Origin of the sequence: Halomonas sp. NPDC076908 (genome assembly GCF_050269715.1) — a bacterium.
Taxonomy (GTDB): domain Bacteria; phylum Pseudomonadota; class Gammaproteobacteria; order Pseudomonadales; family Halomonadaceae; genus Vreelandella.
The window spans coordinates 173,015-230,685 of the sequence record NZ_JBNNIW010000001.1 but is presented as its reverse complement, the minus strand read 5'-3'; the positions used below and the strand labels follow the sequence as shown (position 1 = coordinate 230,685).

The following is a 57,671-nucleotide window of genomic DNA, read 5'->3' as shown; positions in this document are numbered from 1 at the left end:
CTTGACCTGGATTGAGAACATCACTGACTTCCAATAGAGATATCCAGTGCACCCTATTTGTGCACCCAAGCACACAACCCTGGTTAAGACCGGGTTGTGTGCGTTAGTTACCGATAGACTTAATGTTCAAGGTTTGGAGTTCTGAAGCGCTTGCGCTTGCGCTTCGATATCTCTATCAACTGACGACACATAGTACTCATCGTCGAAGGCACCCTCCGGCTCCTTGAGCCACACCAGACATATCAGCCAGCTAGTGAAAGCACCCGTCGCGATGATGTAGAAAAATTGCGACGGGGTTACAAACGTAAAGATGGTCAAGTAGACCACCGCGCCCACATTACCGTAAGCACCTGCCATGCCTGAGATCTGCCCAGTGATACGGCGCTTAATGGAGGGAATGATGCCAAAGGTCGCCCCTTCTGCCCCCTGGACGAAAATCGACGTGCCGATAGTTACGGCGATCGCCAGGATCAGCGGCCAGCTTGAATTGAGCATACCCATCAATAAAAACCCGATGCTAATGCCAAACATATAGCACAGCATGACGAAACGGCGATTGCCCATACGATCAGAGACCATGCCACCCATGGGGCGCGCTACCAGGTTGACGAACGCGAACGAGGCCGCAATCATGCCTGCCGTGGCGGCATTTAGCCCCCAAGTCTCCTCAAAGAACATGGGGAGCATTGACACCACGGCCAGTTCAGCGCCGAAGTTGGCAAAATAAGTGCTGTTAAGTGCGGCCACACTATTGAACGAGTACTTGTCGTCCTCAGGTACCCCTTTGCGTAGGATCGGCAGGTTGACCCGTAGGATTTGCACTATCTGATAGATGACAATCGCCACGATGACAAGATAAGCAATAACGGCGCTGGTGACAGATAGATAGCCCATGTACTGGATGCGCCAGACCAGAATGGCGAGTACGCCGACCAACGGGATGGTCCAGATGATCAGCTTGATCATATCGGCCCAGGAACTCACTTCCATGGCAGCGGATTTACGCGGTTTGCGATGGGAGTTAGCGTCAGGACCGTCGGTGATCGCGAACCAGTAGTAGACGCCATAAGCTGCCATCACGATGGCACTCTGGGCGATCGCCCAGCGCCAGCCATCGGGGCCGCCATACATGCTTAGCGCAATGGTCGGCAGTGACATGGCAGCCACAGCGGAACCGAAGTTACCCCAACCAGCATAAAAGCCTTCGGCGAAACCGATATCCTTAGGCTTGAACCACAGTGCGGTCATGTGGATACCGACCACAAAGCTGGCACCAATCGAACTCAGCACCAGGCGCGCCACTAGTAGCTGCATCATGCTGTTACCGAAGGCAAACGCCAGGGCCGGTAGCGACATCGTTACCATCAGTACCGAAAACACTCGGCGTGGCCCGAAGCGATCCAGCGCCATGCCAACGATTATGCGAGCGGGAATGGTCAAAGCGACGTTGCAGATGGCGAACAGCTTGAGATCATCCGGGGTCAGCCAGTCGACGCTTTTGAGCATGCTCGACGCGAGCGGCGCCATGTTGAACCACACGTAAAAGGTAATAAAGAAGGCAATCCAGGTCAGGTGCAAGGCCCGAATTTCAGGGCTGCGGAACTTGAATACAGCGGAAACTTTCATGGTCGTATGTCCTGTGTCCCAAAGGTGGTATGTCCCTAAGGTGGGTAGAGGCTGCTCAAGGGCTGGGTAGGATTAACAAGGGACACTCGGCACGCCGGGCCAGGAAAGAGCTGACGCTGCCGAAAGTCATGTAGTCCAGCTCATCGACGAAGTAAGTCAACGATTTGGCAATGATGCCGCCGTCCGGTTGGTGGCTATGGCGAGCAATCACCAATAGGTCTGGCGACAGTTTGCGAGTGGCCTGAAGCAGCATCTTGCGCGCATCCCCCTCGGCGAGAAGATGCTCTGCTTGGAAACCCTCGCCGATAGCGAACGCCACTCCCTCTTGAAGGTGTTGTTTAACTTCCTCGTGCTCCTGCTGAAAAAGCGTTTCGTTGTTATCGGTAGCGTCGAGTGGGTTCTCCACCACGCCGACCAGTACCAGCAGAGGTTGGTTACAGCGGAACATGTTGACGACCTGAGCGAGAGCCAGCTTGGCGTTTCGCGAACCGTCATAGGCGATCATGATTTTCATGGTGTCCTCCCGCAGTGGGGTAGGGGGTGAAGACCCGGCGCTTAGCGCCGGACTTAAAGAAGCAAGCCCTATTTAGGGGTTCTTAACGTAGCTCAGGGGTTCTTAACGTAGGCACCCTTGCGTAGGTAGAACCACCAGTTGATGACGAGGCAGATAGCGTAGAAGACCGCAAAGCCGTACATGGCCAGTTCCGGTGTCCCGGCCTGGATTTGCTCGCCCATTACCCGCGGGGCGATGAAGGCGCCATAGGCTGCGACGGCAGAGGTCCAGCCAAGTACCGGGCCTTTCTGCTGTTGATCGAAAATCACGCCGATGCTGCGGAAGGTAGAGCCGTTGCCGATACCACTGGCGGCGAATAACACGATGAATAACAGCAGGAATAGCCAAAAGAACTGATTAGGATCGGTGGCGTTGTAGGCCTGCATCATCACGTAGCCGGTGGCGATAGAGGCGACCACCATGATCGCTGAGATTATTTGGGTGACGATGGAGCCGCCCACTTTATCGGAGATCCAGCCGCCCAGCGGACGAATCAGGGCACCCACGAAGGGGCCTATCCAGGCCCAGGTCAACGCGCTGGGCGCCTCTGGGTTGGCCACGCGAATCAGCGTGCCGTCGACAGTGGCTTCCATCATGTTGCCGAAGATGACGTTGATGGAGAGCGGCAGCGCCGCAGAGAAGCCGATAAAAGAGCCGAAGGTTAAGATGTAGAGGATGGTCATTGACCAAGTGTGCTTATTGGAAAATATCGCGAACTGCTTCTGGATATTGGGCTTGATGTCGCCAGGAATCAGGCGTAACAACACTAGGGTCAGAACGATGGTTAGCGGCAGGGCAATCCACATATTAAGCCAGCTGAGTGCCAACATGCCGACGATGGCGGTCACCAAGCCGACGCCGTAAAGCCCTAATATTTTGCTGAAAGCCGCCAGCGGTGAACCAGGATTGGGTGTAATAGTGCGAAGATTGTTCATACCGAACCAACCGGCGAACGCTAGCGGGATCAGAAACACGAGCCAGATAAAGCCCGCATTCTGAATCCAGGTATCGGTACCTGCTTCAATACGACCAATCAACGTACCACTGGCGCTTTGTAATTCCAGCGGAGAACCGCCCATCGCGCCGAAAATACCAATAGTCATCACCAGCGGGATCAAAATCTGCATGGTGGTGACGCCGAAATTGCCGAGGCCCGCATTCATGCCCAGCGCGTAGCCTTGCTGCTTACTGGGGTAGAAGGTGGAAATGTTGCTCATTGAGCAAGCGAAGTTACCGCCGCCGATGCCGGAAAGTAGCGCCAACGCCTGGAATACCCAGAACGGTGTGCCTGGGTTCATCAAGGCGATACCAGTACCGGCGGCGGGGATCATCAGCAGCGCAGTGGTCAGGAAGATTGTATTGCGCCCGCCAGCGATGCGGATCATGAACGAAGCGGGGATGCGCAGCGTGGCACCCGCTAGGCCAGCAAGTGCTGTTAGGGAAAAAAGTTGGTTGATCGTGAATGCAAAACCCAGGTTTTGCATCTGAGTGGTGATCATTCCCCACATCATCCAGACAGCGAAGCCCATCAGCAGGCTGGGAATAGATATCCATAGGTTGCGGTTGGCGATCTGCTTACCTTCCTGTTCCCAGAATTGGGCGTCTTCGACCTCCCACTTCTCAATGTCGGCGTTTCTCTTGCTCATGGCGGTTCCCCTTGGCATCAAACCTTTCTGCAGTTAGCAGGCAAGATACGCTTGCAAAGGGGATTGGGAAACTAAGGGAAATGACATATAAATCAGCGACATACCTCTTGAGAGGTAGTCGCTGTAAAGCCAGGATTGATTGATTTTAAAGACAAAAAATCGAGAGGGGGGTAAAGGCGGGCCAGAGTAAAAGTACTCAGGAAGTCTTTGGAGGTAACCACACAGAATCGACTAGTGATCGATACCTTCTTGAACCGCCCAAACGGCGGCTTCGACACGTGAGCGTAAGTTGAGCTTTTTAAGTAGGTGCTTGACGTGAACCTTAACCGTGCCTTCAGTAATATCCAGTTTGCGCGCGATGAGCTTGTTCGAGAGCCCGCCAGCCAGTTGCTGCAGGATTTCACGTTCGCGTTGCGTCAGGCTGTGGATGTCGGGGGTCGAGGGCGCGTTGCGTTGATTACGCAGGGCTTCGGCCAGTAGGGCAGTCAGGCTCTCGCTGATGACCATGCGCCCCAGAGCGGCTTGGCGCAGCTGGCGAACCATATCTTCGGGTTCCATATCTTTTAGCAGATAACCGTCCGCACCGGTACGTAGAGCTGAGACAACATCATCTTCGTGGTCTGAAACAGTAAACATCACCACACGGCCGCTGTAATTGGCTTCCCGCAAACGCCGCAAAACTTCTATCCCATTCACCACCGGCATGTTTAAGTCGAGTAGAACGAGGTCTGGTTCAAACTTGAGGGCTAGCTTAATCCCTTCTTCCGGATTGCCCGTTTCGCCTACTAATTCAAGGTCATCTTCTAGCTCAAGAAGTTGTGCCACACCACGCCGGAGTAACGGGTGGTCATCGATAATCACCAGACTGGCAGGTGTATCAGGAGTGGTCAGCGTCATTAAGAAGCCCCTTTATCTAAATGAGAAACGTCGGCAGCCGACAAGGGCTGTTGCTGGATTAAGCGTGCAGTTAAAGGCGTAAAGACAAGTTCAATACCGGTACCGCCGGTAGGACGATTAACGATATTCAACTCCCCATTCAGGGTGTTAGCGCGGTCGCGGATAATCACCAAACCGTAGTGCATCGGCGGCGAGCTATCGTCCTCTAAGCCAATGCCATCATCTTCGATTTTTACCAGCAAACGCGCATTAGCAAAACGTACTGTCACGGCAGCCCAATGAGCCTTGGCATGTTTGTGCGTATTAGCAAGTGCCTCACGAATGATCTGTAACACGTGAATTTCTTCGTTCGGATTAAGCAAGTATGGTGGCACATCGTACTCCAGCTCTACTGTGGCTCCCATACGCTGAGTGAACTCATTGACCGTTTGGCGCAAGGCGAATTGTAAACCTGGGCCTTCAAGCTTAAGCCGAAACGTAGTCAGCAGCTCACGGAGTTGGCGATAGGCGCTATTCAACCCATTACGCAACTCATCAAATACCGCTGCCTGAGCCTCACGTGACGTATCTTTTTGCTGCATGCGTTCAAGCCGAGCAACCTGCATCTTGAGATAAGAGAGCGATTGAGCCAGGGAGTCGTGCAGCTCCCGCGCAATAATTGTGCGCTCGTTGATCAGGGTGACTTGCTGCTGCTCTTCAATACGTCGCTGTAGGTAGACCGCCGTGGCCAGCTGATCAGCAAGAATGCTGAGGAGCCTGCGGGTGTTATCGTTAAGCCGCTCGCGGGGGTACCACACTTCCAGGGTTCCCAGCAGGGTGTCACCGACACTAATAGGTAATAACAAACATTGCGATTGATCGCTAGCGACCAAGTCCAGAGGGAGAGGGTCGATCAAACAGGCATGGCACGCTTGGTCTCGACAATACTCAGGCCGAGTGCGCGAGTGGGTTTCCAGTACCGGCATTTCCTGTTGGTCAAAGGGGTCGTTAAGCGATAAGCGTATCGGCCCGATATTCAACAGTTTTTCCAGTTCGCGCAGCATAGGCGCTGCGCTGGAGCAGAGATCGTTTCCACCGCCATAGAGCGAACGGCTGGCATCGTGCATCACCCGCATGGCTTGGTTGCTGCGCTCAAGCTCCTGTTTCTTGCGTGATACTTTGTCTTCCAGCGCGGCGTAGCTGGATGCCAGTTCAGCGGACATATTGTTGAAGGTGTCGCCTAGCAAGGCCAGCTCGTCGCTGCCACGAATCTGCGAACGCGGCTTAAAGTTACGCTGAGATGCTTCCCGGGCAAGTACCATAAGTTGGCGTAATGGCAGCACAAGGTTGTGGCGAACATCGTAGAGCGCTATGAATACCACAATAGCGATCAGCACTAGGAAGAGTACTTGCATCATGCCTAGCAGTCTTACCTTCGCCTCGGTGCTCTGCTCTAGGTAGGTCACCAGGATTTCGATGTCATTGACCATCGCCACGATCATCGTTTCTAGCCTATCTAGGTCACGTGCGGCGGCGGTTGGGTTCTGCAGAGCTGGGCGTAGCGTGTGTTGCCAGTAGGATTGGATTTCTTCCAACTGGTGGCGGCTCTCGTGGTGTTGATCGGCAGGAATACTTTGCTGGAGAGTAGTACCCTGCAAGCGCTGGTCGAAGCGCACCAAAATTGCTTCTAGCTGAGTCTCATGTGTCTCTTCGGGTTCATAGTACGCGCGCTGCAACGCTCCCATGATCTGGTAGGCGTTCATGCGTAACGAGCCAGCGACATTAATGGCCGCAGAATCCCCATGGGTACTGTTAGACATGCCCATGGTTAGAGTGATGCTAATAAGTGCCATACCACTGATAGCTAGCAGTGATGCAATGATGCGAGCAACCAGGGAGCGTTGAAGTAATTTCATGACGGTTCCAGTAGCACATAAGAGGTAAGAAAGTGAGGCATTAACTGGATCTCGATACGGGGGCTATTACTTTGGGGTTAGCCCGTCTACCTCCGATGCTTTTTGACCTAAACCCGGCATTTACCGACAATTCTGGCATGTCTTCTGATGTCTTCATACCCTCGCCGGGAAACACCATGCCTCCACCTATACCGCCTCCGACGCTGGAGACATCAAAAGAGCCAGTCAATGGCTATCAGGTGCTGGTAGCCATGCTATTGATGCCGCTGGCCAGCGCCTTAGCGGTAGCCAGCTGGACACTCTACGCGCTGCTCTCGATTCACCCTATCTATGTATTGTTGCCGGTGGGGAGTGGTGCTCTGTTGGCATGGCCTGCATGGCGCCTAGCGCGGCGAAATAATACCTGCAGCTTGATGCAGTGGCTGCTGTTGGGGCTCGCGCTAGCACTTGGCTGGTTTGGGGTGGCTAATCAGCCAGGGGAGTTTCTGCTGGTGGGAGGAGGGCTAGGGTTGGGGGGGGCTGTCATTGCCACCGGTATCGCCCACGCCAAAGGCTGGATGCCTGGCTGCCTAAAGTGCCTACTGGTAGGGCTCTTCCTTGCTCTGATGGCAGGCGTGGGGTTTTCTTTGCATATGGAGCCTTTGGTCGTTCAAGCCTATGGTTGGCGGGCAGCGCCATTGAGCCTGCTTATTCCACTCACCATGGTAATGCTGCTGTTATGGCTTTTCGTGGAGGCGCCTGCGGCCTCGACAGCAATGCGTGGCGATACCCAAAAATTCTCTGGCCGCAAAACGGCTCGCTCGCCAGATTAAAGATACATAGCAACGACGCATATTTCATAACGTCTCTCACCTATTAACAACCGTAACCATAAGGCCCTTTCCCATGACGATAGCGACATTTACCGATCTACTGCAGGAAGCTCGTCAACAAGCTAAGCCCCAGCGGCTGCTGTTTGTGTTCGTCCGCGCTGAACTGCCCGATTTTCCTGATGATGAGCAACGTCGTCGTTTTGAAAAGGGAGAGGGCGGCGTGCTGATCCCCGTCGTCTGTGTGGACAAGTCGACCGATGACCTGAGCAGTATGGCAGCGTTGGTCGAGGAGTCTGATCGTACCGGCTTCGAATGGGATCTGGTGTTTGCTGCTGCCATGGACGACCCGGCGGATGGCGCTGAGATTGAACGTCAGCTTCAGCGTATGGCGGAGTCGCTGCAAATGGGCAATATCACCTCGTTCATCGCTTTCGATCGTCATGGCGATGCCGTGAACGTTGGCTGAGGGCGTTACCGTGGAACACTATTTTGTCATTAAGCATCTGCATATGATGGCCGCTGCGTTGAGCATCACGCTCTTCATGGTGCGCGCCTGGTGGTCGGTGCGGGAAAGCCCGCAACTCAAAGCCCGTTGGGTCAAGGTATTGCCTCACCTCATCGATACGGCTCTGTTGGGCCTAGGGGTGACGTTAATGATGCTGCTCTCCGTATGGCCCTGGCAGCTTCCCTGGCTGGGAGCCAAATTGCTGGCATTACTGGCGTATATCGGTATTGGCAATATTGCCATTAAACGCGGGAAGACGCCCCAGGCGCGTGGTATTGCCGCCGTGGTGGCTATCTGTTTATTCGCCTATATGGTGGGGGCCGCCATTCGCCACAGCCCTCTTTCCTGGCTAGCTTGAGTCGGGCTGGTACATCGCAATGGCCATGAGTGAGGTTATGTCGTCTCTACTGACACATATCAGCTCGCAGCGTCATGGCAGTGCTTAGTATAGACCCCATGGCGTTTGCCATTGTTGCTTTTACTTAGGAGTGCGTACTGTGTCATTGCTACCGTTTGTTGTTCCCCCGGCGTCTGCGTTGCTGCCTCTACCGGTAAACCTTGAGCATTTGATTCGTCTTCTTGATCCGAAGGTGCCTTTCATTATTAAGCAGCGTGTAATCGCGCCTTTACTCAACCGTACGTTTGCTGAGCCTCTGCAAGAGGGCGAGTTTGATGTTCTGGAAGGGCGGCGTATTACCCTCGCCATCGGGGATTTAGGGGTGACGCTAAGCCTGACGCTTAAAGCCCAGCGCTTGGTAGTATGCCGTGAGCAGGGCGAGGCAACCATTCGTGGAGGATGGCGCGAGTTTTTGTGCCTTGCTACTCGCCGCGAAGACCCCGATAGCCTGTTTTTCCAGCGTCGTTTAGTCATAGAAGGGGACACGGAGCTGGGGTTAACGCTTAAAAACCTGCTGGATGGCCGTGAGGAAAGTTTTGCGCAAGGTCGTTTAGGTGAAGTGCTGATGGGGCTAGAGCGGATGTCGCGCAGTGGGTGATTTCACCCTCCCCAGCTTCCAGGAATTTATTAGGCGGCGTCGGTATGCGTTACTGAGGCCGCCTATTTATCAAGCGGCGTCGAGCGGTCGCGAGGGGCCGAAGTGCTCAAAGTGTCGGCGGTCTGCGCCGATACCTAGCTCAGCCAAAGCATTGTTGATAGCCGTCATGAACCCCTGGGGACCGACAAAATAGCAGCGAGCCATAGGGCCAGGCAGGTAGTCAGCTAATAAGGAGCGGTCGATACGCCCAGTATGATCGGCGCAGTTTCCCCGTTCATGAATGCTGACAGCTTGAAAACGTTGGGGATAGGCAGCCTTCAAGGTTTTAAGCTCGTCATTAAAAGCGTGATGATCGGCATCTAAGGCAGCGTGTAAATAGACTACCTGTCGTCCAAGGGCCAAAGCATGCCGCGCTATGGGGAGAAGTGGCGTTTGACCGACTCCCCCGCTGGCAAACAGCAGCGGTTCGTCACCCTCTACCAGCGTCAAATCACCTGCGGGGGGAAGCAGCTCTATGCTATCGCCTGGTTGCAGGACGTCGTGAAAATGACGACTGACTAGCCCTTCTGCTTCGCGTTTGATTGAGATGCGATAGCTCCGACCATTGGGGGTATCCGATAGGCTGTAATGCCGATAGGCCGGTTCGCCATTAATGGTTAGGCGTACGCCGATATATTGGCCAGGCTCATGGTCAGCCACCGTGTCGCCATCCTCGGGTGCCAGAATAAAAGAGCGAATCAAGACACTCTCCTGCTGGGTGCTGGCAATCTTGAAGCGTCGGGTGCCCCGCCAACCGCCAGGACGCTGCTCAAACTCACGGTAGCGCTGGTCTTCAAGGTCGATGAGTAGTGCAGCAAGCTCGTTATAAAGCGCGCCCCACGCACCGGCGATTTCTGGTGTTATGGCATCGCCAAGAACATCGCCAATCGCCGCTAGCAAGCACTCCCCTACGATGGGGTACTGTTCAGGAAGTATTCCCAAAGAGACATGCTTGCTGACCACAACAGCCAGTGTGGCGCGTGCTTGGGCAGGGTTGCTGCGTAGTTTTATATAGGCCAACACGGCGCTGGCCAGAGCGCGAGGCTGTCCACCGCTTTGCTGATGCGCCTCATTGAAGAGTGGTTTTACGTCGGGATAGCGGTTAAACATCAACGGGTAAAAATGCTGCGTAATGGCGTCTAGATGTTCAGCAACGACGGGGGCCGTTGCGTCGATCAGTTTTTCTTGGTCATGTGTTAGCACGGATAATACCTCTGGGCTTTAAGATGCTTTATAAATGCATCTTAAAGCCCAGAGGGTATAAATACCAATCTTAAAGCGGGTTTTATTATTGGAAGGACCCTTGAGGTGACGACGGTTATTGATGGGCGGCTAGCTGCTTAAAACTATAAGATGCATTTTTGATACTTGTCATGGTTTTTGATGGTTGCGAGGCGCACAATCATATTTCCAAGCAAATTAGTCGGGATTATGCCATGCCAACGATCACCTCATCCCCACCTGCCTTCAAGCTTAAGCATCTGCCATTGATGCGTCTGGCTTTTCGGCCTTTCTTCCTACTGGCTGCGTTGTTTAGCGTGGTAGCCCTGTTGGTGTGGTTGGGTTTCTGGCACGGCAATATTCTGCTGCGCCCCTACGGCGGCCTGATTTTTTGGCATCAGCATGAAATGCTGTTCGGTTTTGCAGCGGCAGTGGTAGCGGGATTTTTACTAACGGCTGTGCGCAACTGGACCGGATTGCCGAGCTTAAGCGGCGGGCCACTGCTGGCGCTAGTCGTGTTATGGCTATTAGGTCGGCTACTAATGGCCTTTCCCATGGCGTTGCCGGGCTGGCTGCTACTGATGGTCGACCTAGCGTTTCTGCCGGTGGTTGCTATCGTCATGGCGAAATTGGTAATTACCGCGAAGCGGTGGCGCAATTTGATCTTCATCCCGGTGCTTGCACTGTTTGCGATGGCTAATCTGGCGATGCATCTGGGGTTGAAGAACGGCGATGCCGAGTTGATTCGCCAAGCGGCCTATTTAGCCGTGCTGTTGATCACACTGATGATGACAGTGGTTGGCGGGCGCGTGATTGCTATGTTTACTGCGAACCGTTTAGGGCGCACCAAGCCAGAGCCTATTCCCTTACTCGAAGGTGTTACGCTGGCGAGTACGGTGAGCGTCGTATTACTGCAGCTGGCTATCATGCTGGGTATTGCCGTACCTACGATGTTAATGGGTGGGGCGATGGTCTTAGCGGCATTGGCCAACACTCTTCGCATGGCACGCTGGGGTGGGCTGCACAGCTGGCGCGAACCATTGCTATGGGGATTGCACGGCAGCTATGCCTTCATCCCCTTAGGCTTCGTAATGTGGGTATTAGCACTGATGGGGCTAATGCGCACTGAGCTTGCGGTTCATGCGCTGAGTATCGGGGGGATGGGTGTCATGATGTTAGCCATGATGGCCAGGGTTTCTTTAGGCCATACCGGTCGGCCAATACGCACCTTACCGGGTATCGGTATGGCGCTGGGATTAATGTTAATAGCCGCCTTGCTGCGCGCACCCGTATTGGCGCTATTTCCCCAGATAACCCACTGGATCTACACGCTAAGTATCATCCTCTGGTGCTTGGCCTACGTCATATTTTTAGTGCACTACACGTTGCCGTTGATGCAGGCGCGAGTCGACGGGCAGGAGGGCTAATTTTTGAAGGTCTAAGCACTTAAGGACTAAGCACTTAAGGGCTAAACACTGAGGGTAGGAATACGCATGAGGCGCGCCAGCTGAGGTTGTTGATTGCCCAATAGGTCAGCCAATGTGTAGTGATCAAGTACGTCTAGAAATGCCGACAACGCATCCTTAAGAATCGATTGAAGTCGACATGCCGGGGTAATGATGCAGGCGTTATCGCTATGAAAACACTCAACTAACGCCATGTCATGCTCCATCTCCCGCACCAGCTCGCCTAGCGCGATTGTTGCGGGGTCACGTGTCAGCAGTAAGCCGCCGTTCTTGCCGCGAATAGCCGTTACGTACTGTTTTTGGCTTAGTTCCTGAACGATTTTCATCAAATGATTGCGTGAAATATCAAACGTTTCGGCAATCTCATGAATGGTAGAGCGCTCCTCTCCCTTGGCAGCAAGAAAGATCAATACGCGTATCGAATAATCAGTGAATCGGGTGAGATGCATGGAGTTTACGTTGCTCCGAGGGTAATCCAGCTATAAGTCATCCAGCTATAAAAAGTATATTGTATGAATGTTCAGTAGGTTGCAATGATAGCGGGATTAAACGGTGATGGCCCTGCCGCAAAGCAGGGCCATCAAAACTAATTTGTTGCGTTAGTGAGCCACGCTGCGGGTATTGTCCATGCCTGGACGCCCGTACCAATAGCCGTCGCAGACCTCGGCATCAACCAGGGATAATGGATCGGGTGTAGGCAGCTGGCCTTGGCGGGCTTGGTTAAAGGCGCTGACCACTTCAGCCATGCCTTCTGCTCGGGGGCTGAGACGCACCACCGATACCCCCATTTCGGCCATGACCGGAAGCTCATGACGAAGGTCCTGGCAGGCGCTTGAGAGAGTTTGAATGCCGTTCAGGTTGAAAACGTTGCGGGACTCTTGCGAACGCAGCACCAAGCCTTCGGGGTACTGCTGGCAAACAAACTGACAGCGGTCTTTGGGTTTCTGGTGGCGTCGCGCGGTAAAGCAGCGCGATGACCAGGCTAAAGGTAAGTGACCGTAGGCAAACACTTCGCAGGGTTGGCTTACTCCTGCCTGATGGCAGTCGGCGATCAGTTGAGTCAGGTCATCCCGGGACATTTCCACCGGTGCCTGCCAACGCTGCATCCCAGCCCGCTTCATAACGCCCAAGGTGGCCGGGTTGTAAAGATTGAGTGCGGCGCCGGCGATGAACGGTAGCCCGGCATTCGAAAGGCGTTGTAGGGCGCTTTGATCGTTAGCCTCAACAATGAAGTCGCCGTTTTCACAGAGCTTGCGCAAATCGCGCAGATCGGCCTCGGACTCAATCAAGGTTTGGCTGGCGAGCACCACCTGTTTGCCTGCCTGAGTGAGTTCGCGGCCAATGCCTAGCCAGTCGTCAAGTTTCATGTCGCGGCGTCGCGAGCAGACCGTTTCTCCCAGGGTGATAATCTCTACCGGCCAATCGGCCGCCTCACGGTAGAAGTCGGCGTAGCACTCCCGAGTCCAGTAGAAGAGTACCGGACCCAGCGACAGTTGCAGGGCAGTGGGGGGCGTCATGGCAAACTCCTATTTCCAGCGACGCTCGTAGGCGCCCAGCGTAGTAGTGGCGCCTTCGGAAAGCTCAGCAAGACCGGCCATCCAAGCATGCTCTGGATGAAAGCGCCCTGGCGCGTCTTCGAGGCGGTCCAGCGCCTGGCGCCAAATGCCTGCGACCTTCGACACATAAGCGGGGCTGCGCTGTCGTCCTTCAATTTTTACCGCACTAATACCCAGTTCACGCAATTCTGGTAGTAGTGCCAGGGTATTGAGGCTGGTGGGCTCCTCAATGGCGTGATAGGTCTCGCCGGTTACCTCAAATCGCCCCTTACACAGAGTTGGGTAGCCAGCGCGTTCACCTTCGGCGTAGCGATCAATCAGGACGTTGTTAAGACGCGACTCTAGACCTTGAGGCGTTTCTTCCCAGCGGACATGAGCCGCTGGCGAGCAGACGCCACGTGTATTGGGTGACTCGCTGGTGAGGTAAGAAGATAGATAGCAGCGCCCTTCGGCCATGATGCACAGGCTACCAAAGGCAAACACTTCGAGTTCCACCGGCGTCTGCTTGGCCAGGTCGCGTACTTGAGTAATCGATAACACCCGAGGCAGTACGGCGCGCTTGATGCCAAAGTGCTCATGATAGAAGCGCAGTGCTTCATGGCTGGTCGCCGACCCCTGAACAGATAGGTGTCGTGCCACGTCAGGATGGTGCTGAGTGGCGTAATCCAACAGCCCCATATCGGCGAGGATCAAAGCATCCACGCCCAGATCGACAGCCTGATCCACAGCGCGGGTCCACTGGTGCCAGCCATCGGGTTGGGGGTAGGTGTTAATCGCGCAAAATACTCGTTTGCCGTGCTTATGGGCGTAATCGACACCCTCACGGGCGCGTTTGTCGGTGAAGTTAAGCCCAGCAAACTGGCGAGCGTTCGTGGCATTTTGAAAACCGAAGTAGACAGCATCGGCCCCCTCATCTACCGCACGCTTCAGGGCGGGCAAGTTGCCAGCAGGGCACACAAGCTCCATTGCGAAGACTCCTTAAGTTGAAAACCCGAGCATTTTAGTCACCTATTTATTGCCGCCCTTTGACTCAGATCATTATGGGGAGGTTTTCAAGGCGTAGTGAACAAAGCAGAGGCGTCACGATGGATGCAGGGTGTTTTTTAAAACGTATACTTTATGAATATTAACCAGCGCTTGCTGCGCTCACTTTTAGAGATCTTTTTCAAAAACCTTGTTCAAAGCCCCTTTTCAGAGACCTTTCCCGATTATGCGAAATGAACCGTTGTTCAACCGCCCCCTGGTCGAAAAATATGACCGTCCGGGACCCCGCTACACCTCTTATCCTACCGCTCCGCAGTTTCAGGCGGCGTTTGCTGAGGATGACTATCGAAGTGCTGCCGAGCGCAGTAACCAGGCCAGTGAACCAAAGCCACTGTCGGTTTACGTGCATATCCCGTTCTGTAAAAGTCTTTGCTATTACTGTGCCTGCAACAAAATCATTACCCACAACACCGAGCGGGCGGCTGAGTATCTCCAGTGGCTGAAACAGGAGATTCGCGTTCAGGGGGCGCTGTTCGATAGCACCCGGCGGATGACTCAATTGCACCTTGGCGGTGGCACCCCGACCTACCTGAGCAACCCCCAGCTAGGCGAGTTAATGGCAGCGTTAGACGAGGCCTTTCATTTTGCGGCGCCTGCAGAGCGCGAATTCTCGTTAGAGGTCGACCCGCGCACCGTGACCCCTGAGCAGGTGTATGAACTGTACGCACTGGGATTTAATCGTTTGAGCTTCGGCGTACAGGATTTTGATCACGACGTGCAGCAAGCGGTCAATCGCGACCAGAGCGAAGAGCAGGTGGTATCTCTGGTGAAAGCAGCCCGTGACGCCGGGTTTGAATCGGTCAGTGTGGATTTAATCTATGGCCTGCCGCTGCAGACGGTAGCGAGTTTCGATACCACGCTGACCAAGATTATTGATCTGCAACCGGACCGCATTGCTGCTTACAGCTATGCCCATCTACCTGAGCTGTTCAAGGCTCAGCGATTGATTCGCCCCGAGGATATGCCGCCGCCAGAACGAAAGCTGGAACTGCTGGAGTTAACGATCAATCGCCTGACCGGCGCGGGTTACGTCTACATTGGCATGGATCACTTCGCCTTGCCGGATGACGAGCTGAGCCTAGCCCGTGAAAACGGCACGCTGCAGCGCAACTTCCAGGGCTACTCCACCCACGCCGACTGCGACATGATCGGATTGGGTATTACTTCCATCGGCAAGGTGGGCGACACCTACAGTCAGAACGTCAAGGAGACGGCCCAGTACCAGCACCGCCTGGACGAAGGGCGCCTGCCCGTCTTTCGTGGCTACCGGCTTAGCGACGATGATCGCCTGCGACGCGATGTCATCAATACACTGATGTGTCATGGGCGTCTTGAGTTCGCCGCTATCGAGGCTCGCCATGGCATCGAGTTTGGTAGCTACTTTGCCAAGGCATTGAAAGACCTGGAAGAGATGGCCGATGACGGCCTGATCGCTCTGCGTGAAGAAGAAATCGAAGTGTTGCCTTCGGGCCGGTTGATGATTCGCAACCTGGCCATGGCGTTTGATGCCTACCTAACGCCGAAGGAAAATCGCTACTCGCGAACCGTATGATTTCTAAGGCTGCCCCTCATCTATTCCTAAACATTTGCTGCTCTATCACCTTGGGGGTAGATGGGGTGTATATGGAGGTAATCACGCAGTAATTCTGATGTCGATCGCGCAGACTCCTCTTCATGGAACCCGCCTGACGGGTAATGCAAATTTCCGAGGAGCCTGGAGATCGACCATGAGTCACTTCATAGATCGGCTGAATTTCTTCCGCAAGGCCCGCGAGCCCTTCGCCAACGAACACGGCGAACTGCGCAGCGAATCCCGCCAATGGGAAGATAGTTATCGTGCCCGCTGGCAGCACGACAAAGTGGTCCGCAGCACCCACGGTGTGAACTGCACCGGTTCGTGTAGCTGGAAAATCTACGTCAAAAACGGTCTGGTGACCTGGGAGACCCAGCAGACTGACTACCCCCGTACCCGTCCCGACCTGCCTAACCATGAGCCGCGTGGCTGCCCCCGCGGTGCCAGCTACTCCTGGTATCTGTACAGCGCTAACCGCCTCAAGTATCCATTAGTGCGCAAGCCGCTGCTGGCGCTATGGCGCGAAGCGCTCAAGGCTAACCCAGACCCGGTAGATGCCTGGGCATCTATTGTCGAAGACCCCGCCAAGACCAAACAGTACAAGCGTGCTCGCGGCATGGGCGGCTTCGTTCGCGGTAACTGGGACGAGCTCAACGAGCTGGTCGCGGCTTCGAACGTTTACACCGCCAAACAGTACGGCCCCGATCGGATTATCGGCTTCTCGCCGATTCCTGCCATGTCGATGGTCAGCTACGCCGCGGGTAGCCGCTACCTCTCGCTGATTGGCGGTGTCTGCATGAGCTTCTACGACTGGTACTGCGATTTGCCGCCGGCGTCACCGATGACCTGGGGCGAGCAGACCGACGTACCTGAGTCCGCTGACTGGTACAACTCCGGCTACATTATTGCCTGGGGCTCCAACGTGCCCCAGACGCGTACCCCGGATGCCCACTTCTTTACCGAAGTACGTTACAAAGGCACCAAAACGGTCTCGATTACCCCGGACTACGCCGAGGTCTCCAAACTCACCGACGAGTGGCTCTCTGCTAAGCAGGGCACCGATGCCGCCCTGGCAATGGCCATGGGCCACGTGATCCTCAAAGAGTTCCACCTCGATAATCCCAGTGCCTACTTCACCGACTACGTGCGCCGCTATACCGATATGCCGTTCCTGGTGGAATTAGAAGCGCGTGAAGACGGCAGCTTCGCACCGGGTCGCCAATTGCGGGCCAGCGACTTTGATGCCGCCCTGGGTCAGGAAAACAATCCCGAGTGGAAAACTGTCGCCTGGGACGAAACCCGCGACCAGCTGGTGGTACCACGCGGTTCCATCGGTTTCCGCTGGGGCGAAACCGGCGACGAAGTGGGCAAATGGAACCTGGAATCGCTGGACGCCGCAGGCACTGAAATAAAGCCGTTGCTCAGTTTGGCCAACCACCACGATAGCGTCGCGCGCGTGGCGTTCCCTTACTTCGGTGGCATCGAGCACGAGCACTTTGAGCATGTCAAAGGGGCTGGTGTTGGCGCCGCCGATGACCTTCTGTTCCATAACTTGCCCGCCAAGCGCTTGAAGAGAGCCGATGGCAGCGACATGCTTGCGGTCACCGTTTTTGATCTGATGTGTGCCAACTACGGCATCGACCGTGGCTTTGTCGGCGACGGCGAAGATGATGGTGCGACCTCATTTGATCAGGTTCGCCCTTATACCCCTGCATGGCAGGAGAAAATCACCGGCGTTTCGGCTGAGCAGTGCACCCGTATTGCTCGTGAGTTCGCCGACAACGCCCATAAAACTAACGGGCGTAGCATGATCATCGTCGGTGCCGGTATGAACCACTGGTACCACATGGATATGAACTACCGCGGCCTGATTAACATGCTGGTCATGTGCGGCTGTATCGGCCAGAGCGGTGGTGGCTGGGCGCACTATGTGGGTCAGGAAAAGCTACGCCCGCAAACCGGCTGGACCCCGTTGGCCTTCGGCCTCGACTGGCAGCGTCCGCCGCGCCATATGAACTCTACCTCGTTCTTCTACAACCACTCCTCCCAGTGGCGCTACGAGAAGCTGGAGATCAAGGAGATCCTTTCGCCGCTGGCCAAGGCTGAGGATTATCCTGGTAGCCTGATCGACTTTAACGTGCGCGCTGAGCGCATGGGCTGGCTGCCGTCAGCACCTCAACTGGGCACTAACCCACTGCGCCTGGCCAAAAAAGCCGAAGCCGCGGGCATGTCCACCGCTGACTACGCGGTGCAGCAACTTAAAAGTGGTGAGCTGGCCTTTGCCGCGGAAGATCCGGACAACGCCCAGAACTTCCCGCGCAACATGTTCATCTGGCGCTCGAACTTACTGGGCAGTTCCGGTAAAGGTCACGAGTACATGCTCAAGTACCTGCTGGGGACCCGCCATGGCATCCAGGGCAAAGACCTGGGTGACTTCGGTGGCCAGAAACCCGAAGAAGTGAAATGGCACGAAGAGGCGCCGGAAGGCAAACTCGACCTGCTGGTGACCCTCGACTTCCGCATGTCCACCACCTGTCTCTACTCGGATATCGTGCTGCCTACGGCCACCTGGTACGAGAAGGACGACCTCAACACTTCCGACATGCATCCGTTCATTCACCCACTGACCGCGGCCACCGACCCAGCCTGGGAATCGCGCAGCGACTGGGATATTTACAAGGGGATTGCTAAGGCGTTCTCCAAGGTATGCGTAGGGCACCTGGGCGAAGAGACCGACTTGGTCACCCTGCCCATGCAGCACGACTCCCCGGGTGAACTGGCCCAACCGCAAGTACTGGATTGGAAAAAAGGCGAGTGCGCGCCGATTCCCGGTAAAACCATGCCTTCGCTGATCGAGGTCAAGCGTAACTACCCCGAGACCTACGAACGCTTCACCTCTGTTGGACCGTTGCTGGAAAGTATTGGCAACGGCGGCAAGGGTATTGCCTGGAACACCGATGCTGAAGTCGAGCTGCTGGGTAAGCTCAACCATCGCAAGCTGGACGGCCCGCATAAAGGGCGCCCACTGATCGACAGCGCTATTGATGCCGCCGAGATGATTCTGACCCTGGCTCCGGAAACCAACGGCGCCGTGGCAGTAAAAGCGTGGGAAGCGCTTTCCAAAATTACCGGGCGCGACCACACCCACTTGGCGACGCCTAAGCAGGAGGAGAAGATCCGCTTCCGCGATGTGGTCGCCCAGCCACGCAAGATCATCTCTAGCCCCACGTGGTCGGGTCTTGAGGATGAGCACGTCTCTTACAACGCTGGCTATACCAACGTTCATGAGCTAATTCCATGGCGCACGGTGAGCGGCCGCCAGCAGTTCTATCAGGATCACGCCTGGATGCGAGCTTTCGGTGAAAGTCTGCTGGTCTATCGCCCGCCCATCGATACCAAAGCGGCCAAAGGCTTCACGCTACCTGCCGACAACGGCTTCAAGAGCAAGGCGCTGAACTTCCTCACGCCACACCAGAAGTGGGGGATTCACTCCACTTACTCGGACAACCTGCTGATGCTGACGCTTAACCGCGGCGGCCCGGTGGTATGGCTGTCCGAGGCTGACGCTGCCTCGATTGATATCGAGGACAACGACTGGATCGAGGTTTACAACGCCAACGGCTCGATTGCTGCGCGGGCGGTGGTTAGCCAGCGCGTCAAAGATGGCATGGTGATGATGTACCACGCCCAAGAGCGCCAGGTGAACGTACCCGGCTCTGAGATTACCGGCACCCGGGGTGGCATCCACAACTCGGTTACCCGAGTTTGCCCCAAGCCTACCCATATGATCGGTGGCTACGCGCAGCTCTCTTACAGTTTTAATTACTACGGCACCGTCGGCTCAAATCGCGATGAGTTCGTGTTAGTGCGCAAGATGAAACACGTTGACTGGCTGGATGGTGAAGGCAATGACAGCGTTCAGGAGGCCGTGAAATGAAAATTCGTTCCCAGGTAGGCATGGTTCTCAATCTTGATAAGTGTATTGGTTGCCACACCTGTTCGGTGACCTGCAAAAATGTCTGGACCAGTCGCGAAGGTATGGAGTACGCCTGGTTCAACAATGTCGAGACCAAACCCGGTATCGGCTACCCCAAAGAGTGGGAGAATCAGGCTAAATGGAAAGGCGGCTGGATGCGCCGTACAGATGGTCGGATTGAACCGCGCATTGGGGGTAAGTGGCGGGTATTGGCGAACATCTTCGCCAACCCCGACCTGCCTGAAATGGACGACTACTACGAGCCGTTCACGTTCGACTACCAGCACCTGCACTCCGCCAAGATCGGCGAGCATCAGCCGGTGGCCCGCCCCCGTTCACTGATTTCCGGCGAACGCATGAAGAAGATCGAGTGGGGCCCCAACTGGGAGGAGATCCTAGGTACTGAGTTCGCCAAACGGCGTAAAGATGCCAACTTCGACAAGGTGCAGGCGGATATTTACGGCCAGTTCGAAAACACCTTCATGATGTATCTGCCGCGCCTGTGCGAGCACTGCTTGAACCCCACCTGCGTGGCCTCGTGCCCCAGCGGTGCGATCTACAAGCGGGAAGAGGACGGTATCGTTCTGATCGACCAGGACAAGTGTCGTGGCTGGCGGATGTGTATCTCTGGCTGCCCCTACAAGAAAATCTACTACAACTGGAAAACCGGTAAGTCTGAGAAGTGCATTTTCTGTTACCCGCGTATTGAGGCCGGCCAGCCGACCATCTGCTCAGAGACCTGTGTAGGTCGCATTCGTTACCTCGGTGTGTTGCTTTACGACGCCGACCGTATTGAGGAAGTAGCAAGCTCGCCGGACGAGCGCGACCTCTATCACCGCCAGTGCGACATCTTCCTCGATCCGCATGACCCGGAAGTGATTGCCCAGGCGAAAAAAGATGGCATTCAGGACAACGTTATCAAAGCGGCTCAGGCATCGCCCGTCTACAAAATGGCCATCGATTGGGGCTTGGCGCTGCCGCTGCACCCTGAATACCGCACGCTGCCGATGGTGTGGTACGTGCCGCCGCTGTCACCGATTCAGTCCGCCGCCGAGGCGGGGCATGTCGAGTTCGATGGCATCCTGCCCAAGATCGAATCGCTGCGTATCCCTGTGAAGTACCTAGCTAATTTATTGACTGCAGGCGAAGAGGCGCCCGTTGTGTTGGCACTAAAGCGCTTAATGGCGATGCGCGTTTACATGCGCGGCAAGCATGTGGATGGCGCGCCGAATGCCGAGGTGCTGGATGCGGTCGGTCTTAGTGTCGCTCAGGTGGAAGAGATGTATCGCTACTTGGCTATTGCCAACTACGAGGATCGGTTTGTGATCCCCACCAGCCATCGGGAAATGGCCACCGAAGCCTTCCCCGAGCGGGGAGGATGTGGCTTCACCTTTGGTGATGGTTGCCACGGTGAGAGCCAGCCCAACCTGTTTAACGGCCGTAAGCAGACCAGCGTTTTGGTAAAACCGGTAGAGGTCTTCGACCCGCAGCCACAACTTGAGGAGTCTCGTCATGACTGAAGCTGCTACCCAATCGCCGATCTCAGTAGAGCCGTCGTTCGAGCCGTTACAGGGCATGCGCAGCCTGCGTGTGCTGGCCCGTTTGCTCGATTACCCGACCCAGGAACTGCAGGATGCTTGCGGTGAACTCATCGAAATCCTCAATGCCGAGCGCCGCCTGGGGGCGGCTCTCAAGTCGTCGCTAATGGTGTGGTGTCAGCGTCTCCAAGATGGTGACTTGCTTGAGCTGCAGGCCGAATACGTCGCCATGTTCGATAAGGGTCGGGCTACGTCGCTGCTGCTATTTGAACACGTTCACGGCGAGTCCCGCGATCGTGGCCAGGCCATGGTGGATTTAATGGCCGAGTATAGCGCGGCCGGTTTCGAGCTGGACGCTCGGGAACTGCCCGACCACCTGCCGGTGTTTCTTGAGTATCTCTCACTGTGTGATGAAGCGGAGATCGGTCGCTGGCTGGGCGAAATACGCCACATCTTGGCGCTGCTCACCGCGCGGCTGGAAGAGCGGGGAGCTGATCACGCCCTGGTACCGCTTTCACTACTGGCGTTAGTGGGGGCTGAGGGCGATGTGGAAGAGCACCGTCTACAGGTTAAAAAAGAGGTGCCCGACAACACCCCCGAAGCGCTGGATGCAGTATGGGAAGAAGAGGCAGTGCGCTTTTCAGCCTCCTCAGACGAGGATTGTGCGCTGCAGTCCGCCGAAGGCCGCCGTCTGGCCGAGCGCAAACACACCGTACAGAGCCAGCCGGTACGCATCATGCCTGCCACTAATTCTCACCCTGCCAATCGTTAAAGGAGAAAGATCATGTTTGACGCGATTGCGCTTTATTTAAATCACCTTATCTACGGCTACTACCCCTATCTGGTTGGCACGGTCTTCCTGATCGGCAGCCTAATGCGCTACGACCATGGCCAGTTCACTTGGAAGACCGGTTCCAGCCAGATGCTGTCATCGAAGAATATGCGTCTGGCCAGCAATTTGTTTCATATCGGCATCATCGTGATTTTCTTTGGCCACTTGTTCGGCATGCTGACGCCGCACTGGGTTTACGACCGTTTCCTGCTCGCTAGCACCAAGCAACTGCTGGCCATCGTGATCGGTGGTATTGCTGGTGCCATGTGCCTGGTGGGGGGCGCTATGTTGCTGTATCGCCGTATCGCCAACGCTCGGGTGCGGGCTTCTTCCAGTGTTATGGATACTGCCATCCTGGGGTTGATCGTGTTCCAGGCGGCGCTGGGCATGGTCACCATTCTCTTCTCGCTGGGCCACATGGACGGCGCAATGATGGTCACCCTGGCGAGTTGGGCCCAGGCAATCGTCTTCTTCGGCGGCGGCGCTGCCAACTACATGGAAGAGGTCTCGTGGATCTACAAGCTGCACATCTTCGTGGGCCTGACCATCATCCTGCTATTCCCCTTTACCCGTCTGGTTCACGTTTGGAGCGTGCCGTTCGGATACATCACACGTAGGTACCAGCTGGTACGCCGTCGCGGCTAAAAACTGGCTTGTGCTCGGCCAGACGTAGAGGAGAAATACCATGCAGATGATTGATATTGAACAACTCCCTGGGGGCGTTTCCCCACCGCCGGTGCGTGTCGGTAACGCCGGTATCGATGAAGAAGCCATTGCGTTAGAGATGCAGTATCACCCCGCCGAAACGGCGGGGGAGGCCCAGCTTCAAGCGGCGCGCGCCTTAGTGGTTAAAGAGCTGCTGCGCCAGCGGGCCATTGAACTGGGTTTGTGGTCGGCCCAAGGGCAAGCGGAAGCTCAAGAGGACGCTGCGATTGCTGCCTTGCTCGAACAGGAGCTGGTAGTCCCCGAGCCTGAAGAGGCGGACTGCCGTCGCTTTTTTGACACGCATCGTGAGCGCTTTAGCGAACCTTCCCAATTGCGCGTTCGGCATATCCTGCTGGCAGCGGCGCCCGATGACTCACAGGGGCGCGACGAAGGATGCCAACTTGGAGAGAAGCTGATTAAACAACTCACGCTAATACCCGAACGTTTTGCTGAATTCGCCCAACACCACTCCGCGTGCCCTTCAAAAGAGCTGGATGGTGATTTGGGCTGGCTGGTGTCAGGGCAGACTGTTCCGGAGTTGGATCGCGCTTTGCAGCACTTACCCGAAGGTCTACACGAGCGCCCCTTGGCGTCTCGCTATGGTTGGCATGTGGTGAGTATTGACGAGCGGCGAGACGGTAGGGCGTTACCTTTCGATCAAGTGATTGACCGGGTGCGCCATAGCCTACGGGAACAGGCAACTCGACGTGCGCTGCGTCACTATTTGCTGGCGTTAGAGAGCGAAATAGGCGTCGAAGGGATTGTTCTGGATGACGATGCTGGCGGCAGCTTGATGCAATAGCTTGAAGCAATAGCAAAGCTAATAGGAGAGGCTTGATGTCCCATGTTCCTGTAGATGCTCTTTTCACTCCGCTCGGCATCGCGGTGCTAACGGTTTCCGATACCCGTGGTTTCGACGAGGATGGTAGCGGTGACCTGCTGGTTGAACATCTGAGCGAAAGCGGCCATATCCTGGTCGAGAGGCGCATCGTTTCTGATGATATCTACCAGGTTCGTGCCGTGGTCTCGGAGTGGATTGCTCGAACGGATGTCCACGCGATTCTGGTTAATGGCGGCACTGGCTTTACCGCCCGGGATACCACTCCCGAGGCGTTGATACCGCTGTTCGACAAAGCGATTGAGGGGTATGGCGAGCTGTTCCGCCACTACTCCCTGAAAACAATCGGCACAGCGACGATCCAGTCTCGCGCCGTAGCGGGGGTGGCCAACCGAACGATGATATTTGCGATGCCCGGTTCGCCCAAAGCGTGTGCCTTGGCGTGGGACAGGATTATTGCTTTGCAGCTGGACGCCCGCACTCGGCCCTGCAACTTCGCCGCCATGGTGCTGCCTTCAGCGACCCCGTGCAGTGGACGTCACACAGCGACTTCTTCCAATGAGGTGGAGCGCTTATGAACTGTCACTGCGCAGAAATAGTCACGCCCGGCTTGTTAGATCTGTTTGATGCGCGCCAACGGCTTATCGACGCAGCCACGCCCATTAATGCAGTAGAAACCATCACCCTAGAACAATCGACAGGGCGAGTGCTGGCAGAAACGCTGGTCGCTCCTCTCGATATGCCGGGGGTGGACAATAGCGCAATGGATGGTTACGCGCTGCGTCTAACCGACTACCAGTCTGCACCTGATGGACAAGGGCTGCCGGTGCTTCAGCGAGTACCCGCCGGGGCGGATGTGATGTTGCTGCCCCCAGGCGGCTGCGCACGTATTTTTACCGGCGCGCCAGTGCCCACGGGGGCCGATATGGTGGTGCCTCAAGAGCGGGTCACGCTGGATCAGCGCGGACATATTCATCTCGAAGGTAACCTGGCAGTAGGCGCTAATATTCGCCGTCAGGGAGAAGAGACTTGCGTAGGCGCCCCGCTATTGGCAGCGGGTGAGACGCTTACAGCGGCATCGATTGCGCTGCTGGCAAGTCACGGAATAAGTACTGTTACTGTTAAACGACGCCTGCGGGTGGCGCTACTCTCAACCGGTGATGAACTGATTGCCCCCGGAGCACAGCGATCGCCAGGGCAGGTTTATGACAGTAACCGAACCATGCTCAACGTACTGCTAGCCCAAGCGCAGTGCGATGTATTGGATCTTGGCGTCATTGCTGATTCGCCCCAGCCGCTGAATCAGGCGTTTGACCATGCCCAAACCGTTGCGGATGTGGTGGTATGCACCGGGGGCGTTTCGGTAGGCGAAGAGGACCACGTTCGTCCGGTGATCGAGCAGCGCGGTGGACTACATTTTCATGGTGTCGCGATGAAACCGGGAAAACCCTTTGCGTTCGGTTATCTTGGCTCGGCGCCATCTTCTGTCACGCCGCTTATTGCGCTGCCGGGTAACCCCGTGGCATCCCTGGTAGGCTGGCAACTGCTGGCGCTGCCTTTTATTCACGCCATGCAAGGTAGATTTGTTGCCGCACTTCAGTGTTTCCCCGTAAAAGCAGGCTTTTCTCAGCGCGGCCCCCAAGGGCGGAGCGAACTCTTACGGGTAGCACTGGACTGGACAAACGGGGCGCCGGCGGCGCAATTAGCAGGCGGGCAAGGGTCACATATGCTCAGCGCGGCTAGCCAAGCCGATGGTTATTTAATGATTACCCCCGCAACAGATGTGGTCGAAGGGAGCGCCTACCACTACTACCCCATTAATCAGTTCTCCGTATGAGCTTCTATACCCACAGCGGCGGCTGATATTGTTTGCCTATTCAAGGAGAGGGTATGTCTTCACACCACAAACCACGCACATTGGTATATGCCTGCTCCGGCTGCTCTGATGTTGCGCAACTTGCCAATAGTGTCGCTCTGCGTCTTGATCATGCAGGGGAGGCAGAAATGTCCTGCATTGCGGGCGTAGGTGGTGGTGTGCCTGGCCTGGTTCGTACAGCCCGTAGCGGGCGGCCGATCGTAGCCATCGACGGGTGTCAGATGCATTGCGCCAGCCACTGTCTCTCCAAAGCAGGTGTTACACCCACCGAGCATGTAAAACTCTACGAAAATGGCCTGCGCAAGCGGCGGGGCCAATTTTATGATGAGGAAACCGTTGAAGAGGTCACGGCCGAAGTGAAAGGGCTCATAGCTCGTCTACCCGTTAACACCAGTGCCCAAGCAGAGGAGCCCTCAGAATGAGTGCGCTAGTCGATGGGTTTGGCCGTACGGTGCGTTACCTGCGCATATCGGTGACTGATCGTTGTGATTTTCGCTGTGTTTATTGCATGGCTGAGGAGATGACCTTCCTGCCTCGGGCCCAACTACTTACCCTTGAAGAGATAGCCACGCTGTCGCAGGCCTTCGTCGAGCTGGGGGTGGAAAAAATCCGCCTAACTGGCGGGGAGCCGCTGGTACGCCAGGGCGTATTAACGCTAGTGCAAAAACTCGGTGAATTGGAAGGCCTGCGCGAGCTGGCCATGACCACCAACGGCTCAGGGCTTGTCAAACATGCCGATGCATTGCGGCAAGGCGGGTTAGATCGACTCAATATCAGCCTCGACTCGCTCAAGCCCGAGCGCTTTAAAGCATTAACCCGGACAGGTGACCTAAGCCAAGTGATCGCCGGTATCCGCGCAGCACGCCAGGCTGGCTTTACGTCAATCAAACTTAATGCCGTACTGCTGAAGGGGCGTAATGATGATGAGATTCTTGATTTAGTCAGCTTCGCACGCGACGAAGAAGTGGATATTAGCTTTATAGAAGAGATGTCACTGGGCACAATTAGTGAACATAACCGTGGCGAAACCTACCTTTCCAGCGATGCAGTGCGCGAGACGATTGAACAGCACCATCAGCTTCTGCAGACCACTGAGACTTCTTTGGGACCTTCCCGTTATTACCGAATGCCGGGCAGTGCTTCGCGCATTGGTTTTATCTCTCCCCATAGTCATAATTTTTGCGATGCCTGTAACCGGGTAAGGGTGACGGCTGAGGGGCGGCTACTTCTTTGCCTGGGCAATGAGGACTCGGTTGATCTACGCGCCATAATGCGGCGCTACCCGGGTGACACCCACCGCCTAAAAGCGACCATTGTGGCTGCGGTGACGAAAAAGCCCGAGCGTCACTACTTTACTACTGACGGTGAGGTTCAGATCTTAAGGTTTATGAATGCAACAGGTGGCTAGAAAGGGTGAGTCGCTATTTTTAATGCAGGCGATTCAATGATTATCCATAAATAATTTTTTATCGAATGTGAGTCGAGGGTTAGTGCCTTTTAGGCCCCATCTAGCCCGCCATCGTCAAATAATGAAAGCTGCTGACGATTGGCGGGTTTTGCTTTTTTAGAGCGCTGAGCAGGCGGCAGCCGCTGGCTGGCAAGTTTATCCGCAATGACTTTGCTAGCTTCTCTGGCATCCGGTGTACGGCGAAGCTCATACAGCAGCTTCTTCCAGTGGCGCGCTTCGGCTTCGAAATCGTTCGGAATGGGGTAGTCGACGCCCGGCTGAAAGCCAAACCGTTGGCGTAGGCTTTCCGGCAGTGCCCAGGGCTTGGCGCGCCACTCTAACGGCAGAACCGTTAATTCCGGCACCCAGCGGGCGACAAACTCGCCGGTGGGGTCGTTATCTTCCGCCTGTTTGATAGGGTTATACACCCGCAGTGCATTAGTGCCCGTGGCACCAGCCTGCATCTGCACCTGGGGGTAGTGAATGCCGGGCTCAAAATCGGTAAATAGCCGCGCCAAGTGCAGGGCGGGTTCGTACCAATGCAGCCCAAGGCCAAAGGTGGCGTGGGAGATCAACATGGCGCGCATGCGAAAGTTGATCCAGCCGGTGGCGATTAGGCTGCGCATGCAGGCATCCACCAGCGGCACGCCGGTTTGGCCGCGCTTCCAGGCGATCAGGTTGGGATGTTCCGGGTCGCGCTCCCGCAGGCTGCGCAGCGCAGGGTGCAGAGTTTGTGACTCAATACTGGGTTCGCTTTCGAGCTTTTGAATAAAGTGGCAGTGCCAGTGAAGCCGGGAGGCGAAGGCGCGCAGCGAACGTGACCACGGTGTGTCTTCAGCATGCTTTTTGCGCTGGCGGCGCAGCGACTGCACCACTTCACGCATTGAGAGGGTGTCCCAGGCCAAGTGGGGCGAAAGCCTTGAGCCAAACTCCCAGGCCAGCAGCGGTTTAGAAAGAGAGCCGCGATAGCGAAGCCCGCGCTGGTTTATGAAGCTGAGCCACACTGCTCGGCCTTCGCTGCGGCCACCGGGCTGGCGCTCGGGGCAGGGCGTGGTATCAAATCCCAGCGTCAGGCCATGAAGCTGATCAACGTTAATGTGGTGAAATGGTTGCCAATCTTGAGCTGCCTGGGCGTTTTGTGGAGCAGTGGCGGTGGGCGCCGTCATGAGCGTTTCCCACTGATTTTCCCAGGCGTTGCGGTCATCTACTCTGGATGTTAAACCACGCACGACGCCGTGCTGGCGCGCTTCATGCCATGGCGTGCCGTGTTGTTGGCACCATGCCTTGACGCTAAGGTCGCGGGCAAAGCTCCAGGCGTTACCGGTCTCTTCGTGGGAGTGCAGGGCAAACTCCCCATAGCGTGCTTTCAATGCGGTTAATAAATCGACAATATCGCCTTGCCAAATACATAGCGGCAGGCCCACTGTTTCCAGTGCGTTTGAAAGGTCGATAAGGGAGTCAGCGGAAAACTGCCAGTGGCGCAGCGCGCTGTCTGGGGCTTGCCACTGCTCTGGCTCAATGGCGAATATGGGCAACACGGGGCCAGCCGCGGCGGCATTAGAAAGCAGCGCATGATCATGAATGCGTAAATCGCGTTTGAACCAAACGACCTGGATAGGTGCCTTAGCCATTAGCCGTGAAGCCTATTCGTCACCAAGCTATTCGTCATGAACCGATGGCGTTACCATCAAGCCAGCATTTACGTAATCCATTCAGCAGAACTCTTCTAACAGGAGCGCCATAATGTATATCGCCATGAACCGTTTTCGGATTGCCCCAGGCCGCGAAGAGGACTTTTTAGAGGTGTGGCGCAACCGTGACTCTCACCTGGATGAGGTGCCGGGCTTCAAGCAATTTAAGATGCTGCAGGGTGAAAGCCAGGAAGATCACACCGTGTTTATCTCCCACAGCGTGTGGGAATCAGAAGAAGCTTTCCGCGCCTGGACCAAGTCAGACGCATTCCGCAAAGCTCACGCTAATGCCAAGGCGCCGGAGGGTATCTATCTCGGCCCGCCCAAATTTGAAGGCTATGAGGTGGTGCTTTAATCGCCCTTTAGCCCCTTAATTAGAAAAAGGCCAAGCCAATAGAAAGCAGCACACTGTAAAAAAGCGTCGAGATAGCTGTTTTCTTCAGCATGCCAGTCAGGATTTCGCCATCACGGGTATGGCGTAATGCTCTGGCGGCATCCGTCAGTGGCTTGGCCACCAGCAGGCAGCTCCACCCTACCAGTGGTACAGGCAGCACGACTAGGTAAACAAGGGTCAGCAGTAGCGCCAATCCCAGCAGCGCCCAGTGGTATTTAATGGCGTTTTCTCGACCCAGGCGCACCGCCAAGGTTATTTTGCCGTTGCGTGCATCGCTTTCAATATCGCGCACATTGTTCACATTGAGTACGGCGGTAGCCAGCAGCCCGCAAGCGGCGGCAGGTAGCAACGGCAGCCAGCTTAGCTGTTGTACGTGAAGGTAGTAGGTGCCTAAAACGCCTAATAAGCCGAAAAACATAAAGACGGCAATATCCCCCAGCCCACGATAGCCATAGGGTGTGCCCCCCAGGCCAACGGTATAGGTCACGGCGGCTAATAAAGAGGCGGCACCTAGCAGCAGGAAAGTGACAATCTGCCCCCACTGGTTGCCAAAGGCGGTCACCAATAATGAAAGCCCTAGCAGCGCCGCCAAAATTGTCGTAATGACCATCCCTGCGCGCATCGCCTGTGGTGTTAGCAAGCCAGAAGAAACCGCTCGAACCGGCCCAATACGTGACTGATCGTCGGCACCAGAAGCCGCGTCGCCATAGTCATTCGCTAGATTAGAGAGTATCTGTAGTGCAATGGCGGTCAGCAGGGCAAGCACAAGTACTGTCATGTTAAGAGCATCCACACTCGCCGCCAGCCCAGTGCCCAACAGGATAGAAGCGCACGCCAACGGTAGCGTGCGGGGGCGTGCGGCTAACAGCCATGCTTGGTAGTGGCGGGGCTTACTGTTTTGTTCCATTCCGTCGTTATTCCTGTTGACCGTTTTCATTTTAGAAGCGTTAGCGGGGTAATCGTCAAACATTCAGAAATGTATGATTAACTGCTAAAAAGTAGATCTACGTCAAAATATGCCGCGTCATCTTGCCTCACACTGCCAACACCCCTTGAGCAGGAGTTTACGCGATGATTGGCGACTTATTTAGACATAATAAATATATGGCGGTAGTTTGGTTACTGCTAAGACTCTATTTAGGCATCACTTGGCTGACGCTTGGTATCGGTAAGATGACCGGTGGTTTTAATGCCGAAGGCTTTCTGCGCAATGCTGTGGCCAATCCCGTGATGCGAGAAGGCAGCGCGATTTACCCTAATTATGTCGCTTTCCTTGAGAACTTTGCGCTGCCCAATGTGGATGTGATCAATATTATGATACCGCTAGGTGAGGTGTTGGTTGGCCTTGGCTTGATCGTAGGCGTATTGACCTCCTTCGCTGCGTTTTTCGCCATTGTGATGAACATGTCTTTCTTGATGGCAGGCACGGTGTCTACCAATCCGTGGATGATTGCGCTGACGTTCTTCTTGCTAGTGGCAGGTGCTAATGCCGGTCGGCTTGGCGGTGATCGCTGGGTGCTACCCTATATTAAGAACAAGCTAGGCTTAAGGTATCAAGCGGCCGCCAGCAGGTAATTGAAAGCGCTGGCCTAACAGGCGGACTATGCACTCGAACTATGCACTCGAACTATGCACTCTAACAATGCAATCTAACCCTATTGAAACCCTCAGGCATCAGTTGGACACACTTTGCCCTACTGCTCAAAAAGGGGTTGTCCGCCTAAGCGCCCCTTATCAGGTGAACGACCTGATGGGGTGGCTAAATATGCAAAGCGTGTATCCCCGACTCTATTGGCAATCACGCGATGCGGGTGCCGTCGAGTATGCGCTGCTGGGGGCTGTTAACACCTTTGACTCTCTAGCGGCGCTGGAGATTGACCTTGTCGCGCAGGCCGATATTGGCGGCCAGCAGCCGGACTATTTTGGCGGTATGGCCTTCGACCCACACACGCCAGGATGGGAGCACTTTCCCGCCTGCCACTTTGTGCTGCCGCGTATCGAGCTTAAACGTGATCAAGGGGTCTTGACGCTATCACTTAATCTGCGTTTCGATGACCGCTGCCCCACTGCCGAAATCGCCCAGGCCCGTGCCTGTTTAGACACCCTGGTAGCAGAGCAGCCGCTGCCTCGTTTGCAGCCTCTGGTTTACCAGCGTGAAGACTGCCCCAGCCAACAGGAGTGGGCGGCTTGGGTGGGGCAGGTGACGAACCCCGACCACCTAGTGCATACGCCCAAGGTGGTACTTTCCCGTGAAACGCGCCTGACAACACCTGAAACGCCTAACCCTTGGGCGCTATTGTCACGCTGGCAGGCGGGTGCCGCTGACTGTTTTCACTTTGGCATCCAATTGGCAGCCCATAAGACGTTTATCGGCTGCCCACCGGAGAGGCTCTATAAGCGTGAAGGCAGGCACTTAATGACCGAGGCGCTAGCAGGCACAACACGCCGTGGGCGTGATGCCTCGCAAGACCAAGCGCTTGCCGCTGAGTTGCTGGCAGATAAGAAAAATACGCTGGAAAACCAGTGCGTGTATCAGCAGCTGCTAACTCATCTTGAACTCCTTTCAGATCACGTAAATATGGGCGAAGCACATACTGTTAAGCTGCGCTCTATACAGCATATCCGCCGTTTGATTCACGCCGAACTTAATAGCAATATCACCGACCAGCAACTGCTTTCAGCACTGCCCCCAACGCCAGCGGTGGGCGGCGTCCCCCGTGAGTCGGCACTGGCGTTTATTCGCCAACATGAACGCCATCAACGGGGTTGGTACGCGGGCGTGTTCGGCAGAATCAGCCACATGAGTAGCGATTTGGCGGTAACCATTCGCTGCGCTCATATCGGCCCAACAGCGATTCGGCTCTATGCTGGTGCAGGTATCGTGGCAGGTTCCCAGCCAGACGAGGAGTGGCGGGAGCTGGATACTAAAATCGCCGATATTATGTCGCTGCTAGGGATGGGATAACACATATGACAGCATCTATATCGAGCGGCGTTGCCAAGCACGATTGTGCGAAAGAGAGCTTTGCGAAAGCGCATGCCACCTTTAATCACGTTTGGGCGGCGCTAATGTTGGAGGAACTCTACCGCTTAGGCGTGCGCGATGTAGTGGTGGCACCGGGTTCTCGCTCGTCGCCTCTAACCATGGTCGCCAGCGAACATATTGGACTGCGCTGCCACTGCCATTTTGACGAGCGTGGGCTGGGATTTATGGCGCTGGGTATTGCCCGGGGCAGTCATCGGCCGGTGGTGGTTATTACGACGTCAGGCACCGCCGTGGCCAACCTCTACCCGGCAGTGGTGGAAGCCAATTTGCTTGGCGTACCGCTGATAGTGCTCTCCGCTGACCGTCCCATTGAGCTGCTGAATAACGGCAGCAATCAGGCCATTGACCAACGGGATATCTTCTCCCCCCACACGACTGTTCACCACGACCTGCCACCGCCCGATACTGAGATAAAAGCAGCGTTTCTACTTAGCACGATTGATCAAGCGGTTGATCAGCAGCGCCGTACTTCTGGGCCCATTCATATCAACTGCCGTTACCGTGAACCGCTTTACCCCGGTAGTTGCTTGGTGGATGCCAGTGACTATCTTGCCCCGCTGAGACATTGGCTGACGGGCTCAACACCGTGGAGTGATTGGCCCTCCAGCACTGCAATTCCTGCTCTCAAGGACGATTGGAAAGTGTTTGCCCAGCATAAAGGAGTGATTGTTGTCGGCAGTGTGGATGATTTCCAACAAGCGCAGCAGGTGGTTGAGTTATCCAAGCAGCTGGGCTGGCCACTGCTGGCGGATTTGCAGAGTCAGCTTCGTTTTGATCCTTATAACCTGATCCATTTTGATCTGGCGCTACATGACGAACGCTTTAGCGCTGAGCTCGCTAAAGCCGAGGTGCTGCTGCAGTTTGGCGGGCGGTTAATTTCCAAGCGGCTGTCTCAATTTATTGCCCAGCAGCCCTGGCAGGATGTCTGGTTGGTTGAGCCGCTGCCCCAGCGGTTGGACCCTGATTACTGTGTTAAGCGCCGTTTGACATGCTCGCCTGCCGACTTTATCGCTGATTTACCGGCTCTTCCCGAGCAACCTCCTTGGCATCAATTGGCTAACCTCCAGCGCCGCACCAGTCAGCTTATTGAGAAGTTCTGTATAGCATTCTCAGAGTTGGGTGTCTGCCACCAGCTAGCGCAGCTAGCTAGAGGGCAACTGTTTATAGGCAACAGCCTGCCTGCACGGCTTATGAATATGCTGGGTACGCATCGCCAAACACCGCTGCGGGTATTTGCCAATCGCGGTGCGTCCGGTATCGATGGATTGATTGCCACTGGCTATGGCATTAGCTGCTCTCGCCAAGAGCCCATCACTATTTTGCTGGGAGATACCAGCGCGTTACATGACCTCAATAGCCTGGCGTTGCTGAAACAAGCCACCCAGCCACTGGTGGTGGTTATCCTCAATAACGATGGCGGCAGTATTTTCCATATGCTGCCCGTGCCTAAAGAGGGGGAGCTGCTGGAGCGCTATTATCGACAGCCTCACGGCTTAAGCTTCGAGCATGCGGCGCAGATGTTTGGGCTTGGCTACGTTGCGCCAGCGTCACTGGACGCCTTTGCGACAGCCTATAGCCAAGCTCTAACGGTGGGGGTTACGTTGATCGAGGTTAACGTACCCCATCAACAGGTCGCCGATGATCTGACAGCGCTAGGAGCCGCAATTCGGGAGGAACAGGATGAGCGACGAATTTAAGCAAAAGGCATCCAAGCCAACCCTGGTCATGCTGCACGGCCTGCTGGGCGACCGCCACGATTGGGCGGGGGTGAGTGATGGCTTGGAAGGCGTTGATTGCTTAGCGTTGGACTTGCCTGGCCATGGCGAAAATCACCGCGTCCAGACCGCCACTTTTGAGGCGTTTCACTATTGGCTTACTGACACACTGGTGACTCACGGTATTCGCCGCTATTGCCTGCTGGGCTACTCCCTGGGCGGGCGCTTGGCGCTTTACCACGCCAGCCGTCAGCCATTAGATCTTGCCGCCCTCTGGTTGGAAAGCGCCCATCCAGGGCTGGCTACCAGCGAGCGACCCGCCCGCATTGCCCATGATGAACGCTGGGCAACACGTTTCGAGCAGGAACCAATAGAGGGGGTACTGACTGACTGGTACCAACAACCGGTGTTTTCCGACCTAACCGAGGCCCAGCGTCGTCGGCAGATTCAACGCCGTCTTGCTAATCATGGGCCGGCTGTCGCGAATATGCTGCGTGCCACGTCACTCGGCAAGCAACCGTCGCAATGGGCGTGGCTGGCAAACACGTCGCTACCGGTCAGCTATTTTTCAGGTCTTCGGGATGCCAAGTTTCATAAATTGGCATCCCGTTTGGCTGCTAGGGCTCCCCACCTGCGTCATATCACGCTGGAGGGGGGACACAATCTCCATTTCGAGCTACCAGAAGCGCTCTCGCAGCAGCTTAACGCTTGGTATGGCCTCCTTGAATAAGCAAGGATTAGGTAAACAGCATTAACCAGGGCAGACCAATGACTAGCCAAGCGACTAGGAAGATGAGCCCGAAAATTGCCCCAAGGCGCCAGAAGAGAGCGCTAGGCAAGTAGCCGCTGCCATAGTAAACCGGGCTTGGTCCTGTGCCGTAGGGCGTGAGAATACCCATAAAGCCCAGCGTGGGAAGTAGCAGCAGAACAAATATCTGCATATCCAACCCGGCAATCCCCGACGCTGCTGCAAGAATCACCGGCAGCAGAGCGGTAACGTGCGCTGTCACGCTGGCGAAGAAATAGTGAAGTAGATAGAAGATGGCAACCAGTGCCACCATGGCCATCAGCGGATTAAAGTGACTGATCTGCCCACCGACCACATTACCAAACCAACTCACGAAACCCACCTGACTCAGCCCGCCTGCCAGTGCCACTAAGGTGGCGAACCATACAAAGGTATTCCAGGCAGCATTGTTATTGAGGATGTCATTCCAGGTGACGATGCCAGTTAACAGCATGCCACAGATCACCACCAGCCCTACTAGCGAAGCAGAGATAATGCCGCCGCCAAAAATCCATAGCAGCAGGGCAGTCACGACCATTACCACCAGAAAGACCTCTTTACGGGTGAGGGCGCCTAATTGTTTTAGTTCGTCTCTTGCCCAATCAGAGATTTCATGGCCCGCTTTCACCTCGGGGCCGCAAAGCCAGTAGCACAGCAGCGGCACCATTAGCAGCAGCAAAATACCGACTGGAGCAATGGCCATAAACCATTGCCCCCAGTTGATTTTGATGCCGGTTGTGCTTTCGGTCAGGGCGACGGCTAACAAGTTGGGGGCCATCGCCGTAAGAAATAACGAGCTGGTCACGCAGGTAGAGGCCAGCGCTGTCCACATTAAAAAGCTACCCATGCGCTTCATGCTTGGGTCGTTGGGGTGCGAATCGTAAAGGGGGGGAAGATTGCGAATTACCGGATAAATGGTGCCTGCACTACGCGCGGTATTGGAGGGTGTAAAAGGAGCAAGAATGGTATCCGAGATCATCACAGCGTAGCCAAGCGTAAGAGTACGCTTACCCATGGCATGCACCAGCCAGAGAGAAATACGCCTGCCAAGGCCAGTTTTCTCGTACCCCAAGGCAAACATAAAGGCCCCGAATATCAGCCATACGGTTGAGTTGGTGAACCCTGATACCGCCCATGAGAATGCTTGGTTGGCGGCATTAAACCCGTCTGCTGCCAGTTGATCCGGCGAGAAGAGCACCCAGGGCGAGAGTAGCGCAGCGAGGGTGACGCCGAGCAGCCCAATAACGGCGCCAGGAAGAGGTTCAAGAATCAAGCCAACCACGCAGCCAAGGAAGATGGCGAAAAAGTACCATGCGTGAGGCGCAAGCCCCGGTGGAGTGGGGATCAGCGCGACAATAATAGCGACTGCTAACGGCGCTAGTAGTTTCCACCGCGGTGAGGGTTGAGCATTGGTTGTCATGCGGCACCTCTACTTCTCTTAAGTATATTCAGAGCTACTCATTAATTTATTCTGAGCTACGAGGGCGCAAATCTCCCTATCGTCACCAATTAGCCTTTTAGGATTAAGTTACGTCAGCTAGGTGTGCGAGGCGAGAACGTTGAAGAGTACACCAAACGCCAGAATATACTCAGAAATCCTGATCCGCTTTGATGTACATCAAAATTTGTAGATAACTTTCAAGATACGGTTATGTAGAGGAAGATAACTAGATAATCATATTGGGGGTGAATAATCATGAGTGATCAGATCTCTCGTCGTACAGAAGAAGACCTGCTGGGCTGCAAAGAAGTAGATAGCCAGAATTATTATGGCATCCACACCTTACGGGCAAAGGAGAACTTCCAGCTTAGCTCCCAGACAATTTCCGACCTCCCTGATCTTGTGCGGGGTATGGTATTGACGAAGAAAGCGGCTGCTTTGGCCAACGGTGAGTTGGGTACGATAGAACCGTACATTGCCGATTATATTGTCGCAGCTTGCGACTTGATGTTGAACACAGGTAAAGGGTTCGATCAATTTCCCGTCGATGCTTTTCAAGGTGGTGCGGGTACTTCGGTCAACATGAATACCAACGAGGTGTTGGCCAATATTGCTCTGGAGTTGATGGGCCAGCCAAAGGGCAGCTACGACGTCATTGGCCCCAATGATCACGTCAATAAGTGTCAGTCAACCAATGATGCTTATCCCACCGGCTTTCGGGTAGCCCTGTTCAGCAGTTGCGATAGCCTGATAGCAGCGCTTGAGCGGCTAGCAGAGGTGTTTGAATCAAAAGCGGAAGCCTTTAAAGATATTCTAAAGATGGGGCGTACTCAGCTCCAAGACGCAGTACCCATGAGCCTGGGTCAGGAATTCCACGCCTACGCCGTGACGTTAAACGTGGAAGTGAGGAGTCTCCGTAGGTGCCGGGAATCACTGCTGGAGGTGAACTTAGGTGCCACCGCTATCGGCACTGGCATTAACTCACCGCCGGAGTATTCACTCTTGGCCATCACCAAGCTTGCTGAGATCACAGGCCAAGCTTATACGCCTGCAGAAGACTTGATTGAAGCCACCTCCGATTGTAATGCCTATGTGTTGCTGCACAATGCCTTCAAGCGGCTGGCAGTGAAATTATCAAAAATCTGCAACGACCTACGTTTACTGTCATCTGGTCCCCGTGCAGGGTTTAACGAGATCAATCTGCCCGAGCTGCAAGCGGGCTCCTCAATTATGCCAGCAAAAGTCAATCCCGTTATCCCTGAAGTCGTCAATCAAATCGCCTTCAAAGTGATTGGCAATGATGTGACGGTCACCCTGGCCGCCGAGGGAGGCCAGTTGCAGCTTAATGTCATGGAGCCGGTGATCGCCCAAACTATGTTCGAGTCGATCAATCTGTTGGAAAATGCCTGCATCACACTGGCCGACAAGTGTGTCGCTGGCATCACAGCCAACCCCGATGTATGCCGCGATTATGTGCTCAATTCAATTGGCATCGTTACCTACCTAAATCCTTACATTGGTCACCATGAAGGCGATATCGTAGGAAAAATCTGCGCTGAAACCGGCAAAAGTGTGCGCGAAGTGGTGCTGGAACGGCAGCTCCTCACTGCCGAGCAGCTCGATGAGATCCTCTCTATCGATAATTTGATGCGCCCGCAATATCGTGCCAAACGGTATACGCGTGCTTTGGGTGCCCAGTGAGCCGTCAAAATCAAAAGAATAGGCTAATTTTACCCACGCTTTTGCAGGGGAGGTCCTTATGATTTTTTTGGAATTATTGGTTGTGCTGGGCGCTATTTATTTGGGCGCCAGAATAGGCAGCATCGGTATCGGGCTTGCGGGTGGCATGGGGGTGTTGATACTCACCTTAGGGTTTGGGCTAACGCCTGGTTCCATTCCTATCGAAGTCATCTTAATTATTATGGCTGTCATTACTGCGATCGCAGCCATGCAGCTTGCTGGTGGCATGGACTACTTGGTTAAGCTGGCCGAGCGGCTGCTGCGCCGATACCCTAAGTATATTACTTTTCTAGCTCCCATGGTCACCTATGCCATGACCTTCTTCGCAGGCACAGGCCATACTGCATATTCCACTCTGCCTGTGATTACCGAAGTAGCCAAAGAATATGGAATTCGTCCCTCGCGGCCACTGAGCATTGCAGTGGTTGCCTCACAAGTTGCTATTACCGCCTCGCCTATTTCAGCAGCGGTGGTTTATTTCTCCGGTATCCTTGAGCCTCTTGGGGTAGGCTATTTAACCCTATTAGCGATATGTATCCCCGCTACTTTGCTGGCCTGTTTTGCTGGTGCCTTGGTGGCAAATATGATGGGAAAGCCGCTGGATGAGGATCCTGTATATCAAGAGCGATTGGAGAAGGGACTGGTTAAACTCCGGGGTAAACAAGCTTTTGAAATTCAACCGGGGGCCAGGCGCTCCGTTCTTTTGTTCTTGCTAGCCATTGTCGCCGTAGTGTTTTACGCAACAGCTATCTCCGATGCGGTGGGTTTGATCGCTAACCCGGTTCTACCACGAGATGCCGCTATCATGGTCTTCATGCTAACAACCGCCGGTGCCATTACTCTAAGCTGTAAGCTGGAGGCAAGTCGTATCCTCAATATGCCCACTTTCCAATCGGGTATGTCGGCCTGCGTGTGTGTACTAGGGGTGGCATGGCTGGGCAATACGTTTGTCTCTAATCATATCAACGAAATCGAGGGTATTGCTGGCGAGATGCTCGAAAGCTATACATGGCTGTTAGCAGTCACTTTGTTTTTTGCTTCCATGCTGCTCTACTCCCAGGCAGCCACTACTAAAGCCTTGATGCCTGCGGCACTAGCTATGGGTGTGGATCCCTTAACTGCGGTGGCTTCTTTCGCGGCGGTGAGCGCGCTATTCGTGTTACCTACTTATCCTACCCTGTTGGCGGCTGTGGAAATGGATGACACAGGTTCCACCCGAATCGGTAAAGCGGTATTCAACCATCCTTTCTTTATCCCCGGTGTTGTGACTATCACCGTGAGCGTAATACTAGGCTTTGTTTTTGGTGGGCTGCTGCTTTAACTACCTGCACCCATGCCCCGCATCTCGACTACGGATGCGGGTTCTCATATTGCTATTTACAGAAATAGCAATCTCACCAGTGCTTTTCTTGATGTACATCAATAGTCCTTTGGACTAATGAACAGGGCCTTCCTCTTGTATGGTAAGTTCGAATAGACAAGACGGCAGCGCAGATTGCCGCCAGTACCACCTTTGACTTGGCTAATGAAGGGGCTTTTCATGCAGCAGCGAGATTTCGATATCGTGATTGTGGGTGGGGGAGGCGCAGGATTACGCGCTGCCATTGGGGCCGCTGAGCAGGCCAAGGAGCAAAACACACCTCAACGTATTGCGCTGCTGTCCAAGGTTTACCCCATGCGCTCCCATACCGTGGCCGCGGAAGGCGGGGCAGCTGCGGTTACCAGCGCAGAAGACTCCCACCAGGCGCATTTTGATGACACGGTGTCAGGCGGTGACTGGCTGGTTGAGCAGGGGGTAGCTGATTACTTTGTCCACCACGCCTATCAAGAGCTGGTGCAGATGGAGCGCTGGGGTTGCCCCTGGAGCCGCAAGGAAGATGGCCAGGTACAGGTGCGCCGCTTTGGAGGCATGAAAACTGCCCGTACCTGGTTCGCTGCCGACAAAACCGGCTTTCATATGCTCCACACGCTGTTTCAGACCTCGCTCAAATACCCTGAGATCGAACGTTTTGATGAGTACTTCGTGCTCGACCTAGCGGTTCATGAAGGTTCCGTGATTGGGGTGATAGCTCTTCAGGTGGCCACTGGTGAACTGACCTTGTTGCGCGCTAAAGCGGTGATTCTCGCCACCGGCGGTGCGGGGCGCCTTTTTCGCTTTAATACCAATGCGGGCATTGTCACCGGTGACGGTATGGCGATGGCCTATCGCCACGGCGTGGCGTTGCGGGATATGGAGTTTGTGCAATACCACCCCACCGGACTGCCCGGCTCCGGTATTCTGATTACCGAAGCGTGCCGGGGCGAAGGGGGTATTTTGCTCAATAAAGATGGCTACCGCTATCTGCAGGATTACGGCCTAGGCCCGGAAACGCCGCTGGGCAAGCCGGAGAATAAATACATGGAACTGGGACCTCGGGACAAACTCTCCCAGGCCTTTTGGCAGGAACAGCAGGCGGGCCGCACCGGCAAATTTGGCGACAGCGACGTGGTCTATCTCGACTTGCGCCACCTGGGTGAAAAATACATTCTGGAGCGTCTGCCATTTATCTGCGAGCTGGCCAAAGCCTATATCAACGTTGATCCGGTGAAAGAGCCGATTCCCATTCGCCCAGCGGTTCACTACACCATGGGCGGGATCGAAACCGACCCTCAGTGCGAAACCTCGATTGCCGGACTATACGCCGCCGGGGAGTGTGCCTCCGTTGGTTTACATGGGGCCAACCGGCTGGGTTCCAACTCGCTTACCGAGCTACTGGTGTTTGGCCGCTTGGCCGGTGAGCAAGCAAGTCAACGTGCAGCGCAAACCGAGTGGGCCGATATGCACTTGCTGGAAGCCCAGGGTGATCGTCAGCTAGCCAAGCTTTCTAGGCTCTGTGACGGCGCCGGGAGCGATGAGAACTGGGTAGAACACAAGCACGCCATGGTGCAGGCTATGGAGAACGGCTGCGGTATTTATCGCACCGAAGCGAGCATGCGGCAATCGCTTGAAACCATACGCCAGCTACGAGCGCGCTACGAAAAGGTACGCGTTAACGATACCAGCAAAATATTCAATACCGAGCTGCTTGAGTTTATCGAGTTTGGGTATGGCCTAGATATCGCCGAAGCCTCTTGCCTGAGTGCACTGGAGCGCCGTGAATCACGCGGTGCTCACCAGCGCTTGGATGACGGCATGCAGAAACGCGACGACGTTAACTACCTCAAGCATAGCCAGGTGTTCTATCAAGGCGAAGCCAATGCCGAGTTGCACTGGCAGGATGTCGATGTGCGGTTTTCCGCGCCGGCTGAGCGGGCCTATGGCGATGCGGGCAAGGGGGGCAAGGTATGAACACCCAGCAGATCAGCACCAAACAAGTCAGCGTCAAACGCTATCTGCCAGACAGCTCGGCTGAACCCTTCTGGCAGCAGTACGAACTACCGGTGGACGACAGTACCTCGCTACTGGATGCCCTCAACCATATCAAAGAGCAGCTCGATAGCACGCTGAGTTACCGTTGGTCGTGCCGTATGGCGATTTGCGGCTCCTGCGGGGTCATGGTTAACGGCATTCCCAAGCTCGGCTGCAAAACTTTTTTGCGTGATTATGACGGTGATATCCGCATCGAGCCGCTATCCCACTTCCCTGTACAGCGGGATCTAGTGGTGGATATGGAAATATTCCTTGAGCACTTGGCCGCGGTTAAGCCCTACTTGATCGATGACAATCCGGTAAAGCCGTATGACCCGCAGGCGCCGGAAACCTATCAGCAGTCGCCCGAACAGCTCGCCCGCTACAAGCAGTTCGCTAACTGCATTAATTGTGGCCTCTGCTACTCGGCTTGCCCGCAGTTTGGACTTAATCCTGAGTTCCTTGGCCCGGCGGCACTAACGCTGGCCCACCGTTACAACCTGGATAGCCGCGATCACGGCAAGAAGCAGCGTATGGCCGAACTTAACCGCCATGAGGGGGTATGGAGCTGCACCTTTGTGGGCTTCTGCTCCAAGGTATGTCCCAAACACGTCGACCCGGCCGCTGCGGTGAATCAGGGTAAGGTCGAGGCTGCCAAACACACGCTTATTGCGCTGTTTAAAGGTTAGGGGGAGGAGAAATCGTGGATAAATTATCGTCGCAACGCCTGCCGCCACTGAAACGTAACTGGTGGCTCAAGCACCGCTTTTTTAAGCTCTATATGCTGCGCGAAGCCACGGTGCTACCGCTGGTTTTTTTCACGCTCTGTTTACTCGCCGGTATGGTTGCTCTGTTGCAGGGGGCGGAGAGCTGGCAGGGGTGGATCGCCTTTATGGGTTCCCCCATTGTACTGCTACTGAACCTTTTGGCATTGGCTGCCAGCCTGTTCCACGCCGCCACCTTCTTTGTACTGTTCCCGAGGGTGATGCCTATTCGCATCGCTGGGCATAGTCTGCCCGATCAGGCCATTGTTGCCGGGCAGTGGGCGGGAGTCGTAGCGGTCGCGCTGCTGTTTTTCTGGCTATTGGGAAGGGGGGCAGCATGAACATGAACAAACACGATGTTCAGCACAAACAAGCCTTTGATGAACCGCTTTGGTGGGGACTGTTTAGTGCAGGCGGCGTCTGTTTTGCCGTTTTGCTGCCCGCCGTTATCCTGTTTATCGCCGTTCTACTGCCCCTGGGCTTGCTACCCGCTGAGGCGCTGAGCTATGAGCGGGCATCTTCGCTGCTGTTTAGCGTACCAGGCTTTCTGTTTGTTGGTGCGGTGGTTTGCCTACCGCTATTTCATGCCGCCCACCGCTTGCGCCATGGGCTGTTTGATATCAGCGTGGGCAATGACGCACTTAACAAAAAACTGATGTACGGTGGGGCTGCGCTGCTAAGCATTGTAGCCTTGGGCATAGTCGTGGCGGGCTTTTTTAGCTAAACGACGTACTGTCCTCACCTTATCCCTGACAGATAAAAAAGAGACAGGCATGATCAACGGACTCACTGAAACGGAACTCTATGCCCCAATCGAGTGGCAGGATCGCTCCGATGGCTATCAGGATATTTTGTACCACACCAGTGCCGAGGGCATTGCACGCATCACCATCAATCGCCCCGAGGTACGCAACGCCTTTCGCCCGCTGACGGTCAGCGAGATGGCCCAAGCGCTGAATCGCGCCCGTCACGACAGCGCGATTGGCACCATACTGCTCACCGGCGCAGGTGACAAAGCGTTTTGTTCCGGCGGTGATCAGCGCATTCGCGGTGACTATGGCGGTTACCAGGATGAAGAGGGCACCCACCATCTCAACGTGCTGGATTTCCAGCGCGATATTCGCACCTGCCCCAAGCCGGTGGTTGCCATGGTGGCGGGCTACGCTATCGGCGGCGGCCACGTTTTGCATCTAATGTGTGACCTGACCATTGCGGCCGATAACGCGGTTTTCGGCCAAACAGGCCCCAAAGTTGGCTCTTTTGATGGTGGCTACGGTGCCTCCTATATGGCGCGCATTGTGGGCCAGAAAAAGGCACGGGAGATCTGGTTTCTGTGCCGTCAATATAGCGCCGCCCAAGCGCTGGAAATGGGGCTGGTCAACCATGTTGTGCCGCTGGAAGCGCTGGAGAAAGAGAGCGTGCGCTGGTGTCGCGAGATGCTACAGCACAGCCCCATGGCGTTGCGCTGCCTAAAAGCCGCCCTCAATGCCGACTGCGATGGCCAGGCCGGTCTACAGGAACTGGCGGGCAATGCCACCATGCTCTACTACATGACCGAAGAGGGGCAGGAGGGACGTAACGCCTTTAACGAAAAGCGTCGCCCGGATTTTTCCCGCTACCCGCGTAACCCTTAATGCAGCTGGCGCTTTACCGCTACTCCCTACCGTTTCGTCAGCCGTTGATGTTTAAAGGCCAGCGGCTGGCGCACAGAGAAGGGATGTTAGTTTCCATCAACGGGCAATGGGGCGAGATTGCTCCGCTGCCCGGCTTCTCGGCTGAAACGCTGGCGGAAGCAGAAGTGGAAAGTCTCGCCTGCCTGGCTGCGTTAAGGCGTGGTGAGATAGCCTCTCCAGCACTGCCTTCGGTGCAATTTGGGTTTGACTGCGCCCAGCGCTCTTGGCCAAACAATCTCCCTGCGCCTTTGCCGCCCTACCCGCTGCTCCAGGGAGCACCTGCAGTGCTGATCGAGTCTCTTTCAGCAGGCCGTTGGCAAACATTGCCGCCGACCCGGCTCAAGCTAAAGGTGGCACGCTACGCCATGGAAGAAGAGCTGGCACTGATCGAGCAGCTTGCCAAATGGCTCCCAGCTACCAAGCTGATTCTGGATGCCAACGGTGGCTGGACGCATAAAGAAGCCCTGCGCTTCTGCGGGCGCCTACCCCTTGAACATATCGACTACCTGGAAGAGCCCTGCGCTACCTTTGCCGATACCATCGCAGTAGCCGAGGCAACGGGAGTAACCATCGCGCTGGATGAAACGCTATCGCGTCGGGAAGAGTGGCATTGCCACCCTCAGCTTAAAACCCTGGTAATCAAACCCACACTGATCGGCTCGTTAAGCGACTGCGAGGCACTCGTCCAGCGAGCGCGGGCGGGTAACCTCCGCGTGGTGATCTCCTCCAGCTTTGAATCTGATTTAGGTCTTGGTCTGCTTGCTCGGTTGGCCAGTGAGTGGGCGCCCAATGAGCCGCCGGGGTTAGATACGGGACATTGGCTTACCGGGCGCATTATCACTGCCACGGGCGAAGTGATGACAGAAAGCTTGAACTGCCTCTCTAAAATGGAAAATTCAGCGTGAAAGATACTTGCCCTATTCACTACTGGGCCAAAGAGACCCCGGAACGTATTGCGATAGAGGCTGGCTCGGTAATGCTAAGTTATCGGACGCTCAATCGTCGCGTGGCGTCTTTAGCACAGCAACTGGCCCGGAAAGGTTTTGTACCGGGTGATCGGCTAGTGGTTCCCGCCAAAGGCTCGCTTGAATCCTTGCTGCTGGCGTGGTCCTGCCTGCGGGCCGGGGTTATTTTCTGCCCGCATAATCCAGCGTTCCCTGTAGCCCAGCAGCTCAATTTAGCCAAGCGTTTGCAGGCTGACTGGGTTTGCCAAACGGAAAGCGACAATGATTACTCTTCACAGCTAACGCCAATTACCCTGAGTTTCCTGGCGGAAGCTAACGCAGATGAGCCACCATCGATCGATGGTAGCCAGCTCTGCAACACCATTTTTACCTCCGGCTCTAGCGGTACGCCCAAGGCGGTGTTACATAGTGTGGCGAATCACTTGGCTTCCGCGCGTGGTTCAGCGTCGTTTATTCCCGTTGATCAAAACAGTGGCTGGCTGTTGTCGCTGCCGCTGTTTCATATCGGTGGCTACGCTATCCCGTTTCGTGTTTTTCTCGCCGGTGGGCGGGTGATTCTCGATGATGCTCCGCAAACGCTTCCCGCGCGCCTTGAGCAGCAGTCAATCACCCACCTTTCACTGGTGCCGACCCAGCTGTGGCGGCTGTTGCAGGCAGGTTTTACACCTCAGCGTACTCAATTGCGGGAACTGCTGCTGGGCGGCGCGGCGATACCCGCGCCGCTGGTGGCGAAGATGACATCACTGGGGCTAACACCGAAAGTTAGCTATGGGCTGTCCGAGATGGCCAGCCAAGTCTGCACTGGTATCCCCACCGCGCCGGGCGTCGTCGGCAGGCCTCTGCCGGGCCGTGAAGTGAGGATTGTCGAGGGTGAGATACAGGTGCGCGGTGAGACCCTATTCTGCGGCTATTTGAATAATGGCGAGGTTGATCCAGGCCTAAACGACGAGGGCTGGTTTGCTACCCGCGACAAGGGGCACTTCACTTCGGAAGGCGCGCTGGTAGTGGAAGGGCGGCTAGATAACGGCTTTATCTCCGGCGGCGAGAATATTCAGCCGGAAGCTATCGAACAGCGTTTGGTCGACAACCCCAGCGTCGCCCAGGCGCTGGTCGTACCGGTGCCCCACCCCGAATGGGGAGAGCGCCCGGTGGCGTTTATCGATTGGCACGGCGAGGCCGTATCGGAACAAGCACTAAGCACTTGGGTACGCGAGGCGCTGCCCGGCTTTATGGTGCCCGACGCTTGGTTAGCCTGGCCGCCAGGAGTGGGTTTTAAGCCTTCCCGAAAGCAGTTCTCTGAGCTGGCGCGGGCGCAAATAATAATTTATGAATCAAACATCTAGCATTGAGGGTGTACCGTTTGGGATATGGAATGTAACGTTAACGCCGTGAAATCCAGCTATTTCAATAAATATTTTAAACTCAGAATATTACGACGTATGTCGTGATGTGAACTGATCTATGGGCCAGTCGTGCGCATGATAGTAGGTACCAGTAGTGATCTAGTTGCCCCCACCCCACCCCTATCCAGAACGCCAGGTTAACGCCACTCATGATAAAACGCTTTCCACCATATCAGCCCAGGGGAGCAGGCAGCTCGAGCCGAAAATAACTGGCTAGGTGCCCATAACGTAGTGGGGGCAGCGTCATCATAATCAAGACCCCGAACCAGAACAGGGTATCCCAGGCGTTCTTGCCGGCAGCACATCATCCCAGGTTAATCCATCGTTGAGCAGGAGTATGGAGAGGCCAATAAACGCCTATGTTGTGGTATTGAGGGTGACCCAATCGCCTATAAATAGCGCCGGGATATCCGCCCAAAGCAGCAACAGAAAGACAAGCAACATGATGCCTTCGTTTCTATTGAGCTTACCTAGTGCAGCAAGTTTATGGAGTGCCATTTGCGAGTCATGAGGTGTCTGTTTGGCTTCAGGCGGATGCAGCCAGTAAAAAATCAGCGGCATGGCCAGCCCGGGTAACAGCATAGGACTGCCTAGGTCGTCCAACTCAACTGAATCTCTGGAGCGGTGGCAGTGACAGATGTTGCTGAGGTAATAGGGTTGGTATGATAATGCACCTGAGCTAGGTATGAGCCGATTTTGTCTGAAATGCCATCTTCCTGTCGTGCATCAAAGTCTTTAGCAATCAAGCGCATGATGTCGCTGTCACGGGCAGTATTGAGGGGAGTTATGGGAGTAACTATGAGTTTAGAAAAAATCAAACGATAGTCAATTTCCAGAGTTTTTCTTACCACAAATAGTGATGAAATAGTAGCTTATTAAGAAGAAAGTGCATTATGGCTTCACTACCGAATGGGATAGTTACATCGGCGTGTAGTGATTTTTAACCACTAGATATAATAAATGAATAAGTCGGCGATGTAGCCCATCGCCGACTTGTATTAAAGTTTATAAAAGGCTACGCCTTGTTGGGCTCATGCGCCAGCTTGTCCTTGTCGTAACGAATCTTAAAGAACAGTGAGTAGAGCACAGGCACCGCAATCAGCGTCAGGATCGATGCAAAGGCTAACCCACCCATGATAGTGACTGCCATGCTATTGAAGAAGGCATCCGTCAAAAGTGGGAGCATGCCGAGAATCGTGGTGCCAGCGGCCAACAGCACCGGGCGAAGACGGCTTACACTCGCATCAACAAGAGCTCTAATTGCTTCTTTATCGGTGTCGATCTGATCATCAATTTCATCGACCAGCACGATGGCATTTTTCATGAGCATCCCCGATAGACTCAGCATGCCTAGTAGCGCAGTAAATGAGAATGGCAACCCAGTGAGCAAAAGCCCAATCACCACACCGCATACCGACATAGGTACCACCAGCCAAATGATCAGCGGTTGCTTAAGCTTCCCGAACAGCAGGATCGAGATCAACAGCATGATTAGTACGCTGATGGGTATTTGTTTAAATAAAGCGGCCTGAGCATCACCTGAATTTTCATATTCCCCTCCCCATTGGAAGGAGTAACCAGGCGGCAACTCGATCGCTTCGAGATTGCTGCGTATCGACTGGAAGGCTTCATTGGCAGTATAACCATCGGCCGTGTCTGCTAGCACGGTAAGTGTGCGGACTCGGTTACGACGTGAAATCAAGCTCTCTTCGCTTCGCGTCTCGAAGGCGTCGACGATCTGGCTGATTGGAATGAACGTTTGCTCGGCATTGCTCCACACCAGACGATCCGACAGCAGGTCGACATTGTCGCGCTCGTTGGCGGGCGGGCGCGCGACCACCGGGATGAAGTTGTCACCTTCGCGGTAAGTGCCGGCTTGCGTGCCCGAGGAGGAGAACTGCAATGTCTGGGCGATCTCGTCACGATTGACGCCAGCGATCCTTGCTCGCTCCTCGTTGATAATCGGCACCACCATCAATTCCTGCTGTCGCCAGTCATGCCTCACATCGATGAGCATGGGATTTTCCAGCATCAGATGCTCCGCCTCTTCGGCAAGCCGACGCAGAACGGCAGGGTCGCTACCCTGGAACCTCGCTTCTACATCTGCCCCATCCCCGGGGCCGAATTGCAGTCGCTGGGTGCGCACCTCGGCTTGTGAATAGGCTTCGCTCAGTTCACGGTAGATTTCCGGATCCAGTGCATCGATGGTCTCCAAGTCCTGGGCTCGAATGATGAACTGCGCATAGGAGGGGTCGGGCTGCTCAGGGGCATAGGTCAGCATGAAGCGCGAGGCACCACGGCCAATAAAGGATGTGACCGACTCGACACCCTCTTTCTCCATCAGGTAGCGATCTATCTCCTTGGCGTCGCGTTCTGTGGCACGAATGTCTGTGCCGTGTTGAAGCGAGTAGTTGACATAGAAGATGGGGGTGTTGGAGTTGGGGAAGAAGGCCTGGGGAATCAGTCCGAACCCCCAGATACATAGTGCGGTGATGGCAACCAGCAAAGCAACGGTTATGAGCCTGACACGCAACGCAAGGGTCAGTAGTTTCTGATAAGCACGATAGAGAAAGCCAGCGTATGGATCCTTATCGTCACCCTTGATATTCTTCAGCAGATAATAACCCAACAGCGGCGTTACCGTGATGGCAAGCAACCAGCTCAGCAATAATGAGATCATGATGACCATGAACAGAGAGAACAAAAATTCACCTGTTACATCGTCGGAGAGGCCGATCCCGGCGAATGCCATGATCCCAATGACGGTGGCCCCGAGCAACGGAATCTGAGTGCGCTTGGCCGAGGCGCTGGCAGCATCCGTTGCGCTCTGGCCACGTTTGATATTGATTACCATCCCCTCGGCGACTACGATGGCGTTGTCGACTAGCATGCCCATGGCGATAATGAGCGCGCCAAGCGAGATGCGCTCCATCTCGATATTCAAGATGGCCATAAATAGTAGGGTGCCCAGTACGGTCAGCAGCAGTGTGGCGCCCACTACGACACCGATCCGCCAGCCCATGAAGAGGCACAGCACGATAATGACGATGGCCACCGACATTGCTAGGTTGATCAGGAAATCGTTGATGGCATCATCCACGACCCGGTGCTGCTCGTAGATGGGATGCAGCTCCACCCCCAGTGGGATGCGGCCCTCGAGCGATGCCAAATGGGCTTCGACTGCTTTGCCCACCTCGATGATATTCTCGGTCTCAATGCCGGCAATCGCAAGGGTGAAAGCATCCTGCCGGTTGTGGCGGATGAGGTGATTGGGAATCTCTGTGGTCGTGCGATAGACATGTGCGATGTCGGCCAGTGACACCTGTTCGGTGGAGCCGGGACGCCCGATGCGGATTGATTCGATATTCTCGACACTGTCAATCTGGGTTCTTGCCACTATCCTGACATGGCTATCACCTACTCGCAGAGATCCTGCACTTTCAACCGTATTTTCAGTCTGAATAGTGTTAAGCACTTGTTCGATGGGAATGCCCAGCGTTGTTAGGCGTTCATTGGGAATTTCTATATAAATAGTCTCCTCACGTTCGCCAGCTGTCGCAACACGAGATACACCGGATACGCTTAATAATTCTCGTTGCAAAAAGGTGGATATCTTCCGAATTTCGTTAGTTGAATAGCCTTCAGCTGTTACTGCATAGAACAACCCATAAACCTCGCCAAAGTCATCATTGACCTGGGAGGGGGAAGCGCCTTCAGGCAGTGTCCCCTGAGTATCGTTGACCTTCCTTCTCAGTTCGTCCCAGATCTGGGGAAGCTGATTGCTGCCATAGGTATCGGCAATCTCCACTTCAATTTCCGATCTTCCCGGTAGTGATAGAGACTCGATAATATCGACTTGAGGTAACTCCTGTATTGCTCGTTCCAGGCGCTCTGTGATCTCCTCCTCCACCTCCTGCGCTGTGGCGCCAGGATACTCAGTGTTGATGATGGCATTGGGAATCGTGAAGGCGGGATCCTCCAGTTTACCTAACGTATTGAACCCCCAAATCCCGCCAAAGAAACAGATAATGATGATAAGCCAAGTATTGAGTGGTCGCTCAATGGATGATCTTGTAATATTCATGACAAACTCTCTATAGTGCCTGTTCCAGCGGCCGAACCGGCATGCCGTCACGCAACAAGTGCAAACCGGCGACCACGATGGTAGTACCTCGTTCCAGTCCGGAAATGACAGGCACGCTATCGCCACTGATCTCGCCTAATGCCACCTGCTGGGAGGTTACGGTCTTTTCGTCGGTGTTGTAGCGCCAGACATGAAAGTTGCCGGCCTCATCCTTGGCGACCGCGCTGACGGGAATCATGATGACAGGAGGCATGACATCATCGGCCAGGGAAATGAATACCGTCGCGGTCATGCCGGGCAGGGCGACTAAGGGAGTATCGTCGATGAGAGCAAACTCTACTTCATAGGTTTGCGCAACTTCATCGGGCTCGGTGACATGTTCGCGATATTCAAGAGGGATGCGATGGCCGGGCATGGCTAACAGTTCGGCTTCGATCTCGAAACGATCAGAGTTGGCGACATACTGGATCAAAGCTTCCGGCGCACTCATTCTGATTCGGAGCTCGGTAACATCCTGTACCCTGACCACCTGTTCATTAGGCTGAATGTTGCTGTGTAGGTCCGTTAGGCGGCGAGTCACCAACGCATCGAAGGGTGCCCTAATGGTAGTATACGAGAGATCCTGCCTAGCACTTTCCAACTGAACTTCCGACAGTTCAAAGTTGGTTTGAGCTTCATCGAACACGGACTGAGAAACAGCGTTGTGCGCCAGAAGGTTTCGCTTGCGTTGCATGTCGCGTCTAGCGAGGTTGCTTTCCGCTTCCGCTTTTCTTAACGCTAATGCATAGTCGGTTTGTTCGAGGCGAGCTACCAACTCGCCCTCAGGAATAACGCCACCTTGAATTGCTGGAAATTCAGACAGACGACCACCCACTTGAAATGAAAGATCGACAGTATTCAGGGCATCGACTCGGCCTACGAAACGGCGACTTATGATATCACTTTGCTGGTTAGTTTCTATAACTTTGACCACTCGCGGGCTCACTTCACGCTCTTTTTCGTCACTGCTACAACCAGTTAATAATACTGAAAAAATAAATATAAATGTTTTTTTTGGTCTCATTAAAGCCCTTCCTTGATGTAATGGCCGAGTGAAGTTTATAGGCGATGATGTTTGTTTTAAGTATGAGGGCATTTATTATGACTCTATGAGTCCGGGGTTTTTAATGTGTTTATTTTTTCATGTATGCTTTATTCCTATTTGAATTGCTGTTTACAATGCTGGGTTATATGGTGATGGTTGATTTGAGTATTATTTAATCGGTAATGGTGGAATATTTACCGCTGAACTTCTAGTGGCCTAGGGCGACAGCATGTTGGCTTTCTGCGACAGGAAAGAGGAGGCTTATGACTAAAATGGCAAAAACTCCCTCCACGAATGCAATCGAAAAGGGGACTATTGCTGCGTCGGTGGCGAGATATAAGATCGATGTGATCCGAAAGGTGGGGTTGGACGAGAAGCGTCTATGTTATTCGGTGGGTCTTAACATGGCCGAGCTTGATGACCCGAATGGCCGTATCTCCAAGGCCGTTCTCTTTCGTCTATTCTCACTTGCTTCAGCAGAATCGAAGATGATTAGTTTGGGTTTACAGTGCGATGAGTATCTCGATGCCGGTTTCTTGGGCATAGTCGGCTACACTATGATGTCTTGCTCAAATTTCAAGCAGGCGTTGCAACGTTTGGAAAGGTATTCTGTTCTCCTCGATGATGAACTAGAGGTGTGGACCGAGCGGGAAGAGGGGAATTTAAGATTATCGGCCAGGATCGGTTCGGTTGAGCGTTATCCTTTCGATTACATGATGGCAGGAATTAAGGGGTTTTTGAGCTTTTGTAAGGTATTACTGGGGAGCTATCCGATTACACATGAGCTTAACGTAATGTACGGTAGGCCAAATAGTTATGAAGAAGGGACATTGTTTTTCAAAAACATTAATTTTGAGATGCCTTTTTTTTCAATTTTATTTGATGCTGACACGCTTTCCAAACCACTGCGTTCTTTCAACCCTAATCTTGACCGCGTTCATGTAGATATTGCAGAGGCAATGCTTGAAAATTTTAATTCAGTAAAAAGTGTTGATTATATTAGGCAGTTAATTAGTGAGTCACTTTCAGGCCGAGCTCTTAGCCTGGGGGATTTGGCTATTCGGTTAAGTGTGAGTAAGCGAACCTTACAACGTGAACTTGAAGTACAAGAAACTAGTTTCAAAGAGATACTTGATGATGTACGTAAACAGCAAGCCAAGCAATATTTGCTCTACTCCAAGAAGAACATGAAGGAGATCTCCTGGAGTCTTGGATTTGTTGAGATTAGTAGCTTTTATCGGGCCAGCCATCAATGGTTTGGGATGACTCCAAAGCAGTACCGCTTCAAGCATCAAGAGTTATGATTCCAGTGCTATCAATGACTAGAAATATAAGAGGTTAGAGCATGTTTTTAACGTTTAAGGAAGAGCCTAATGTTGTTTTCAAGGGATTGCTTACGCCGCTGCTAGTTGGCGCAATCCTGTCAGGCTGTGCCATGGGGCCGGAGTATCAGGCACCTGATATTGCTCTGCCTGAAGAGTGGCCTGAGCATGTGTTCTTGAGTGACAAGCAGCATCATGATTGGAGTGACTGGTGGCGCCAGTTTCAAGACCCTAAACTTGACGCATTGGTTAAGCAAGCTACTAGCGAGAATCTCGAGTTAAGGCTTCAGCTTCAACGTATTCAAGAGGCCCGTGCTCAACTAGGTATGTCACGTGCTGAACAATTTCCTACGGTAGCGCTTCAGGCTGAGGCTTCGCGCGAACGCACCCCTGGAGCGATGCTGCCTGGTAATGGAGACATGGAGCCGATCCGTGATTTGATAGAATCGACTAACAACATGTTTTCGATCACCGGCGTTTTAGAGTATGAAGTGGATCTGTGGGGCAGGCTGGCGCGGGAGCGTGAAGCGGCGGAGGCTATGCTTGAGGAGAGTGCTTTTGCTCACGACGCCGCGCGTATCGGTATCATAACCGATGTCGTATCTACTTATTTCAATCTGAGAAGCGCAGAAGCTCAGTACCGGATTACCGAAAATACGCTTGCTTCACAAGCAGAATCGTATCGTCTTGAGCAATTACGCTTTGATCTGGGCGATACCGATGAACTGGCACTGCGTCAGGCCCAATCTGAGCTGGAAACCTCACGTGCTGAACTGCCTGGCCTGAGACAGCGGGTTCGCTTACTTGAGGGGGCCCTTGCCATTCTGGTCGGTAAGTCGCCTGCTGAGTTATTCGCCGAACTCGATTTTGGTGATTCGCAGTTGGATGAGATAGTCTTGCCAAGTGGGATGCCGTCGGTACTGCCCTCCGACCTGCTGCAGCGTCGCCCGGACATTCGAGCGGCTGAGGCCACCATGATCGCGGCGAATGCCCGGATAGGCTCGGCTGAGGCGAGCAGGCTGCCATCACTCAATCTCTCTGCATTTCTGGGGAGTAGTGCGGCGGACACCACTGATCTGTTCACCTCCTCAGCCGAAACTTGGGGGCTAGGCGCTTCCATCGCCGGGCCACTCTTCGACTTTGGGCGGGCGCGAGCGCAGGTTGAGACTGCTGAGGCACAAGCCGAGCAGGCGAATACTCAGTATCGCGCTACAGTCAATACTGCATTCAATGAGGTGCGTGATGCACTAGTAACTTACGACACCAGTGGTGAGCGGATTGATACGATACACAAACAGGTTGAGGCGATTAGCCATACCTACGATTTGGCCAAAATCCGCTATCGTGAAGGTATGACGAGCTTCATCGAAGTCCTGGATGCCCAGAGAGCACAGCATTCGGCTGAACTGGAGCTGGCTGAAGCGATGCGCGATCGCCTAACAGCGACTGCGACCCTGTTTAAGGCGCTAGGTGGAGGCTGGGAAGACCCCCGCGATGCCGTCGAACTGGCGATGCAGCAGGAAGAGTGATATCGATTGTGTTGGCCTCCTGTCGACAAGAAGCCATTGGCTCCCGTTAATAAGTGTTGGCTAGATCTTCGTGCAGAATACGTCTGATTTCCAAAATAGCTTGTGCATTTTCCTGGACGCTATGTCCGGAAATAAGCACTTTTTCAGAAGACGCTCCAGCTAAGTGCGCACTGGTGTATGGCACTAGCCCATCATCTGAGGCTATCAAGAGGGTGTTGGCGTTTCGTTGGGCAATAATCGAATGGTATTGAACCTGGGGAGAAATAGGCAGGTTGCTGATTGCTCTAACGAAAGGGTCTGACTCACTCAAGTTATCGATACTGTTGGGGAGGCGAAGTCGGCCCCCGTCTGACTGCCTTTCGGTATTGGCCAACGTCTTAATAACATCATCGAATTCTTCCAGTAAGGTTAGCGGCAGTCGCACAAGACGGGCCATTGCTCTCCCTAGGCGATGGCCCGCAACTGGCGTACCTCGATGCGGAGCAGCAATGAAGATCGCACGATGAACCTCGGGCAGCGGTTCGAAATGGAGTAAGGGATCTAGGTGTTCCTGGACGAGCGTCAGCTGCTCCTGGGAAAGGTCGTGACTTTCCACTAATTTCCACAGACTGTCTCCGCTAGAGGAGACCATAAGACGCGCCAAAACGCCTCCCATACTGTGTCCAATCAAAACGATACCTTGTGAAGCAAGCGTTTCGGAGGTTGGGTCAAACTGCTGCAGGGTCTCGGCAACGGTACTACGGATCCTCGCATGATTCAGGGCGAGTGGCATATTGGTGGGATAGTAGACTTGCCATATTTGAAAATTTTGCCGCAAGGTTTCATCGCCCAGAACTTCATTGGCAACATTAACCCAGGCTTCAGGGCTGCTGCCAAGACCATGCAGCATAAGTATGACACGCCGTTCAGGATCGAAGGGCTGCATCATATAGATATGCGGTCGATTTATACCCTGCCTTTGGCCTCGCAAGGAACGGAGGGCCTGACGTGCGAAGTCGGAGTTCGCTAACCACAGGCCATAGCCTGCAGTGAAGTTCGCGGCTAAAGGAATTTCGTGCCCATGTAACTCGATGCTAGCGTCTTGATAGGGGTCGCGTACGATCACTTCAAGTGCTTGGGTGGATAGCACATGAGCGAGGTCTTCGCCGGGAAAATGGAGCAGTGCGGTAAGTGCCGGAAAAGGCATTTCGCTATAGACTCTAGCACGATGAAGCGCAAGGCTATCGTCCATTACTGCTACCAGTTCGGCACCAAAACCGTCACGTCGATACGTGCTGCGCAAACCGGAAAATACCAGTGAAGATGCTGGGATAAGCTCCTCGGGCACATCGTTCTCGTCGGCGAAATGGAGCCCGGTTATGTCGGTGGTAATATTCCAACCAGTAAGAGTAGGCGTGTCATAAGCAGAGAGGCTAGTGCTGCTTTCGGCAGCTGCGATATTCTGTTGAAACAGCCCGGAAATAACTTGTTGAACTGCATAATTATAGTAGTCCCGTACCTGAATCTGACGATCTTCAAAGGCGCGTTCCCCAGGTGATCGTTCAGTGAAGAATAGGTAGGCATAGGCATGTCTGGCAACCTCTACCCAAGCGTTAATGTCAGTCTCAGAGCGAGGAGTACTGCTTGATGCTCCTGCTCGCGACATCGCCACTTGAAGCCAAAGCTCTGCAAGTGCTGAAAGCCGCCGTTCATCATCTATGCCAAGCGCATTGGCTAAGGCAACGACACAGTTTTGGGAGGGCTCACGGCATGGGCCTTCGTCCAGACCGATAACATGAATAGTTTCCTGCGTGGCTGCGCTCAGCTCGCCCGTGGTAAGTAGGTCCCCTCGCTTAAGAGCGATGTACTCACCAGGAGTGAGCGAAGAGACGCCGACCATGGCGCAACCGCTCGACAGCGTGGTAAACAGTAGGATTATGATGAAAAGCCTAGCTGGGTTCACAATGACACCTTGTTAATTTTAAGTGTATGGGGTTCTCTTCATCCGGCCATGGTGCCGATGATTAGCGCATTGATTAGATCGATGAAGAACCCACACACTAGCGGAACGACGATGAAGGCATTCGGCGCCGCACCGTACTGACGTGTGACTGCGGTCATATTTGCGATAGCCGTGGCGGTGGAGCCGAGTACGATACCGCCGAAACCGGCGCACATTACGGATGCCTCGTAGTCTTTCCCCATGACACGGTGCACGACAAAGATCACGAACGTTATAGTTAGCAATATCTGTATGGTCAGGGAGGTAGCGATGAAGCCCAAAACGCCTTGTAGCTCCCAAAGTTGCAGCCCCATTAGCGCCATGGTCAGGAACAGTCCAAGGCTCATGTCTGAGATCAGGGCGATGCCGGGTTGCATACTCGGCCAGTTCCACAATCGACCTCTGCCTTCATGGGTGATTAAATCGCATAAGCTGCGCAACATGATGCCTGCCAGCAGGCAGCCCACGAAGTTTGGTAGCTTCAGGCCACTTATGCTGATAAGTGCAGTCAATCCTTGTCCTAGCATTAGGGTTAGATTGAGCCAGAAGAGGGCTAGCAGCACGCCATGATAATCGAGTCGCAGTAATGGCTCATCTTTGTGTAGAGTGCTGATTTCTAGCTCGGCGTCGCCGGAAGGGCGGGTGTTATGTCTGCGTATAAGGAATCCGGCAATTGGACCGCCAATCAGGCAGGCCGCTATCAACCCAATCATATTGGCGGCCAAGCCAAGCTCACCGGCATTGATGATGCCGAGTTCCTCAACGAAGTGAGGTGTCCAGGCCATAGTGGTGCCAACACCGCCAGTCAGTGAGATTGAGCCAACCATTAGTCCCGCGCGGGCATCCATGCCAAAGCCGGTAGCGATGGCCATGCCAGTGAAGTTCTGCAGCACGATGAAACCACTGGCTAATGCCAGCAGTATCATCAATGGGCGCCCACCCTTGATCAAGCTACTGATCTGGGAGTTCAAGCCGATGGCGGCGAAGAAATACAGCAAGAGCATGTCACGCGCACTAAGCTCAAAGAAAACACTAATATCGAAAACGTAATATAGAAGACAGACGATGGCCGCGCATAACGCACCGCCGACCACCGGTTCGGGAATGCTGTAGCGGCGTAGTAAGGACCAATGCTGGGTGAGCCCTTTGCCGATGAACAGCAATAGAATAGCCAGAGTGAAACTGAGAAAGGCGTTGATCTCTAACGATGGCGGCATAGGGTGTCTTTATTGTCGTTGATTAGAAAAAAATGCCAGATGGTCATGGTGCTAAAAGTTCATGCAGCATCCGCGTGTGAGCATGTCGCAGAGAGTCAACGGTGGCAGTAGCGGTGGTTTCGTCAAAAATCATTTGCCAGACAGCACCGTACAGCGCTGGAGCCATCAATAGTGCAGCGTCATCAAGGAAGGCACTATGGCGGAGGTGGCCATTATTGGCAGCTGCTTTCAAAATGGCCTGCTGCTCGGCGAGATACTTGTCGATAATCTCCCTGCGCCAAAAGTCAACAAGGTGGGGAATACGTCGGCTTTCCGTCAGCAGCAGTTTTAAGGTAGCAATGACGTCTGGGTCACTCAGTTGGCCATAGAGATGGTCAATAAAGGATTTTATCGCTTCATTCAGCGAC

At 54.4% G+C, this 57,671-nt stretch carries 51 protein-coding genes (2 of these 51 running past the window's edge); 32 read left to right on the top strand and 19 right to left on the bottom strand.

Annotated elements, in window-relative coordinates; genetic code table 11:
* Positions 1 to 37, top strand: partial view of a carboxymuconolactone decarboxylase family protein gene (locus tag ACQKE4_RS01030; RefSeq protein WP_427386516.1) — the end only. It extends 227 nt beyond the left edge of the window; the window shows 37 of its 264 coding nt (coding positions 228-264); the start codon falls outside the window, past its left edge; the stop codon is at positions 35 to 37.
* A gap of 89 nt (positions 38 to 126) precedes the next feature.
* On the opposite strand, the gene ACQKE4_RS01025 is transcribed toward ACQKE4_RS01030, so the two are convergent.
* The 5 genes from ACQKE4_RS01025 to ACQKE4_RS01005 all read right to left on the bottom strand — a co-directional run bounded on the left by ACQKE4_RS01025 (position 127) and on the right by ACQKE4_RS01005 (position 6,617).
* Positions 127 to 1,626: an MFS transporter gene (locus tag ACQKE4_RS01025; RefSeq protein WP_290833969.1), complete on the bottom strand. Its 1,500-nt coding sequence runs from the start codon at positions 1,624 to 1,626 to the stop codon at positions 127 to 129.
* 55 nt (positions 1,627 to 1,681) lie between these two features.
* Positions 1,682 to 2,140, bottom strand: a complete 459-nt coding sequence (locus ACQKE4_RS01020) for a universal stress protein (protein WP_427386502.1) — start codon at positions 2,138 to 2,140, stop codon at positions 1,682 to 1,684.
* Positions 2,141 to 2,232: 92 nt separating this feature from the next.
* Positions 2,233 to 3,825, bottom strand: a complete 1,593-nt coding sequence (locus ACQKE4_RS01015; protein WP_290833965.1) for an antiporter — start codon at positions 3,823 to 3,825, stop codon at positions 2,233 to 2,235.
* 231 nt (positions 3,826 to 4,056) lie between these two features.
* Entirely contained in the window at positions 4,057 to 4,722 is a 666-nt protein-coding gene (gene narL / locus ACQKE4_RS01010) for a two-component system response regulator NarL (protein ID WP_427386501.1), read from the bottom strand.
* Positions 4,722 to 6,617, bottom strand: a complete 1,896-nt coding sequence (locus tag ACQKE4_RS01005; protein WP_427386500.1) for a histidine kinase — start codon at positions 6,615 to 6,617, stop codon at positions 4,722 to 4,724. Before ACQKE4_RS01005 ends, narL begins: the two co-directional genes overlap by 1 nt.
* A 176-nt stretch (positions 6,618 to 6,793) precedes the next feature.
* Between ACQKE4_RS01005 and ACQKE4_RS01000 the strand changes: the two genes are divergently transcribed.
* The 4 genes from ACQKE4_RS01000 to ubiT all read left to right on the top strand — a co-directional run bounded on the left by ACQKE4_RS01000 (position 6,794) and on the right by ubiT (position 8,929).
* Positions 6,794 to 7,429, top strand: a complete 636-nt coding sequence (locus ACQKE4_RS01000; protein ID WP_427386499.1) for a hypothetical protein — start codon at positions 6,794 to 6,796, stop codon at positions 7,427 to 7,429.
* 73 nt (positions 7,430 to 7,502) lie between these two features.
* On the top strand, positions 7,503 to 7,895 hold the full coding sequence (locus ACQKE4_RS00995) for a ribonucleotide reductase subunit alpha (RefSeq protein ID WP_290834931.1): 393 nt from the start codon (positions 7,503 to 7,505) through the stop codon (positions 7,893 to 7,895).
* A 10-nt stretch (positions 7,896 to 7,905) separates the two neighbouring features.
* A complete protein-coding gene (locus ACQKE4_RS00990; RefSeq protein WP_290834933.1) occupies positions 7,906 to 8,292 on the top strand; it encodes a SirB2 family protein in 387 nt (128 codons plus the stop codon).
* 139 nt (positions 8,293 to 8,431) lie between these two features.
* Positions 8,432 to 8,929 (top strand): ubiquinone anaerobic biosynthesis accessory factor UbiT, encoded by a 498-nt coding sequence (gene ubiT, locus ACQKE4_RS00985; protein ID WP_290834935.1) that lies wholly within the window; start codon positions 8,432 to 8,434, stop codon positions 8,927 to 8,929.
* Positions 8,930 to 8,998: 69 nt separating this feature from the next.
* Here ubiT and ACQKE4_RS00980 read toward each other — a convergent pair whose 3' ends face one another.
* Positions 8,999 to 10,171: a globin domain-containing protein gene (locus tag ACQKE4_RS00980; protein WP_427386498.1), complete on the bottom strand. Its 1,173-nt coding sequence runs from the start codon at positions 10,169 to 10,171 to the stop codon at positions 8,999 to 9,001.
* A gap of 233 nt (positions 10,172 to 10,404) precedes the next feature.
* Here ACQKE4_RS00980 and ACQKE4_RS00975 point away from each other — a divergent pair, with 233 nt between their 5' ends.
* Positions 10,405 to 11,616 carry an NnrS family protein gene (locus ACQKE4_RS00975; protein ID WP_427386497.1) on the top strand — a complete coding sequence of 404 codons (1,212 nt, stop codon included), beginning with the start codon at positions 10,405 to 10,407 and terminating at the stop codon, positions 11,614 to 11,616.
* Positions 11,617 to 11,657: 41 nt separating this feature from the next.
* Here ACQKE4_RS00975 and ACQKE4_RS00970 read toward each other — a convergent pair whose 3' ends face one another.
* The 3 genes from ACQKE4_RS00970 to ubiU form a co-directional block, all read right to left on the bottom strand.
* Positions 11,658 to 12,104 carry an Rrf2 family transcriptional regulator gene (locus tag ACQKE4_RS00970; RefSeq protein WP_427386496.1) on the bottom strand — a complete coding sequence of 149 codons (447 nt, stop codon included), beginning with the start codon at positions 12,102 to 12,104 and terminating at the stop codon, positions 11,658 to 11,660.
* A 150-nt stretch (positions 12,105 to 12,254) separates the two neighbouring features.
* The gene (locus ACQKE4_RS00965; protein WP_427386495.1) at positions 12,255 to 13,172 is read right to left on the bottom strand and encodes a U32 family peptidase; all 918 of its coding nucleotides are present in this window, start codon (positions 13,170 to 13,172) and stop codon (positions 12,255 to 12,257) included.
* Between the two features lie 9 nt (positions 13,173 to 13,181).
* Entirely contained in the window at positions 13,182 to 14,177 is a 996-nt protein-coding gene (gene ubiU / locus ACQKE4_RS00960; protein WP_427386494.1) for a ubiquinone anaerobic biosynthesis protein UbiU, read from the bottom strand.
* Positions 14,178 to 14,421: 244 nt separating this feature from the next.
* Here ubiU and hemN point away from each other — a divergent pair, with 244 nt between their 5' ends.
* The 10 genes from hemN (at position 14,422) to moaA (ending at position 27,001) form a co-directional block, all read left to right on the top strand.
* Entirely contained in the window at positions 14,422 to 15,807 is a 1,386-nt protein-coding gene (gene hemN, locus ACQKE4_RS00955) for an oxygen-independent coproporphyrinogen III oxidase (protein WP_427386493.1), read from the top strand.
* Between the two features lie 175 nt (positions 15,808 to 15,982).
* Positions 15,983 to 19,765: a nitrate reductase subunit alpha gene (locus ACQKE4_RS00950; protein WP_427386492.1), complete on the top strand. Its 3,783-nt coding sequence runs from the start codon at positions 15,983 to 15,985 to the stop codon at positions 19,763 to 19,765.
* Positions 19,762 to 21,324 (top strand): nitrate reductase subunit beta, encoded by a 1,563-nt coding sequence (narH, locus tag ACQKE4_RS00945; RefSeq protein WP_427386491.1) that lies wholly within the window; start codon positions 19,762 to 19,764, stop codon positions 21,322 to 21,324. The genes ACQKE4_RS00950 and narH overlap by 4 nt, the downstream gene beginning before the upstream one ends.
* Positions 21,317 to 22,114 (top strand): nitrate reductase molybdenum cofactor assembly chaperone, encoded by a 798-nt coding sequence (gene narJ / locus ACQKE4_RS00940; RefSeq protein ID WP_427386490.1) that lies wholly within the window; start codon positions 21,317 to 21,319, stop codon positions 22,112 to 22,114. The genes narH and narJ overlap by 8 nt, the downstream gene beginning before the upstream one ends.
* Before the next feature lie 12 nt (positions 22,115 to 22,126).
* A complete protein-coding gene (gene narI / locus ACQKE4_RS00935; RefSeq protein ID WP_290834955.1) occupies positions 22,127 to 22,819 on the top strand; it encodes a respiratory nitrate reductase subunit gamma in 693 nt (230 codons plus the stop codon).
* A 40-nt stretch (positions 22,820 to 22,859) separates the two neighbouring features.
* The gene (locus ACQKE4_RS00930; protein WP_427386489.1) at positions 22,860 to 23,681 is read left to right on the top strand and encodes a peptidylprolyl isomerase; all 822 of its coding nucleotides are present in this window, start codon (positions 22,860 to 22,862) and stop codon (positions 23,679 to 23,681) included.
* Positions 23,682 to 23,716: 35 nt separating this feature from the next.
* Entirely contained in the window at positions 23,717 to 24,295 is a 579-nt protein-coding gene (moaB, locus tag ACQKE4_RS00925; protein WP_427386488.1) for a molybdenum cofactor biosynthesis protein B, read from the top strand.
* On the top strand, positions 24,292 to 25,554 hold the full coding sequence (locus ACQKE4_RS00920) for a molybdopterin molybdotransferase MoeA (protein ID WP_427386487.1): 1,263 nt from the start codon (positions 24,292 to 24,294) through the stop codon (positions 25,552 to 25,554). Before moaB ends, ACQKE4_RS00920 begins: the two co-directional genes overlap by 4 nt.
* A gap of 53 nt (positions 25,555 to 25,607) precedes the next feature.
* A complete protein-coding gene (locus tag ACQKE4_RS00915; RefSeq protein ID WP_290834963.1) occupies positions 25,608 to 26,015 on the top strand; it encodes a putative zinc-binding protein in 408 nt (135 codons plus the stop codon).
* Positions 26,012 to 27,001, top strand: coding sequence for a GTP 3',8-cyclase MoaA (gene moaA / locus ACQKE4_RS00910; protein ID WP_427386486.1), 990 nt, complete (start codon positions 26,012 to 26,014; stop codon positions 26,999 to 27,001). Before ACQKE4_RS00915 ends, moaA begins: the two co-directional genes overlap by 4 nt.
* Positions 27,002 to 27,090: 89 nt before the next feature.
* Here moaA and ACQKE4_RS00905 read toward each other — a convergent pair whose 3' ends face one another.
* The gene (locus ACQKE4_RS00905) at positions 27,091 to 28,671 is read right to left on the bottom strand and encodes a deoxyribodipyrimidine photo-lyase/cryptochrome family protein (protein ID WP_427386485.1); all 1,581 of its coding nucleotides are present in this window, start codon (positions 28,669 to 28,671) and stop codon (positions 27,091 to 27,093) included.
* Between the two features lie 112 nt (positions 28,672 to 28,783).
* Between ACQKE4_RS00905 and ACQKE4_RS00900 the strand changes: the two genes are divergently transcribed.
* On the top strand, positions 28,784 to 29,086 hold the full coding sequence (locus tag ACQKE4_RS00900) for an antibiotic biosynthesis monooxygenase family protein (protein WP_427386484.1): 303 nt from the start codon (positions 28,784 to 28,786) through the stop codon (positions 29,084 to 29,086).
* 19 nt (positions 29,087 to 29,105) lie between these two features.
* Here the strand turns inward: ACQKE4_RS00900 and menA are convergent, their stop codons facing one another.
* Positions 29,106 to 30,032, bottom strand: a complete 927-nt coding sequence (menA, locus tag ACQKE4_RS00895; RefSeq protein ID WP_427386483.1) for a 1,4-dihydroxy-2-naphthoate octaprenyltransferase — start codon at positions 30,030 to 30,032, stop codon at positions 29,106 to 29,108.
* Between the two features lie 164 nt (positions 30,033 to 30,196).
* Between menA and ACQKE4_RS00890 the strand changes: the two genes are divergently transcribed.
* The 4 genes from ACQKE4_RS00890 to menH all read left to right on the top strand — a co-directional run bounded on the left by ACQKE4_RS00890 (position 30,197) and on the right by menH (position 34,616).
* A complete protein-coding gene (locus tag ACQKE4_RS00890; protein ID WP_427386482.1) occupies positions 30,197 to 30,700 on the top strand; it encodes a DoxX family protein in 504 nt (167 codons plus the stop codon).
* A 190-nt stretch (positions 30,701 to 30,890) separates the two neighbouring features.
* Positions 30,891 to 32,090, top strand: coding sequence for an isochorismate synthase (locus ACQKE4_RS00885; protein ID WP_427386481.1), 1,200 nt, complete (start codon positions 30,891 to 30,893; stop codon positions 32,088 to 32,090).
* A gap of 5 nt (positions 32,091 to 32,095) precedes the next feature.
* The gene (menD, locus tag ACQKE4_RS00880) at positions 32,096 to 33,868 is read left to right on the top strand and encodes a 2-succinyl-5-enolpyruvyl-6-hydroxy-3-cyclohexene-1-carboxylic-acid synthase (protein WP_427386480.1); all 1,773 of its coding nucleotides are present in this window, start codon (positions 32,096 to 32,098) and stop codon (positions 33,866 to 33,868) included.
* Complete coding sequence (menH, locus tag ACQKE4_RS00875) at positions 33,852 to 34,616, top strand: 2-succinyl-6-hydroxy-2,4-cyclohexadiene-1-carboxylate synthase (protein ID WP_427386479.1); 765 nt, start codon at positions 33,852 to 33,854, stop codon at positions 34,614 to 34,616. Before menD ends, menH begins: the two co-directional genes overlap by 17 nt.
* Before the next feature lie 7 nt (positions 34,617 to 34,623).
* On the opposite strand, the gene ACQKE4_RS00870 is transcribed toward menH, so the two are convergent.
* Positions 34,624 to 36,093, bottom strand: coding sequence for an anion permease (locus ACQKE4_RS00870; protein ID WP_427028955.1), 1,470 nt, complete (start codon positions 36,091 to 36,093; stop codon positions 34,624 to 34,626).
* Positions 36,094 to 36,369: 276 nt separating this feature from the next.
* Between ACQKE4_RS00870 and aspA the strand changes: the two genes are divergently transcribed.
* The 9 genes from aspA (at position 36,370) to ACQKE4_RS00825 (ending at position 45,987) form a co-directional block, all read left to right on the top strand.
* Positions 36,370 to 37,815: an aspartate ammonia-lyase gene (gene aspA, locus ACQKE4_RS00865; protein ID WP_427386478.1), complete on the top strand. Its 1,446-nt coding sequence runs from the start codon at positions 36,370 to 36,372 to the stop codon at positions 37,813 to 37,815.
* 58 nt (positions 37,816 to 37,873) lie between these two features.
* Entirely contained in the window at positions 37,874 to 39,175 is a 1,302-nt protein-coding gene (locus tag ACQKE4_RS00860; protein ID WP_290834445.1) for an anaerobic C4-dicarboxylate transporter, read from the top strand.
* Between the two features lie 219 nt (positions 39,176 to 39,394).
* Entirely contained in the window at positions 39,395 to 41,182 is a 1,788-nt protein-coding gene (frdA, locus tag ACQKE4_RS00855; protein ID WP_427386477.1) for a fumarate reductase (quinol) flavoprotein subunit, read from the top strand.
* Positions 41,179 to 41,931 carry a succinate dehydrogenase/fumarate reductase iron-sulfur subunit gene (locus ACQKE4_RS00850; RefSeq protein ID WP_427028951.1) on the top strand — a complete coding sequence of 251 codons (753 nt, stop codon included), beginning with the start codon at positions 41,179 to 41,181 and terminating at the stop codon, positions 41,929 to 41,931. The genes frdA and ACQKE4_RS00850 overlap by 4 nt, the downstream gene beginning before the upstream one ends.
* Positions 41,932 to 41,945: 14 nt before the next feature.
* Positions 41,946 to 42,347 carry a fumarate reductase subunit C gene (locus tag ACQKE4_RS00845; protein WP_427386476.1) on the top strand — a complete coding sequence of 134 codons (402 nt, stop codon included), beginning with the start codon at positions 41,946 to 41,948 and terminating at the stop codon, positions 42,345 to 42,347.
* Positions 42,344 to 42,730 carry a fumarate reductase subunit FrdD gene (gene frdD / locus ACQKE4_RS00840; RefSeq protein WP_427386475.1) on the top strand — a complete coding sequence of 129 codons (387 nt, stop codon included), beginning with the start codon at positions 42,344 to 42,346 and terminating at the stop codon, positions 42,728 to 42,730. Before ACQKE4_RS00845 ends, frdD begins: the two co-directional genes overlap by 4 nt.
* 49 nt (positions 42,731 to 42,779) lie before the next feature.
* Positions 42,780 to 43,640, top strand: coding sequence for a 1,4-dihydroxy-2-naphthoyl-CoA synthase (gene menB / locus ACQKE4_RS00835; protein WP_295711620.1), 861 nt, complete (start codon positions 42,780 to 42,782; stop codon positions 43,638 to 43,640).
* On the top strand, positions 43,640 to 44,584 hold the full coding sequence (gene menC / locus ACQKE4_RS00830) for an o-succinylbenzoate synthase (protein ID WP_290702220.1): 945 nt from the start codon (positions 43,640 to 43,642) through the stop codon (positions 44,582 to 44,584). Before menB ends, menC begins: the two co-directional genes overlap by 1 nt.
* A complete protein-coding gene (locus ACQKE4_RS00825; RefSeq protein WP_427386474.1) occupies positions 44,581 to 45,987 on the top strand; it encodes an AMP-binding protein in 1,407 nt (468 codons plus the stop codon). The genes menC and ACQKE4_RS00825 overlap by 4 nt, the downstream gene beginning before the upstream one ends.
* Before the next feature lie 417 nt (positions 45,988 to 46,404).
* Here the strand turns inward: ACQKE4_RS00825 and ACQKE4_RS00820 are convergent, their stop codons facing one another.
* The 4 genes from ACQKE4_RS00820 to ACQKE4_RS00805 form a co-directional block, all read right to left on the bottom strand.
* Entirely contained in the window at positions 46,405 to 46,629 is a 225-nt protein-coding gene (locus ACQKE4_RS00820; protein ID WP_022521699.1) for an anion permease, read from the bottom strand.
* Positions 46,630 to 46,637: 8 nt separating this feature from the next.
* Positions 46,638 to 46,898 (bottom strand): anion permease, encoded by a 261-nt coding sequence (locus ACQKE4_RS00815; protein ID WP_022521700.1) that lies wholly within the window; start codon positions 46,896 to 46,898, stop codon positions 46,638 to 46,640.
* Between the two features lie 164 nt (positions 46,899 to 47,062).
* Positions 47,063 to 50,131: an efflux RND transporter permease subunit gene (locus ACQKE4_RS00810; protein ID WP_427386473.1), complete on the bottom strand. Its 3,069-nt coding sequence runs from the start codon at positions 50,129 to 50,131 to the stop codon at positions 47,063 to 47,065.
* A gap of 10 nt (positions 50,132 to 50,141) precedes the next feature.
* Positions 50,142 to 51,116, bottom strand: a complete 975-nt coding sequence (locus tag ACQKE4_RS00805) for an efflux RND transporter periplasmic adaptor subunit (RefSeq protein WP_290836375.1) — start codon at positions 51,114 to 51,116, stop codon at positions 50,142 to 50,144.
* 362 nt (positions 51,117 to 51,478) lie between these two features.
* Here ACQKE4_RS00805 and ACQKE4_RS00800 point away from each other — a divergent pair, with 362 nt between their 5' ends.
* Together ACQKE4_RS00800 and ACQKE4_RS00795 are read left to right on the top strand one after the other, a co-directional pair.
* Positions 51,479 to 52,519 (top strand): AraC family transcriptional regulator, encoded by a 1,041-nt coding sequence (locus tag ACQKE4_RS00800; RefSeq protein ID WP_290836374.1) that lies wholly within the window; start codon positions 51,479 to 51,481, stop codon positions 52,517 to 52,519.
* Positions 52,520 to 52,560: 41 nt separating this feature from the next.
* On the top strand, positions 52,561 to 54,066 hold the full coding sequence (locus ACQKE4_RS00795) for an efflux transporter outer membrane subunit (RefSeq protein ID WP_427386472.1): 1,506 nt from the start codon (positions 52,561 to 52,563) through the stop codon (positions 54,064 to 54,066).
* Between the two features lie 46 nt (positions 54,067 to 54,112).
* Here the strand turns inward: ACQKE4_RS00795 and ACQKE4_RS00790 are convergent, their stop codons facing one another.
* The 3 genes in view from ACQKE4_RS00790 to ACQKE4_RS00780 are tightly spaced (at most 43 nt apart) and all read right to left on the bottom strand, a layout consistent with a single transcriptional unit that may run on beyond the window.
* Positions 54,113 to 56,008, bottom strand: coding sequence for an esterase/lipase family protein (locus ACQKE4_RS00790; RefSeq protein ID WP_427386471.1), 1,896 nt, complete (start codon positions 56,006 to 56,008; stop codon positions 54,113 to 54,115).
* A gap of 38 nt (positions 56,009 to 56,046) precedes the next feature.
* A complete protein-coding gene (gene gltS, locus ACQKE4_RS00785; protein ID WP_081193869.1) occupies positions 56,047 to 57,264 on the bottom strand; it encodes a sodium/glutamate symporter in 1,218 nt (405 codons plus the stop codon).
* A gap of 43 nt (positions 57,265 to 57,307) precedes the next feature.
* Positions 57,308 to 57,671, bottom strand: the 3' portion of a protein-coding gene (locus ACQKE4_RS00780; protein WP_427386470.1) for a TetR/AcrR family transcriptional regulator. It continues 269 nt past the right edge of the window; the window shows 364 of its 633 coding nt (coding positions 270-633); its start codon lies beyond the right edge, outside the window — the gene reads right to left on this strand; the stop codon is at positions 57,308 to 57,310.

Excerpts from the sequence above, each read along its gene's own strand:
- ACQKE4_RS01025 (WP_290833969.1), bottom strand. The coding sequence starts at position 1,626 with ATGAAAGTTTCCGCTGTATTCAAGTTCCGCAGCCCTGAAATTCGGGCC.
- ACQKE4_RS01020 (WP_427386502.1), bottom strand. The coding sequence starts at position 2,140 with ATGAAAATCATGATCGCCTATGACGGTTCGCGAAACGCCAAGCTGGCT.
- ACQKE4_RS01015 (WP_290833965.1), bottom strand. The coding sequence starts at position 3,825 with ATGAGCAAGAGAAACGCCGACATTGAGAAGTGGGAGGTCGAAGACGCC.
- narL (WP_427386501.1), bottom strand. The coding sequence starts at position 4,722 with ATGACGCTGACCACTCCTGATACACCTGCCAGTCTGGTGATTATCGAT.
- ACQKE4_RS01005 (WP_427386500.1), bottom strand. The coding sequence starts at position 6,617 with ATGAAATTACTTCAACGCTCCCTGGTTGCTCGCATCATTGCATCACTG.
- ACQKE4_RS01000 (WP_427386499.1), top strand. The coding sequence starts at position 6,794 with ATGCCTCCACCTATACCGCCTCCGACGCTGGAGACATCAAAAGAGCCA.
- ACQKE4_RS00995 (WP_290834931.1), top strand. The coding sequence starts at position 7,503 with ATGACGATAGCGACATTTACCGATCTACTGCAGGAAGCTCGTCAACAA.
- ACQKE4_RS00975 (WP_427386497.1), top strand. The coding sequence starts at position 10,405 with ATGCCAACGATCACCTCATCCCCACCTGCCTTCAAGCTTAAGCATCTG.
- ACQKE4_RS00970 (WP_427386496.1), bottom strand. The coding sequence starts at position 12,104 with ATGCATCTCACCCGATTCACTGATTATTCGATACGCGTATTGATCTTT.
- ACQKE4_RS00965 (WP_427386495.1), bottom strand. The coding sequence starts at position 13,172 with ATGACGCCCCCCACTGCCCTGCAACTGTCGCTGGGTCCGGTACTCTTC.
- ubiU (WP_427386494.1), bottom strand. The coding sequence starts at position 14,177 with ATGGAGCTTGTGTGCCCTGCTGGCAACTTGCCCGCCCTGAAGCGTGCG.
- hemN (WP_427386493.1), top strand. The coding sequence starts at position 14,422 with ATGCGAAATGAACCGTTGTTCAACCGCCCCCTGGTCGAAAAATATGAC.
- ACQKE4_RS00950 (WP_427386492.1), top strand. The coding sequence starts at position 15,983 with ATGAGTCACTTCATAGATCGGCTGAATTTCTTCCGCAAGGCCCGCGAG.
- narH (WP_427386491.1), top strand. The coding sequence starts at position 19,762 with ATGAAAATTCGTTCCCAGGTAGGCATGGTTCTCAATCTTGATAAGTGT.
- narJ (WP_427386490.1), top strand. The coding sequence starts at position 21,317 with ATGACTGAAGCTGCTACCCAATCGCCGATCTCAGTAGAGCCGTCGTTC.
- narI (WP_290834955.1), top strand. The coding sequence starts at position 22,127 with ATGTTTGACGCGATTGCGCTTTATTTAAATCACCTTATCTACGGCTAC.
- ACQKE4_RS00930 (WP_427386489.1), top strand. The coding sequence starts at position 22,860 with ATGCAGATGATTGATATTGAACAACTCCCTGGGGGCGTTTCCCCACCG.
- moaB (WP_427386488.1), top strand. The coding sequence starts at position 23,717 with ATGTCCCATGTTCCTGTAGATGCTCTTTTCACTCCGCTCGGCATCGCG.
- ACQKE4_RS00920 (WP_427386487.1), top strand. The coding sequence starts at position 24,292 with ATGAACTGTCACTGCGCAGAAATAGTCACGCCCGGCTTGTTAGATCTG.
- ACQKE4_RS00915 (WP_290834963.1), top strand. The coding sequence starts at position 25,608 with ATGTCTTCACACCACAAACCACGCACATTGGTATATGCCTGCTCCGGC.
- moaA (WP_427386486.1), top strand. The coding sequence starts at position 26,012 with ATGAGTGCGCTAGTCGATGGGTTTGGCCGTACGGTGCGTTACCTGCGC.
- ACQKE4_RS00905 (WP_427386485.1), bottom strand. The coding sequence starts at position 28,671 with ATGGCTAAGGCACCTATCCAGGTCGTTTGGTTCAAACGCGATTTACGC.
- ACQKE4_RS00900 (WP_427386484.1), top strand. The coding sequence starts at position 28,784 with ATGTATATCGCCATGAACCGTTTTCGGATTGCCCCAGGCCGCGAAGAG.
- menA (WP_427386483.1), bottom strand. The coding sequence starts at position 30,032 with ATGGAACAAAACAGTAAGCCCCGCCACTACCAAGCATGGCTGTTAGCC.
- ACQKE4_RS00890 (WP_427386482.1), top strand. The coding sequence starts at position 30,197 with ATGATTGGCGACTTATTTAGACATAATAAATATATGGCGGTAGTTTGG.
- ACQKE4_RS00885 (WP_427386481.1), top strand. The coding sequence starts at position 30,891 with ATGCAAAGCGTGTATCCCCGACTCTATTGGCAATCACGCGATGCGGGT.
- menD (WP_427386480.1), top strand. The coding sequence starts at position 32,096 with ATGACAGCATCTATATCGAGCGGCGTTGCCAAGCACGATTGTGCGAAA.
- menH (WP_427386479.1), top strand. The coding sequence starts at position 33,852 with ATGAGCGACGAATTTAAGCAAAAGGCATCCAAGCCAACCCTGGTCATG.
- ACQKE4_RS00870 (WP_427028955.1), bottom strand. The coding sequence starts at position 36,093 with ATGACAACCAATGCTCAACCCTCACCGCGGTGGAAACTACTAGCGCCG.
- aspA (WP_427386478.1), top strand. The coding sequence starts at position 36,370 with ATGAGTGATCAGATCTCTCGTCGTACAGAAGAAGACCTGCTGGGCTGC.
- ACQKE4_RS00860 (WP_290834445.1), top strand. The coding sequence starts at position 37,874 with ATGATTTTTTTGGAATTATTGGTTGTGCTGGGCGCTATTTATTTGGGC.
- frdA (WP_427386477.1), top strand. The coding sequence starts at position 39,395 with ATGCAGCAGCGAGATTTCGATATCGTGATTGTGGGTGGGGGAGGCGCA.
- ACQKE4_RS00850 (WP_427028951.1), top strand. The coding sequence starts at position 41,179 with ATGAACACCCAGCAGATCAGCACCAAACAAGTCAGCGTCAAACGCTAT.
- frdD (WP_427386475.1), top strand. The coding sequence starts at position 42,344 with ATGAACATGAACAAACACGATGTTCAGCACAAACAAGCCTTTGATGAA.
- menB (WP_295711620.1), top strand. The coding sequence starts at position 42,780 with ATGATCAACGGACTCACTGAAACGGAACTCTATGCCCCAATCGAGTGG.
- menC (WP_290702220.1), top strand. The coding sequence starts at position 43,640 with ATGCAGCTGGCGCTTTACCGCTACTCCCTACCGTTTCGTCAGCCGTTG.
- ACQKE4_RS00820 (WP_022521699.1), bottom strand. The coding sequence starts at position 46,629 with ATGCTGTTACCCGGGCTGGCCATGCCGCTGATTTTTTACTGGCTGCAT.
- ACQKE4_RS00810 (WP_427386473.1), bottom strand. The coding sequence starts at position 50,131 with ATGAATATTACAAGATCATCCATTGAGCGACCACTCAATACTTGGCTT.
- ACQKE4_RS00800 (WP_290836374.1), top strand. The coding sequence starts at position 51,479 with ATGACTAAAATGGCAAAAACTCCCTCCACGAATGCAATCGAAAAGGGG.
- ACQKE4_RS00795 (WP_427386472.1), top strand. The coding sequence starts at position 52,561 with ATGTTTTTAACGTTTAAGGAAGAGCCTAATGTTGTTTTCAAGGGATTG.
- gltS (WP_081193869.1), bottom strand. The coding sequence starts at position 57,264 with ATGCCGCCATCGTTAGAGATCAACGCCTTTCTCAGTTTCACTCTGGCT.